Below are 57,671 nucleotides of genomic sequence, written 5' to 3' on the forward strand. Positions count from 1 at the left end.
ACATTCTGCATTCCGGTGTAAGTGTTCTTGATGATCGGCAACAAGGAGTAGAGAAAGACCGTTACGATGACGGTGTTCACGCCAAGACCAAGCCCGAGCATGATGATGGACAACATTGCCAAACTAGGAATCGTTTGAATTACGTTGGCAATGCCGATTACCGTGTTGCTCAAGGTGCGGTGGCGAGCAATTGCCAAGCCAACCGGAATCCCGATCACGGCCGCAATCAGCACACCATAAATTGAAATCAGAAAATGGCGAGCAAACTGACTGAGCACGTACGAACCGTTATTGGCAAGGTAATACCAGAATTGCTGCCAAGTATCCATGTTAGCCATTAGTCGTCACTTCCTTTGAAATAATTGTGTTTAGCCAGAAACTTCTGAGCGACCACATTCGGTTCAAGTAATTGATCGTCGACTTGATAGTTCAACTCCTGCATGGTTTTCAGATTGATCTTGCCGTCTAAACGATGTAACAGCGGTTTTAATTTTGGATATTTCTTCAAAAGACTGTTGTTAACCACTAATGAACACTGATAAGGCGGGAAGAACTTTTTATCATCCTTTAGAATCTTCAAATTGTAACTGCGAATGCGACCGTCCGTAGAATACCCGAGAACCGTCTGCATCCGGTTGGCTTCAACCGCGTCGTAAACCAAACCGATTTGCATTGGATAAACGCGTTTGAAATCAAATCCGTATGCTTTGGTGAAGTCACTGTAGCCGTCGCCTTTGCGGTTCATCCAGCTAGAGTCAACCCCGGCATTATAACGTGATGCGACTTTCTTTAAGTCGGAAATGTTGTTGAGGTTATCCTTCTTGGCTTCTTCTTGGGTAACCATGAAAGCATAGGTGTCAGAGAAGCCATAAGACGGATACCATGTTTGGTCATAGCGTTTTTTGAATTCACGCTTGACGATGGTCATCGCTTTGGAAGGACTTTTGACAGGGTTCATGCCTAATGTGCCGGTGATATCGGTGCCGGTGTATCGAGTCGCACTGATATCAGCATCATTACGAATCATCGCTTGGTGAACCACCGTCCCGGAACCAAGGTTGTTCACCAAAGTCGTCTTGTAACCGAGTTCGTGGTTGATTAATTCGGCAATGATATTCGCCATAATCTGTGACTCGGTACTTGTTTGGGAGGCGATTCGGACGGTACCGTCATTACCGGAACCGCCAAGGCCAGGGAAGCCGCAACCGCCTAATAGCAGCACCGGAATCAGCAATAGGGTCAGGAGTAGTTTTCTGAATGTCTTCATCTTGCCACCTCCTAAGCGCGCTCGCTGACAGGTGTCAGGTGGTATTCCAACCGCCCTAACAACCAATCAACAATCAGTGCCAAAATGGTTACAGGAATGGTCCCGCCGATGATGAGATCCGGCTGGAAGAGATTCAGACCATTAAAGATCAAGTCCCCAAGTCCGCCAGCACCGATATACGATGCCAGGGTTGCCCATGCGATGACATAAATAGCAGACAAGCGAATTCCTGCCATAATGACTGGCATGGCTAGCGGCACTTCGACTTGGCGAATGGATTGCATGGCGGTCATGCCCATTCCCTTAGCAGCGTCCATCAACACGGGATCAACATCTTCCATGCCGATGTAAGTGTTACGCAAAATTGGCAGCAACGAGTAGATGAACAATGCAACGATGGCAGGTACTTTCCCAATCCCGAATAAAGGAATCATTAATGCCAGCAAAGCCAACGAAGGCACCGTCTGTAACATGCTGGCAAGGCCGATCACGACTTTAGCCGTCTTAGGAAAACGGGTCAGTAAAATGCCAAGCGGAACGGCAACAATGACCCCGAGTCCAAGTGCAATTGCCGAGATGTAAAGCTGTTCCCAAGTTTTGGTAATCAGTTCACTGCCATGTGCGTTTAGAAATGCAAACATGGTCACACCTCCTTAGGTGCGTCTCGGGTATCTTCAGTTGCCGAAGTGGTGGTCGTCGACGATGCGGCTGACTGATCGTTATTCTTGGCCGCAGCACTGTCTTGATCATCTTCATTGTCGCCCCAAATGGTGTCATAAACGACATCAACAAGTGAGGCACGGGTGACAATGCCGACCAGTTTCTGATCATTGTCGACCACAGGCACATACTTAAATCCGCGCTTAAGAATGCGGTCAGCCGTGTCGCGCAGTAGGGCATCTTTTTTCACATAGAAAATGCTGGACTTAGTGATATCACTCACACTGGTGGCGCTTTGGTAACGGGTTTCCAATGATTCCAGATCGATGAAGCCTTTGAGGTGATCCTCGTCATCGGTGACCAGCAGCGTATCAACGCGGCGTTTGCGCATGAGGGAAATCGCTTCAGCCAAAGACTTGCCAGGTGTGATGGCAGCCGGATTCTTCAACATGATCTGTTCAACAGTGGTGACGTCCGCCCGCGCTTGAACCAGGCGATCCTGACCGACTAAGTTTTCAACAAACTTGTTGGCGGGATGGGTCAGTAGTTCGGTTGGGGTGGCGTTTTGGATAATGTGACCGTGATCCATGACAACAATTTTGGTGGCGAGTTTGAGCGCTTCGTCCATATCGTGGGTCACGAAAACAACGGTCTTACCGAGCTTTTCCTGCAGATTTTTAATTAATTCCTGCAGTGCTTCACGGGTAATCGGGTCCAAGGCGCCATAAGGTTCGTCCATTAAGATCAGATCCTGATTGGCAGCAAGCGCGCGGATAACCCCGATCCGTTGTTGTTGCCCACCGGAAAGCTCTGATGGGTAACGATCCAGATAATCTTCGGGTAATTCGACGAGATCAACCAGTTCTTTGGCCTTTTCCCGGCGCTTTTCTTCAGGCCACTTTAATAATTTAGGAACGATCGTGATGTTTTCATAAATGGTCATGTGTGGCATGAGGCCGATATTTTGAATGACATAACCGATTTGACGCCGCAATTTTACGGCATCGATTTTGTGAATGTCTTTACCGTTAAACAGGATTTGACCGCCGCTGGGTTCCAACATCCGGTTGATCATCCGCATGGTCGTTGTCTTCCCGGAACCGGATGTCCCGATAAGACATACAAATTCACCCTTATTGATTTCAAGGTTAATATGTTCGACCGCGACATTCCCGCCTCGATAGACTTTTTCAACGTCCTTGAACAGGACCATTGGTTGTTCTTCTGGCATCTGACGCGTCCTCCTTTGTTTGGTTGCTTCTATGATAACACATGAAGTTAATCGTTTTTTAATAAAGCCAAAATGCCAAAAATGCCTGCTGCCTGCATAACTTTTCAGTTACAGCTTATAAAATGATTAAATGAAAGTCGAGAAAGTTCCTCTGATTAGCGAACTCCGTGGGTCAACAACAAGCTGACGAGTACCACTGCTCCGTAGCCCAGTGCCAATCGGGTTTGGCCGATTGCAACAGCAGCCATCGCTGTGCCGCCAAAAAGGACGATTTCTGCGATGAGCCGTTGCCACTCCACCAGCTGAAATGGCGATCTGGGTGCCATCCAGCGCCCCCAGGCGAGCAGCACCGCAATCGGGAGCGCAACGCCGCCAATTAACCGACCAACCAACGAAGGAAAATGCCAACCCGCCCAAATGAGCAAGCTGACAGTCGCAATTTCGACCAGGAACCGTAAACCGTCAATTAATGATTTAATCATCCAGCTCACCCACTTGATTGATCAAGTCGTTGACCTGTTGCGGATTATTGGTTGGTTTTTCGATTTCTTGGCTGATGCACGCCAGTACGGTCAGAAGACCTTGGTAGAACCGCGCTTGCGCAGCGGCATCCCTTCGTTTCGTCTGGATAAAGGCAAGCGCCTCGCCGCGACAATCGGCCGTGATTGGCCGCTGCTGCAAGGCAAGTACCTTTTGGCACTCGACTAGGCTTAGCCCTGCCCGCTTCAAATTGATGATCACTTTTGCTGTCGCCGCGTCCGTATGATTGTAGCAGCGGTAATTGCCTGGTGTCCGGGCGGGGATTAATAATTGTTTCTTCTCGTACAGGCGCAGGGTATCCTTTGATAACCCAGTCTCTTCCGCAAATTCTTGAATGTTCATGCAGCCATCTCCTTTGGGTGGTGTAAGCATAGCATTAGACCGGGGTCGAAGGTCAACCGGGAAGACACACCGCGTATTGGTTAAAAATTGAACGCAATCAAGGTGCCATGGATGCTCCCTTCTTACGTGACGAGTAACAAAAAAACCGAGATCACTAAACTGTGATCTCGGCTTTTATGGCGGCCTGATTCATCGTGATTTAATCGGTTGATACCTTTTCCAAAGGTACTTGATCAATATGTAAATCGAAGCACAGGTAACCATGACGCTCAAACTTTTGAGGATGGCTACGAATAGCATATTGTTTGGCCAAAAGTTCTCGAGAAATTTGAAGGCAATACGATTAAAAATAACGAGGAAAAGTGCTGCCCAAACTTCTTTGTCTTTTTTCATGAAGAATCCTCCGAAATCAGCTAGATGATTTGGTAACATTCGAAACGCAATAAATAGTGAGTTATATAAAAATAAGATAAATACTTGAGTATGAATTCTATTATAGAATAGTCGACTGCTGAAAGACAAGCGTTGATAAGTCGACGGCTGCCTATTCTTGACATGATACTATAAAAAAATTACTTTATTTGCGTTTCCTTTGACAACAGGACACAGGTTAGACATTCTTTGGCATTAATACAAGATCTACACCACATGGGATCTTTATCAGTTGTGGCTCACTGCATGATCAATGTCACTGCTTTGATCAGGCAAAACTAACATTACTACTTAGTTCGCCAAAATTGATCCCGGTCAAGGTAAAACCAGATGCTTCTCGGTACACTGGTCTCGAATGGAGGGATCAGCGATGCGTTTTATTCAAACACATAAACAGGAAGCGATGGTGATCGGCGGTGTTCTGACTGCGGCGGGATTGATTTTCAGTCAGGCATGGTTGCTGGTGTTGGCGAGTCTGGTTGCCGGCCTGCCGATTGCGGTGAATGCCTGGGAAGCGCTGCGTTATAAGCAAATTAGTATTGAGCTATTGGTGACAATTGCTTTAGTGGGCGCGGTGATGATTGGCGAGCCGATTGAAAGTGCGGTTGTTAGTTTTCTATTTTTGTTCGGTGACTGGTTGGAACAGCGTAGTTTAGCCAAGACGCGCTCGGCGATCCAAGGCTTGGCTGCCGCAGCACCGAAAACGGCCCGGCTGCTGGATGGGACGACCATTCCGGTGGGGAAGTTAGCGGTTGGCGATCAAGTGCGGGTGTTGGCTGGCGAAACGGTACCGGCTGACGGGCAGGTGATTAGCGGCCAGGCAAACATTGTGGAAGCCGCGATCACCGGCGAACCGGATGCCAAACGCAAGCAGGTTGGCGCCACAGTATACTCCGGTACGCAGGTGAGCGATGGCACGGTTGACATTGAAGTTGAAAAAACCGGCTACAACACGGTTTATCAGCAGATTATCGATTTAATTGAAGATGCGCAGGACGCCCAATCGCCTGTAGCAACCTTCATCCAGAAATTTGCCCGTTGGTACACGCCGCTGGTATTAGTCATCGCTTTGCTGGTGGGATTGATTAGCCAAAATGTCCGGCTGGCGATTACGATTTTGGTACTGGGTTGCCCCGGCGCACTGGTCATCGGCGCCCCGGTTAGCAATGTGGTCGGTCTAGGATTTGGTGCCAAACATGGCATTTTAATCAAAGGCGGCGATGTGGCGACCAAGTTGGATCAAATCGACACGGTGATGTTTGATAAAACCGGCACGCTGACACAAGGCAAGATCCGTGTGACAACGGCTAAGTATTGGACCGCTGATCAGCAACGGGTTGCAGCTATGGTAGCAGCGGTTGAAAAAGCAACGGCGCATCCACTGGGACAAGCACTTGTTGCTGATCTTCAGACGAAGGCCTTGCAAAAGCCGACCGATGTCAAAGTCACTCGCGGGGTTGGGGTGAACGCCCGAATCGCCGGACACGCGATCAGTGTCGGCAATCAAAAGATTTTGCACCAGCCGCTAACTGCTGACCAGCAGGCTGATATTCAGCAAATCGTGGCCAGTGGTGCAACCTTGGTCTTGGTAACCATTGACGACAAACTCGTGGCAGCTTATGGCTTGCGCGATCAGTTGCGGACGGAAACGCCAACCATGCTGAGCACCTTAAAAGCAAGTGGCAAGAAGACAATGGTGCTTTCAGGCGACTCGCAGGCAGCGGTTGAACACATGATGTCGGCACTACCGGTGAGTCAGACGCGCGGTGGTTTACTGCCGGCAGATAAGGTGAAAGCGATCAAAGCAGCACAAGCCCGCGGTGAAAAAGTTATGTTTGTCGGCGATGGCATCAATGACGGCCCGGCCTTGGCACAAGCAGATGTCGGCGTTGCAATGGGTTCCGGCATGGATGTCGCAATTGACACGGCAGACGTTATTTTGACCAACAGCCGTCTCACAAATCTCGGCGTGCTTTTCGACTTAGCCAAGCGGATGAATCGCAACATCAAGCAGAACCTTGTCATTGCAATTGGCACGGTGGCGTTGTTGTTAAGTGGCCTATTGATCGGATTGGTCGACATGGCTAGCGGGATGTTATTCCATGAAATTTCCATCCTGCTGGTCATTGCAAACGCCTTGCGATTACGACACACACCAAGAAAATGGCAAAACTTGACGGCCATCAAGGTACGTCATCCGCAAACGGTTAATAATGAGAATAAATAAAAACGAAAGGATCTTTAACATGACAAAATTAGTTTATCAATTAGATGGTTTAACCTGCCCGAGTTGCCTACAGAAAATCGAAGGGGCACTAAGCCAACAAGCCGGCGTCAAAACCGTCAAAGCCTTATTTAACAGCAGCAAGGTCAAAGCCCAGATTGATCCAGCCGTGACCAATGCCGATGCGTTGAAAAAAACCATCACGGACTTGGGCTACACCGTTGTGAACGTTCGTAGTCAAGAAGCATAGAGCGTGAGCAGGAGCGCTTAGCAATCGGAGTGTAAGCGGCCTTAAGCCTAAATGGCCGGTCTTTGGCCATTTAGGCTTAAGGTCCTTACGCGCAGATTGCTGCGACTGCGAACGCGTTTTAGAACGAGCGTAAGCAGAAACACCTAACAAACGTAGCACAAGAGGTTTTAAGCGTGGGCCGGGCTTTAATCATGACACCCAAGACCTTTACACCCAGGCTTCTAGCGCGGCAAACGCATTTTCAAGGAGGAAATCATGAGCATAACACCAGGCATGCACACTATTGCCGAAGAAACAGTAAAAGCCCACCAAGCAGCGGCAGCTAAACAAGCCGACCATGATCATCATGTACCGACAGCTGGGGCGATGAGCGGACATGTACTAGCAAATTTAGCAGTCTTGCAACGTAAACTGGCCCAATTTTCCCAAACGTTGAGTGGACCAAGTAGTGACGGGGATCGCGAATTGTTAACGCAATTGGCAACACAAGCGCAGCAGCATCTGACGGTGTTAGTAGCAGACTTAGCGGCGCAAGGAGAAGATTTTCCCACGACAACCGCGGAGTTTAGCGAGTACACGATGTTGCAGGAAGATCCCGCGTTTCGTTTTTGGACCAATGATATGAAACTGGATGCTGTGGTTAATGATCTGGATACTTGCCAGCTGTTCGTCAGTCGGGCGATTCCGCTAGCCAATAAAGAGAACAAGGCAGTGTTGGCAGCGGATATGTTACAATTGCAGCGCTGGCATGAGCAAAGTATCCTGCACTTGCAAACGCGTCTCGGTCGTGAGGTGACGGCGGGGCGGACCTTGCTTGAAGAGGACGATGACTGAGCAACATTAAACGATCGATTGACGAGAGAGCCTGTCTGTAAGGGGGATAAAAATGGCGCATAGTTGTACGGCGGTCGTACCGTTATTTAAAAATCTAACTGATGAAGCCCGCACTGCGATTGATGCGTTGACCCACGAGCATCAGGTGCAAAAAGGAACGGTTCTGATCAGTCCTAACACTGCTGCTCATTTGTTAGTGGTCGCACAGGGAAAACTCAAAACTTATCAATTGGCGACAAATGGTAAAGAGCAATTACTGCGCGTTGACGGCCCCGGTGATTATGAAGGGGAAGCCGGCTTGCTGAATATCGCTAATCCGAATGTCTATACCGAAGCGCTAACGACCGCCACCGTTTGCACCATTAGCGCTGCCGATTTTCAACAGTTACTCATGCAACAACCACAAATCAGCTTGCAATTACTCACAGAAAACGCCCGTAAAATGCAGGCATTGGAAAAGCAAGCGGGCTATCTCGGCAACGATTCCATCAATATACGCTTAACTCACTACCTACTGGATCTGCGCACTGCCGCTGGAAAAGACACAGTGACGGTACCGATGGCATGGACGCAGCTAGCCGATTATCTCGGCACAACCCCAGAAACGGTTTCTCGCACGTTAAAACGGTTAGCTGATGAAAAATTGATTCAGCGAACTGGGAAGCAAGTAACGATTTTGAATGCTGAGGATATGGAAGATTTTGTTTGGTAGGGTTGTCGTTCTAAATATAAAAATAATTAAAAAGCCAGTGAGCAATTGCTATGTCGCTTAAAGTTGAAACAAAACTTTTGGGACATGTGGTAAATCACTGGCCTTTTTGTATAGTCATCGTTTAATCTCGCAGATAGACAAGATGATCTTTAAGGCTGTTGATGATGATTCGGGTTAACTTTTCAGGATCGATGAGGCGGTCTGGCGTTAAATAGTAAAGAAGAATATTCCAAACGCCGCCAATAATCAGCAAGTCAATGACCGTTTCATCCTTTGTTGGTGAATGCCAAGGCATCGCTTGTTGGGGAAGCATCTGGAGTAGCTGCTGCCGTTGAGCTTCAAAAACAAAACCCAGCAAGTTATTCTTTTGCAATACTAAAAGTTCATGCCGCTGTTCTTGCCAAAATGAAAAATAGCAGCACAGTAAATCGTGAAAGTTTTTGATCTTTTGGTCAGCAACTTTGGCCAAATACGCTTGAACGGTACTTTGCGTGTAATACTGAATAATCGCGAACTTGCTGGGAAAATGTTGATAGAAAGTTTTTCGAGAAACATTTGCTTCTGCCGCGATCTCTGAAATCGTCAATTCGTTAAACGGATACGAGGCTAACTTATTAAATAAAGCTGTAACGATTGCCTGTTTTGATCTTAAAGCAGTTTTATTCATAATTACTGACTTCCTTCAAAAGAAAAGTAACATAAACGTCAATATGTCACCATTATCTCCAAAATCCTTTTACATCGCATGAACATATTCTACGCTATAACTGTAACAAATGTTACGTTTTGAAAGGAGTTTGGAAAATGTTACTTGATTATTGGATGTTACCAATTTTGTTCATCTTACATGATTTTGAAGAAATGATTATGATGCCAATTTGGAAGCGGCAGCACAATCAGCGGCTCCGGAAAATGAAAAAGTCCTTCTTTGGTGCCGTGACGAATGGACAAGCCTTTTCAGTGGGGGTTTTAGAAGAGTTAATCATTTTAATCGGGGTATCGTTAGTCAGTTCGGTACTGCACAGTGATCGTTTATATCTGGCCTTCATGGTGACTTATACACTGCATTTTCTCATGCATTATCGAATGTGCTTTGAATTTCAAGGTTACGTGCCTGGGGTTATTTCTGTCACTTTGGAACTACCAGTTATGATTTGGTTGATAACGATTTATTGGCAACGAAGTCAGAGTACGTTCGGCGAATTTTTGGGCTATGTGACTGTAGCTTTTCTCATTCAGTTTGTTAATTTACGTGTTATGCACACACTTATGCCAAAAATTCAGGCAAAGATGGCAGCCTATACGAGGACGTCATTGCTTTAGTAAGTTTTCCAAGGCGAATAACAACAAAGGACACAACCGGTTTTGGTCTGCGGATGTGTCCTTTGTTGTTATCAGTCAGGATTAGCAATGTGTTTTTTCATGCCGAAATAATAGGTAACAACGGCTATCATTGAGGCCAAAGTGAAAGCAGAAAGATATATCTGGCTACTTGGCAGGAAATACCAAGCCGAAATTGCTAAGAGTATGCCTGTGATCAAATAGAGATACAGGAAGATGCGGGTTCCTTTCAAATTGGCAGGCTTCGTTACGAGAAAATAGAGGAAAAAAGCCGAAGTTGCAATACCGAAAATTATAGAAGCGATGTGTAATAACATGTTTGAGCCTGCCTTTCGATCGGGTGTTGCTGTAATCTCACAGAACAATCAAATATTGAAAATAACCGTTAAACGGTACTAGTTCGCCGATAAAACCGGATGCGTGCGTCGTTTTTGCCAGAAGAGAAGGATAATCCCCAGTAAGACTACCAGCAATATATGGACAACATTTGACGCCACACTAGCCTCAAGTCCAAAAACGCCGCCAGTCAGTGACTGCGATGTCGTTGTCGGGAGGGACTCGAGGACGAACTTTTCACCGGACAGCCCGGAAACGGTTGTGCCAAAGATGGGACCTTCTGCAAAATTCCACATGGCGTGAAAAGCACCGCACAGCCAGATGTTGCCTGTCAGTAAGCGAAATTGTGACATTGCAATGGCAAAGAAAAACAAGCCAGTGGCAGCGGAAAAATTATAGCCGGGATTGGCAAGATGCAAAAGTGTGAAAAAGATGGCGTTCAACAAAACCGCCAGCCCGACACGATTTTGTTTGAGCCAGTAGCCCATTATATATCCCCGACAAAGCAATTCCTCGAACATCGATTGAATCGCATAGCCGAAAAAGAAAAGTGCCAGCCACAGCAAGTTTGACCATTGGAAAGTCGCCAGCACATGGTAACCGCCAAGCAATGCGATGATGCCCCAGATGAGGCTGAACATGAGCAGGCCAAAAAGTAAGCCTAAAGCATAGTCTCTAACGGCATTTTTACGGGAAAAAGGCAGCAATGTACGATCACTGCGATAATAGATGGCCATGCCGATAATGCCGATAGCTTCAGCGTATAAAAAGAGCAGGTTCAAAGACATCGGGATGTTGGTTTCATCTATGTCGATGTCGAACAGACCCATCAAAAAAGGAATCAGCTGTGATGACAATGACCAAGCAAGTGCAATGCCATAAACGATTAGGATAGGTCCTAATAGCTTTGAAAATTTATGTAGTTGTTTAATTGGATTCACCTCTGAATAGAATTTGAATAGAGAAGATAGCTTAACAACAAAAGAATATTTTTAGGGTAGCCTTAATTTTTAGCGTAGTCAAGCGATCCAAACCGAGTTACCGGTGAACGCGTTATAGGCGCAGGCGGTTCATCTCACTTGAAATAAGTATCACTAACATTCGGAATACTGGTACTAGTACCCAAATGTGCGAAAACGCTTTTATTGTCCTTGCTATTCCGTTAGTCTTCATATTGAAAATAAATAGATAAGGGGTCCAGCAATATGGAGAAGAAGATTGTTGCCGTGACGGCTTGTGCAGCGGGGATTGCGCATACGTATATGGCTGCGGAATCACTGGAGCAAGCGGCGAAGAAAATGGGCTATGAGATCAAAGTCGAAACCAATGGGGCAATCGGTGCTGAGAACGTGTTGACGAAGCAAGATATTGAGCAGGCAGACATGGTCATTGTCGCCTCGGATATTAAAATTGATCCGATTCGATTTACCGGTAAGCGGCTTTTCGTTACCCAATCAAACCAAGCGATTGAAGATTCGGAGGCATTGATCAATCAGGCGTTTGAAGAAGCCAAAATTTTTGGAAAAAAAGGTGCGAAGGTTGGCAAGATTCAGGTAGGTAACGATAAAGATAAGGTCAACTTTTTCACGCATATTATGAGCGGCATTTCATACATGGTGCCCATGGTGATTGCAGCCGGGTTGCTTTTGACGATTGCTAATCTGTACGCCTTTCAAAGAGACGATTTAGGCCGAATTGTTAAGTGGGGCTTTGACAATAAAACGCAAATGGGATTCTTGATGGCCAAGTTGTTCTATGTGGGGCAAATCGGCTTTAAGTTGATGATTCCGTTGTTTGCCGGGTTTGTCGCGAATTCTATTGCTGACAAACCAGCGATTGCCCCGGCGATGATTGGCGCTTATTTGGTCAATGATCCCGAGTTTCTGAATACGAAGGCGGGCGGCGGTTTTATTGGCGCCATCATTGTTGCCTTTATTGTAGGTTACATGGTGAAGGGCTTGAAAAAAGTGAAATGGCCAAAACTGCTGGTGCCGATTGTGCCAATCATGATCATTCCGTTTATCGCCACCGCGGTCATTATGTTGATTGTTCTTTATGTCATCGGAAACCCGATCGCGGTTGGCATGGATGCGATGTATAAAGGTTTGACGGATCTCAATAACAACTATTCCGGAGCGCCGATTTTGATTGGCGCTATCTGCGGGGCAATGATCGGGTTTGATTTAGGTGGACCGATCAATAAAACGGCTTTGGTCTTTGGAACCGCGATTTTCACGGATACGTTGACCAAGTATGGGATTAACGGGGCCAATTTTGTTCCTGGAACCGCGACCCAAGCAGCAATTTCCGTTGCGCCACTGGGAGTTTAGCTGGCCACCATCTTATTCAAAAAGAAATTCACCAAGGATGAAAAAATCGCCGCCAGTGCTGCTTTTGGGATGGGAATTGTCGGCGTCACTGAAGGCGCGATCCCGTTTGTTGCCGCTGATCCAGTCAGAATGATCTTCTCTAACGTGGTTGGTTCAGCGGTTGCCGGTGGTCTAGTAGCTGCGACAGGGTGTAAATTTTACGGCGGTATTGGCTCGCCACTGGGAACTTTTATTGGCTATATTGAACAGCCGCTACCGTTTATTACTTGGATATTATGTGTCTGTGCCGGAATCCTGACCGCCGCATTGTTAATCGGCTTCACCCGCAAACAAACAGTGGAAGGACTCGCTGTTGAACCCGAAAAGTAACGCTAACCGCTGAAACCGAAAAATGAATAGGTAGGTAGAAAAGTGAATAAAGAAGTTTTTAATCGCAGCCATATTTTATTTGATGAAACGGCAACAACCCAGGAAGAAGCTTTCAAAAGCCTCGCCAAATTTGCTTATAACGCAGGCTTTGTCGCTGATGAAACAGCCTATTTTGAGGGGTTAAAAGCTCGTGAAAAGGAAGCAACCACCGGCTTTAAAGATCATATCGCCATTCCTCATTGCAAAAGCAGCGTCAATAAGAAACCGGGGTTATTCTTAATCAAATTTAAGCAGGCAATTCCGTGGCAAGCATTAGATCAAAAGCCAGTAAAGGTGGCTTTTGGCTTGACCATTCCGGAACAAGGGGCCACCGAACATTTGAAGTTGCTAAGCCTGATTGCCAGAAAGCTGATTGACCCAGACTTTAGAGAAGGGGTCCTGACGCAAGATGATCCAGAAAAGCTGACAGCAATCATTGATCAAATCGAATTTAGGGGTTAATGCAGAAGTGAAAAGAAAAGTTCATGTCATCCATCACACCCACTGGGACTTTGAATGGTATTTCACTGCCAACGAGTCACTGGTGCAGTTGGCTTATCATTTGGATGAGGTCATGCAAGCCTTAGAGCAACAGCAAATCAGTTACTATTTGCTGGATGGGCAGATGAGTATTCTTGATGATTATTTAACCAGTTTTCCAGAACAAAAAGAGCGGCTAATGAAGTTAGTCAAAAGCGGCAAACTCGCTATTGGTCCTTGGTATACGCAAACCGATGAATTAATCGTTCGCGGTGAATCAATTGTCAGAAATCTGAATCTAGGCATGACGTTAGCAAAATCATTAGGTGGCTACATGAATGTTGGCTATTTACCGGATTCTTTTGGGCAAAGTAAAGACATGCCCAAAATCTACAATGGGGTTGGCATTCAGCAGGCAGTCTTTTGGCGCGGGGTGCCTGACGATGTGACAACGCAGCGTGAATTTTACTGGCAGGCAGAGGATGGTTCCCAAGTCTTAACCGCGAATATCAAAGATGGCTATTTTGTGGGCGTTGGTCTGATTTATTCTGATGATGCGCCTGCCCTTGTCAAAACGATTGCGGCCGGTGCTACGGGTGCAGATTTACTGTTACCGGTCGGCGGCGATCAACGGTATATTGATTTTAATTTGCGCGATCGCATGAACCTGTATCGCCAAGTGCTTCCTGATACAGAGCTAGAAGAAAGCAATTACCCGGCGTTTTTTGAGGCAATTAAAGAAAACGAGCTACCAACAATCACCGGCGAATTTATTTCTAGTGCAGTCTCCAAGATCCATCGTTCCATTTACTCTTCTCGTTACGATCATAAATACTTAAATGATAAAGTGGAACGGCGCATGATTTATCAAGTGGAGCCGCTGATGGTGATGGCAGAAAAATGCGGAATCCCGTATAAGCAAGGCTTGCTAGATCGAATCTGGAAGCTGCTGAATAAAAACCACGCACATGACTCTGCCGGCGGGTGTAATAGCGACAAAACGAATCGGATCATCACTGCGCGCTATGTTGAAGCAGATCAGCTTTCTTACTCATTAGTGGATTACCTCACCAGAAAAATTTCCGAATCGCGAGTTCAGGTATCCGAAGGCGAATTGGTGATTTTTAATACCTTGCCGTGGACGACTAAAAAGGTCATAAAATGTGAGGTATCGACTCACTTTGCCGCGATCGCACTTGAAAAAGACGGCGTGACGATTCCGGTCGAATGTTTACAAACACGCAAAGAATCGAATCGTTCCATTCGCCGAAAAGAAGTGGCGGATGCACCCTCCAACGCTTATTACGTTCATGAATTATTGATTGAAGCAGAAGTGCCGCCGCTTAGTTTTGTAGCGTATCAGGTGGTTGAAAAAAATCATACATTCACCGATAAAACGCTAGCCGAAAACGCGACCGCTTCGATTGAAAATGATGCGTATCAGGTGACATTTAAAGCAGGCGAACTATCCTTAATCGATCGCAAACGCAAAACCGTCTATCAGAACTTTTTGGCGTTTGAAGATAGCGGGGATGAAGGCGATACCTATGATTATTCGCCACCTTATGTGGATGATCGGTATCGACTCAATTTGAATGGTGCTACTTGTCACATGATCCGCAACCAATTAATGGAAAAACTCATTATTACCGGTGAGTGGCAAGTTGCCAAAGACCTAAAGGAACGCCAAACTAAAAAGCGAACCCAGGCAAGCCCTTATGAATTGACGATTGAACTATTAAAAGGCAGTCGCCAGCTTCAATTTCATTTGGAGCTCGACAATCATGCGTGTGATCACCGGATGCGGGTGTTGATTGAGACGCCGAATCAGAATGCTTTTTCCTATTCGGATACGCCGTTTGGTACGGTGAAGCGAGCGGTTGAGGATCCTCATATTGACGATTGGCAACAACTGGGCTGGCGGGAAGAACCAACGGCAATTTTCCCGATGCTGACGTATGTCAACAGTCATGATGCGACAACCAGCTGGACGGTTTTTAGCAAGGGGATCAAAGAGTATCAATTCATCGGCGAAAAGTTTCAAACGATGGCCTTGACGTTGTTTCGCTCGGTTGGTTATCTCGGCCGGCCGGATCTGCTAAGACGGCCAGGGGTGGCTTCAGGCAATGAGTTTAAAGCCATTCCGACACCAGATAGCCAATTGCAAAAGAAAATGCGCTTCAAATTTGCACTGCAGTTAGATCACGATTTTCAGCCAGCAAGCTTGGCAAAAGATTATCTCGACTATGCGATCAGCAGCCCGTATTACCAGATCCAAGACCTGAATCGCTTTACCACAACGCTTAAGTATTTTGTCTCGAATCCTTTAGGCCATCAAGTGCCAACACCAAAAGGAATGACGCTTGACAGTGAGACGCTGGTTTTCAGCTCATTACGCAAAAGTAACGACGAACCGGGCTTTGATATTCGGGTTTATAATCCGGATCTTAACCGGGAAGTGGACGGCGGCACTATCAAAGGCTTGCGTGATGTGCGGTATACGTTTGTAGATCTAAGGGGTCATGCTGTCACTGAAACCTATGAAGATGATACGATTCTCCTAGGCACCTTTAAACCGGGTGAAATTAAAACGGTCCATATCGTTGAATGAGGAGAAAACGAATGCCAGAAGATATTTTTATTTTAATCGAGTCGTGTCGGTTGAACTTCACTGCTGTGGAACAGGTGATCGCCGACTACCATTTGAGTAAACAACCGGCGATGACCATTGATAAATTATCTGCGCACTTAGCGGTGTCAAAAGCTTCTATTACGCGGTTTTGTAAGAAGATCGGTTTGAGTAATTACAAAGAGTTGGTCTTTCTTTACAAGCTGTCTTTAAACCAGGAAACGACTGATTTATCCGTATCCTCAAAGATCACGGCAGCCTATCATTCGCTTGCAACCCGCAGTGACAGTCATTATTCACAAGCAGTCATTGATGCTTTTTGTGAACGGTTGCATCAACATAGAATCATTCATTTTTTTGGTAAAGGCTTCAATTCTTACGCTGGCGCCGATTTCCAGTTCAAGTTTTCCCGAGTCGGCAAGTATGTCCGCGTAATCGCTGATGAAAATTCGATTTTGATGTCTGCCAATTTTGCGAACCAAGATGAGTTAATCATGGTGGCGAGTTTGCGTGGGGATGACGAAGAGCTGCTGAAAGCGATGAAAATTGCCAAGCAGCGGCAAGTACCGATTCTACTGATTACGTCTAATCGTTATTCGCAACTTGTTGCCCATGCGGACGTGACGCTTATTGCTGCCAGTTTGACCAAAGAAGAGGCTTTAGGCAATATCTCACCACAAATTCCGATTTTGATTCAGTTGGATATGGTTTATGAGCGCTATATCCATTTATATGCCGATGCCGTTTCTCAATGGTTGGCGTCGGAACAAATTTTACACAAGTAACGGAGGAAGCATGAAGAAATTTCCCGAGAACTTTTTGTGGGGCGCTGCAATGTCGGCACCGCAAACAGAAGGCCAGAGTTTAAATTTCGGAAAATCAGCCACCATCTGGGATTACTGGTTTCAAACCGCACCGGAGAAGTTTCACCAGCAACAAGGACCAGCGATCACATCTGATGTTTATGGCCAGTATTTAAAGGATTGTCAACGCATGCAGGAAATCGGGTTGAATTCAATCAGGACATCGATTTCCTGGGCCCGTCTCTTGCCGGATGGAAAAACGGTCAACCCACAAGCAGTCGCGTTTTACCGGCAGTATTTTACCGCCATGCGTGATCATGGGGTCGAACCGATCATCAACCTGTTTCATTTTGACATGCCGATGTGGTTGATGGCGCGTGGTGGCTGGGAAAGTCGGGAAGCCATTGCCGCCTTTGCCTTTTACGCCCAGACATCATTTGAGTTGTTCGGTGATCTGGTTAAAAAATGGACAACCTTTAACGAGCCGCTTGTCCATGTGGAATGCGGCTACCTGTATCAGTATCACTACCCAGCAATAGTCGATTTTAAGCGGGCTGTCCAGGTGGCTTATCATAACTTGCTTGCACATAAAGCAGCAGTCGCGAAGTTTAGAAACACGCTGCCGTCTGGTGAGATCGGAATCATTTTGAATATTTCACCGACATATCCCAAAAGTGAAGCAACTGCGGACATGTTGGCAGCTCGGCGCTCGGATCTCCTGAACACGCGTAGTTTCCTGGATCCCGCAGTTTTGGGGACCATTCCGGATGATCTAGTTGCGTTGTTAAGTGAAAATGAATTGCTACCAGTGACGAAACCCGAAGATCAGGCACTGATTAAAGACCATATCGTGGATTTCATCGGCTTAAATTATTACCAACCGCGCCGAGTTCAGGCACCAACAGCTCCCAAAACGCCTGCGCAAATGCCGGCCGACTTTTATCAGCCGTATGATTGGCCCGACAAAAAGATCAATCCTCATCGCGGCTGGGAAATCTATCCCAAAGCGCTTTACGATGTTGCCATGATGATGAAAAACGACTATCACAACATGCCATGGTACGTGAGCGAAAATGGTATGGGGGTCGCAAACGAAGAAGCTTTTATGGCGGATAACGGCGAGATTCAAGACGACTATCGCATCGCATTTATGAAAGAACACTTAAACTATTTGCACCAAGGTATCCGCGAAGGCAGCAACTGCTTTGGGTATCATGCTTGGACGTTTGTGGATTGCTGGTCGTGGTTAAACGGCTATAAGAATCGCTATGGATTTTATCGGCTGGATTTAGCGACAGGCCAACGATCAATGAAGAAAAGCGGCCGCTGGATGAAGCAGGTCAGTGAAAACAATGGATTTTAGAGGTGACCAATGAGTCTAGGGGTATTTGATATAGGCGGAACCACGGTTAAGCACGGCATTTGGGAGCATCAGCAGTTAAGCCCAGTCAACGCTTTTCCAACACCTGTCACATTTGATGAATTACTAAGAAATATGGCCGAAATTATCCGCGATGCCAAGCGCCCGCTAACAGGCATTGCCATCAGCGCACCAGGAGCAGTTGACCAAGAAAAGCGGAAAATACTAGGCATCAGCGCCGTGCCTTACATTCATCAACGGCCGATTTTTGATGAATTCGAACAACAGCTCGGCTTGCCGGTGACAATCGAGAATGATGCCAACTGTGCAGGGATAGCCGAAGTAGAACTAGGCGTCGGCAGAGAAGCACAAAATATTGCCTTTGTTGTTCTGGGCACAGGAGTAGGCGGCGCACTTTTTGTTAAGCGGCAACTGTACAAGGGAAGCCATCTGTATGGTGGGGAAATCGGCCTGCTGAAAAGTCAGAGTCAGCAAATCTTTAGTCAAACCGGAACTTTGGTCAAAGTCGCGCAAGCTTATTCTGAACAAGTTAATCGTTCGGTTGATGGGAAAATGCTTTTTGAGTTAAGCGAAAAAGGGGACACACTTGCAAAATCGGCGTTGGATGAAATGTATCAGACCATAGCAAAAAACCTCTATAATCTTCAAGTTCTATTCGATCCGGAAATGATTGTTTTAGGCGGCGGCATCTCTCGGCAGCCAACATTAGCAGCTGAGCTTTCAGGGCAGTTATTTGAGCAACTAAAAAAAGAAGGCATTGAAGAAATCATGCCGGTCGTCAAATGCTGCCATTTTCATAATGATGCCAATCTAATTGGGGCGGCGTTGAACTTCCAGAAGATTTTCCCTGATCAGGATCGGAGTTAAGTAAGTTTAAATCCGAGTGGGTCAAGTTTTATGGCAACTCTTAGCCATCATTATTAAGTGAAGCGTGTTGAATGATTACCTGGAAATCCCATAGACTGAGATTAAGTTCAAAGAGGAGATTGAATGACTCTTACAGTCCTCCTAGGTCTTTCTCCTTTACTTTGCATTCGAGTCGTTATATTATCAGAATGCTTTTATTTACCAGTTAATGGGTCCATCTCAATTTATGGCGAGGAGGATGGAACATGACACTGCTTAGAAAAGTTATTTGGGTATTCGTGTTTGTTATTTATGGGGTAGTGCTTTTTTGGGCTTCGTTTTACAGCAACAGTGCTTATTTTTTACCGGTGATCGCCATCCCTGCTATTTTTTCGGGAATATTTTGGCTAATCGAAAATGTTAAGAAAAACAAGAAGTGAGGAATGTTCGTCTTACTGTGCCACTTTGGTTTAGCAAGATGCTTTATTGTCGATTGATATTACGTTCCGCCCTCTTTTGTTGCTTTAACTGAATGCTTAAGAAGCGGTTGCTTAGAACGTAAATCAATAAAAATGAAAAAGATCGCAGTACTCGGTTTGAGAGTATTGCGATCTTTTTGGCCAGTGGCTACTTTACGGATCAAGTCTACTTAAATCAGACAACATTTAAGCATTCCTACTAACGACAGACTCGGTTTGCTTTTGCGTATCAACCGCTGCCCGAATCGCCTTTGTAAACTGCTCAATCGCAGCGGGGGCGTTTTGCGCTTCCTTGGCGACAATGTCCACGATGGCGCTGCCGATAATGACGCCATCCGCAATCGACGCCATGGTTTGGGCTTGTTGCGGGGTATGGATACCGAATCCGATTGCTGTTGGCACATCAGTATAGCGTTTGATTTCCGTAACCAACGTTTTTAGACCAGTGAAAAATTCGTCCCGTTCACCGGTGATGCCCACAGAGGAAACCACGTAGATGAAACCAGAAGCACTTTTGGCAATTTTTTCGATCCGGTGGCCAGAAGTCGGCGTGATTAACGGGATAATATCAATGCCATACTTTTCTGCAAACGGCACAATTTCAGCGCGACTTTCGTATGGCAAATCGGGGATCACCAGACCGCTAACTTTTAGCTCGGCGCAACGCTTCAAAAAGGCATCGTAGCCGTACTTGAAGACGATGTTTAAGTAAGTCAGAAACACGATCGGCACCGCGGTTTCCTTCCGCGCTGCCGCAACGATTTCAAAAACGGTTTTGGTGCGCACGTTGGCAGCAAATGCGCGCAGGTCCGCAGCCTGAATCACTGGTCCATCCGCAACCGGGTCAGAAAAGGGAATGCCCAATTCGACAATATCCGCGCCGCCATGTGCAAGGGCAACAATGTTTTTGACAGTGGTATCGAAGTCCGGATCGTCCGCAACGACAAATGGGATGAAAGCTTTATGATTTTTGAAGATGGCAGCTAAATTACTCATCAACGTCAACTCCTTTGTATTTGGCAATGCTGGCAACATCTTTATCGCCGCGGCCGGATAAGGTGCAGATGATGATTTGGTCCTTGGCCATGGTTGGGGCAATTTTTTCAACGTAAGCAATGGCGTGGCAGCTTTCGATCGCCGCGACAATGCCTTCTTGTCTAGCGATGTATTCAAATGCCTGAACCGCTTCGTCATCGGTGATTCCAACATATTGGGCGCGGCCTGCTTCGGCGAGGGCGGCGTGTTCCGGGCCAACGCCGGGGTAGTCAAGACCAGCAGAGATGGAGTAAACCGGATCGATTTGACCGTCTTCGTTTTGCATGAATAAGGATTTCATGCCGTGGAAAATACCGACACTGCCGCGTTCGATCGTAGCAGCGGTTCGCGCCGTATCAACGCCTTTACCAGCGGCTTCAACGCCGACCAGTTGTACAGAAGGCTCATCAATGTATGCGGCAAAACTGCCAATGGCGTTACTGCCGCCACCGACACAGGCTACGATCATGTCCGGCAGCTGTCCTTCTTTAGCCTGCAGTTGTTGCTTGGATTCAATGGAAATGACGCTTTGAAAATGTTTGACCATCTCCGGAAATGGTGCTGGACCCACGGCAGAACCGAGCACATAAAAGGTGTCATCGCTGCGACTGGCCCATTCCTGAAGGGCAGCGTTGACCGCGTCTTTAAGCACCATCGAGCCGCTGGTGACAGAATGGACTTTGGCGCCGAGCAATGTCATGCGATAAACATTTAACTTTTGGCGGTCAGTATCTTCTTTTCCCATGAAAATTTCACATTCCATGCCCATCAAAGCGGCGATCGTGGCGGTGGCAACACCGTGTTGGCCAGCGCCGGTTTCGGCAATTAACCGGGTTTTGCCTAGATGCTTGGCGAGTAAGGCTTGTCCGATAACATTGTTGATTTTATGGGCACCAGTATGATTGAGATCCTCACGTTTGAGATAGATCTTGGCCCCGCCTAAGTCTTCGGTCATGTTTTTGGCGTAATACAGTAGCGATGGTCGATTAGCATAATTGACTAACAAATCGTTGAGTTCGGCTTTGAATTGCGGGTCGTCTTTTAAAGTGTTGAAAGCCGCGGTGATTTTTTCGAGTTCGGTCATTAAGGTTTCCGGGATATACTGGCCGCCAAAGTCGTTGCCATAGCGGCCGGCGCGGTTTGTAGGTTGAGCAGTTTCATTTAGTGTTTTCATAAGTGATTTCCTCTTTTGCGTTTTGAGTAAATTGATGAATTTTGTGCGCATCTTTGTGACCGGCAGTTTCAACGCCGCTGGACACGTCAACGATAGTAGGGTGGACGATTTGAATGGCACGGGCAACATTTTCCGGCGTCAGACCACCGGCTAGAATCAGTGGCCGCGCGATGTGTGGAATAGCCACTAGATTGAGCAGTTGGCCACTGCCTTTTCCGCTGTCGACCATGAGATAATCAGCCGGTGAAGTTAAGTCAATTGCCTGGCGTTCAAAGACCTGGATGACTTGCAGGCCAGCGTGTTGCAGCTGCTTAATTTCGGTTGGTGTACTTGTTCGATGCAGCTGCGCAATTTCAATGGCGCCGGCTTGATAAATCGCCAGAATATCGGCGACCGATTCATGAACGAAAACGCCCACTGGTTGAATATCAGGATGGAGTAACTTGCGTAAAGCCACTGCCTGTTCCAGGGTGACGTGATGCCGTCCGGGAGCAAAAACGAACCCGGCGAAATCCGCTTGAGCAGCATTGATGGCTAAAATATCTTCGGGATGCATTAAGCCGCAGATTTTCACTTTTACCATTTTTCAAATCCCCCTGAATGCCGTAATTAATTCCCGCTTGTGCTTGGAGCGCATGAGGGTTTCACCGATTAAGACGGCGTTGAAACCGGCTGCAGCTAACTTTTCGACATCTTGTTGCGTTTGGATCCCGCTTTCGGCGATAACAGGAATCGAGTCAGGAACCATGGCGCGTAGTTTCAGACTGTTTGTAAAATCAACCTGAAAATTTTTCAGATTCCGGTTATTAATGCCGATGATTTTTGCGCCTGATTGCAAAGCACGGGTCACTTCTTCGGCGGTGTAGGCTTCGACAATGGCTTGCATGCCGAGATCCTCAGCGAGTTGGCGGAAGGTGCGTAATTGTTGATCAGTTAAGATGGCAACAATAAGCAAAATAATGGACGCACCATTTGCCTTGGCTTCGTAAATCATATAAGGATCAATCGTAAAATCTTTACGCAATGTCGGCACTGAGACCTGTTGGCTGATCGTCTTTAAATAGCGAAGATGGCCGTTGAAGTAATCAGGTTCAGTGAGGACGGAAATAGCATCGACGCCGGCTTGCTCGTAAGCTTGAGCAATCGCCATGTAAGGAAAATCCGCCACGATCGTTCCTTTTGATGGCGAAGCTTTTTTGACCTCGGCGATAACTTGCAAACCAGGCTGCTTTAAGGTGGTGAGGAAGTCTGATTTTGTGGTCGGTGGTTGATGGGCAACGATACGTTTTAGTTCAGTTAAGGATTGGTGTTGTTGGCGGCGAGCAAGGCGGATTCTGGTTGCTGCGACGAGATCATCTAAGATCATGCCACCACATCCTTACGTTTGGCAGAAAAGGCGAGCAGGTGATTTAATTCTTCACGTGCCTTCCCAGCGTCAATCGTTTCCGCAGCGAGAGCGATGCCGTCTTGAATGCTCAGTTTCGGATGAGCCAGATGCAGGGCAGCACCGGCGTTTAGTATGACAATGTCACGTTGCGGTCCGTGCTTGCCAGCGAGAATATTTTGCGTGATTTGGGCATTTTCTTCAGGTGTCCCACCGACCAGATCGGCGCGCTGACTGCGATTGAAGCCGAATTGTTCTGGCGTCACCGTATATTGGGTGAGCTGGCCGGCATTTAGTTCAACCACAGCTGTTTCCGCGGCGGTTGTCATTTCGTCAAGGCCGTCACGACCATGAACAACCAGTGCATTGGTGACGCCGAGCTTTTTCAGGACGTTGGCTAGCGGCTCCAGCAAAGTTTCATCGTAGACACCAAGCAGTTGGCGCGTTGGGTGAGCCGGATTCGCCAGCGGACCGAGAATGTTGAAAATAGTTCGGAAACCAAGCTGTTTTCTAACGGGAGCGACATACTTCATCGACTTGTGATATTCCTGCGCGAACAGAAAAGCCAAATTGTTTTCCTGCAGGCTTTGATAACTGACAGCCGGCGTTTCGTTGATATCCAAGCCCAAAGCTTCAAGTACATCGGCGGCACCGCTCTTTGATGAAGCTGCGCGGTTACCGTGCTTGGCAACAGGCGTACCGGTCGCCGCAACGACAATGGCACTGGTGGTGGAAATATTAAAGGTGTTGGCATGATCGCCACCGGTTCCGACAATTTCCAAAACATCCTTGGTTTCCGGAAAAGCGAGTGCGTGCCGCCGCATAGAAGCTGCCGCACCGGCAATTTCGTCAATCGTCGGTCGCTTAGCCGTTAGCGCCGTTAGTAGACTAGCAGTTTGCACTTCAGACGCCTCGCCATTCATAATTTCATCCAAAACAGCTTGGCTTTCTTCAAACGTTAAATCTTCGTGGTTGACGACTTTTTCAATAGCTTGTTTGATCATGGCGATCCCTCCAAATTTGGTTGTGACAGTGGCTTGGTTGTTGAGAAAAAAGGCTAAGCGAAAATGGCCATCGTTTGATTTCCTTGGTTTGTTTCATTTTTGGGGGACCTCCTTTGATCGTTGAGATGAGTGGTTGTTGTTGACGTGCTTCTTCATAACGCGCTTGCAGTCGCCATAATGCGTTCGCCAGCCCAGAAACCTGCATGTAAGGACCTTAACCGCAATGGCCAAAGACCGGCCATCACGGTTAAGGCCACTTACACTCCGGTTTCTGACCAGGCTGGCTTACGCTCACAAAAAAATCCGCCCATAACTAAAAACTAGTTAAGGACGGATTTTCCGCGGTGCCACCTTAGTTTGATCGCTCGAGTCTTCGACAAATAGTCTAACTTGATTGTCTAAAAAAGAGTCCGATTGATCACGCTTAGCGAGGGACCAACATCCCTCCGACAACTGACGTATGCCTGACGTTTCCCCGTACTCGCAAGCTTTCGGGAGAACCCTCCGTGGTCCATTTAATCATCTGCGTTCGATTGCACTCTCAGCAACGGCAACTCTCTGTGCGCGCACAATGATCTTGATCTCCACATCAACGGTTTTTCATGGACGAAATATTAATGATTGATTCGTATATTAGAGAATGTTCATAAAAATGTCAACACTTTTAATTTACCTGCGTGTATTCGGCACCGGCCAGTTTTCCTCTGTTTCTGAAAATAGTGAGACTCGCACAGGGACGATATCGTTTTAAATACTTTTAGTACGCAACTGCCGCCGATCCGTCCAGAGCGCAACAGGGGAAAGACATAAGACAATTAGAGCACCAGCAAGATAAGTGTGACTAAACGCGCGTGACAACTGGGTATTTTTACGGTGCGTTATTGATTGAAAAGTTGTTTGCAGCGTTTGCTTCTGTGCAATTTGTTTGATGCCGTTTAAAAAGGCGGTCTGGTTCGTGTTGATGGTCGTGGCACCGGTGGCCAGTTTGGTGACACTCACTGACAGAGGTGAGTGGCTTTGTTGCATCATTTTCGTTAAAGCGGTTAGCCCAGTTGTGACCTTGATATTAGCGTGGCGTAACGCGGAACTGGCATCATATAGTCGCCGCAGATCAGTTCCTGTCGCGGGTTTGGGTAGATTGGTTTTCACTTTTGCTGCTTGAGCTATGACTTGTTTCATTTTTTGTTGCTGATGAGTTGTCGGCGTGGATGAGCCGGCGAAAACTTTCCTTAATTGCTGGTGGGCCACGCTTTTGACGTAGGGTGAGAGCACTTTTTCCGTTACGATTTGATCGCTGGCATGGTGAATCTGGGTCTTAGCTGTGTCGATATTGGTATCCAGCACTGTTACCAGAACGGCGATGCCTAGGCAGGTGCCGATTTGGCGGGCAGCGTTGACGATTCCAGAGCCGATGCCGCTTTTGTTTTTTGGCAGGTAGCGAACCGAGGCGACCAACGAGACCGAAGCGAAGCCAAAACCCATCCCGTTGATGATGAGCAGTACAACGATGAGTGCGGTGGCGGTGTCGGTTTTAATGAGCGAAAGCAGGAAGAGACTGGCTGCCATCACCAGCATACCGGTGAGTGTGACCGGAATCGCGCCGACTTTGGCAAACAGTCGAGTCGCAAGCGGCATGGCAATCATGATGGTCAGTGAAACGGGGATAATGATCAAAGCAGCGTGTAAGGGACTATCTCCTAAGACGTCTTGCAGAAAATAATTCAGGATTAAGCTCGGTGCAACTAAGGCAAAACCGGTCATGAAGTAAATCACACTGGACGCACTAAGCGTTTTTTCCCGGAAAAGATTGAGCTCCAGTAACGGATGCCGAACCATTTTTTCAGTCATGATAAAGACAATGAGTGCTATCCCACCGCCAATTAAACTGGTCAAAATCAGTGGTGAAGTCCAGCCGTATTGGCGACCTTCCAACAGCCCAAACGTGATGCCGCCAAGTGCAGCTGTCAGTAACAGTAACCCCGGGAAATCAATCCGGCCGGCAAGTGATTCATCATACGATTCTTTTGCGCACACAGTAACCAGTAAAAATGCGAGAATGGCTAGCGGAATATTAATCCCAAAAATCCACCGCCAAGAAGCTATTTGTAAAATGATGCCACCAATGGGCGGTCCGCCGGCAGCTGCCAGCGCAGTAACAGCACCGACCAACGCAGCGACCTGATTGATTTTTTCTTTTCCGTAGACTTCGATGCCCATCGGTAACACGATTGGCGTGATGATGGCCCCGCCAAGACCTTGAAAAAAGCGGAATGTAATGAGTACGGGTAGCGAGGGTGCGGTCATGCAGGCGGCAGAGAAGCCTCCAAACAGAGCCAGACCCAGTAACATGATTTTTTTACGACCATAACGATCCGCTATTTTGGAAGCCGTAATCATAAAAACCGACATGGCAAGTGTGTAAATCGTCATGACCCAACTGGTGTTCGCAAGTGAACCGTGAAGCTCGGTCATAATTTTGGGAATCGCAATATTCACAATAGTCGTGTCCAACGTCCCCATAAACATGGCAATCGTCAGGCCAATAAAACAAAGTACTTTAGTCAAGCGCGTCATTGCATCAGATCCTTTCATCTGCTACATTTGTGTATATGTGACACATGTGTGACTTTCGAAAGCACTTTGAGTATACTGGGGCTAAAGATAAGCAACAAGGGTTTGGTGACAAGTGCTACAAATTGATGGTGTTTGTGTCAGTTAGGAGACGGAGAACATGAACGGAAAACAACGCATGGCGCGCCAATCAAAACAATGGTTAGTGGATGCATTAGTGACGTTGATGAAGGATGAGGCGATTGAAGATATTTCGATTACGGAAATTGTCCAAACAGCGGATTTATCAAGAAGAACCTTTTATCGTGCGTTTAAAACCAAGGATGATTTAATCGATTATCTGTGCCGCCAACTAGCAGATGATTATTTCAAAAGTTTAAAAGCGGCCACGCGTGATCAAACTCCGATTAGTTTTGCCACCACGATGCAAAACTTTTTCACATTTTGGTGGCAACAAAAAGACCTTGTCCGGTTGTTGATTCGACAAGGTCTGTTCGATCGGTTGAATGGCGTCTGGCAACAAAATGCAGTCGCGCATTATCGTGACTTTCCGGCGCCGTGGCATCCGCAAGGTACGGATCAAGAGGTCAACTACATCATGGCCTTTGCACTTGGGGGACTCACCAATATTTTGCGGCTTTGGCTAGTCCAAGCGCATCCGGAATCCCCAGAAGAAATCCAGCAATGGGCACAAGCTAGCTTTGCACAATTAGCGCGGAGTTTGGGTGGTGGTGAAAATAACGCGCCTCATGAAGCTTAAGGGCGATCGTGCGGTTAAAAGAAGAAATTGATAGGTAAAGTTAAATCGGCATTACTAAATACGAGCACGCCGTCAGCAGCTTTTCCCTTAGGTACATCGAGTATGAGATTGATCGTCTTTTCCTCGCTCGTGTTGATAACAGGTAGGTTTGATGGTGTTTCAATGGCAACTTTCTGATTATTCGCGGATGCGGTGAAGTGACTCGGTGAAAAGCTAAGCGGAATGGCGTAATGGTTATTATGGAAAGTTAGCGAGATCCCGGTTTTATTTTCGGGCATGTTTGGCAAGTAGGCGGACTTAATCGTGAATAATAGTTGTTTGTTATGCCCGTAGTAAGCAACTTTGCGACCGATCGCGACGGGCTTGCTAGTAATGGCACTGTGCGGAATAGGGTATGTGGATGGAACAGTGATGACTTTTTTGCTTGTGCGCTGGCGGGAGGTTGTTTTTAAAACTAATTTTGTCGATGTAGCGTGAAGCTTTTTCAGCGTCACGGTTTTCTTTGTTGCCTTACCACTGGCTAATGGCTGGTTATTCAGATCTTTTAGCGAGTATTTAGTGTTGGGTTTGACTTGAAAAGTTAACTTAAGAGCGTCATGAACAGTGGTTACTTGCACTTTGGTTGCTTGTGGCGATTGCGTTTGGGCGTGCGCTGCTTGCTGAGGGGCGAAAATACCGATGCCCAAAAGGATGGCGAATATAGTGGCTGCTTTTTTCACAGTGATCCCTCCAAGTGGCGTGGATTTATGGTATGTGGCTAATTATAGTTGAACTTTGGCTGTGGATACTATCTTTTTCTAATAATATCATAAATATTTGGGGGGGTTTCTGTGACTGATATTTGTCTTTAAAATAACTCAAAAGTAGCCATCGCATTTTTAGCAGGTTTGCAATGGCCGCTTGCTTGAGTTCTTTTGCCAATGAGGGGGAGATATAATTCGCTGTTTCAAACAGGTTAGTTTTTGAATCCTAAATGGGCAATAATAGTTCATTTGGCGCTGCTTTTGGAATAGTTTTGGTCATACCTCTTTGCCCTGTGAAGGTTCCTCCGACACGATACCAAGTTGCTCCTTCATTGCTTTAAAGTAATTTCTTTGATCGCTTCGTGTGCCAAAGGTTGATTCGCTTTGGGTCGTATTTTAGCGTACCATCTTCACCAAGAACACGGTCATTTTGATTTTTTGTGTCCATGTTGAGACCCTCCTTGTAAGGACATATACACGAGTTGAGATGTTAGTACAAGTATGAAAGGTGCACTTAAAGAAGCAATTTAAGCTAGGCAGCACAAATTAATGAACAGTTATCAAAATGTGACACTTAAACGGCTTTGGATAAAATAAACCACACTGATCCAGCCTTTTCAAGCCAAGCGAGCGTAATATTTTAGGTTAAATGTACTGCATAATCTCACACTTGAAAAACTCAATACTGCAAATGATCTTTAGATATTTATTTGCGACTCGCCCTGTCAGCTTGTCAATTAATCAAGCCAAGGACACAACTTTGACCGCATCCATTGCTTGTACCGTTCTCGGACGCTGGCGTGGTTAGCAATCTTTCCTGAACGTGCAATATAGTCACAACTGATCAAGCCAGTCAAAATGGTGTAACCACTTATCTTGCGAATAGATAACTCGATTCTAAAAGGGGGTTTTGATTCTCGTTATTCATCCCAGACGTTCCACTAAAATGCCATTATCGTCGATGCTTTCTTCCATCATTGCTTTACGTAAATCGTAGTCGGAATTACTTTCGAAGATACTATGCTTAACAGACAACAGACTGATGACACCATTTTCGGCAATGATAGGCTAATATTCAACATTTTTACCAATATTAAATGACGCGGAAACTGTAATCATAGTTGAATTTCCCTGACGGCGCTTTTTAACAGTCATGTTTATCGTTCTTTCCCATGCCATGACCATCTGTGCAGTTTTTTTGTATCAAGGTGTTAGCCGAATTAAAACATATAGTTGCTCTTGTAAGTAAGAGCGGTTTGCGCTATTAATACCTTAAAAAGGGAGTGGATTGCTTATGACATTAGAAGTTGTTCCTTTTTCATCCGCATCATCCGAAATTGATGGGTTGAAGATTATTCATGTGAAGATGGTGACGGATGAGCGCGGAACGGTTCGAGAGTTGTTTCGCCAGAGCCAGCATTCGCAAGTGTTAGTAAACCCTAATATGGCTTGGAAACAGGTCAATTTGACCCGGACTAAGCGCGGGGCTGTTAGAGGGTTGCATGGTGAAGCGATGTCGAAGCTCGTCACGGTTGCCCATGGAGAAGCATTTGGTGCCTATGTGGATACAAGACGGGACAGTCCTACTTTGGGTTCCGTTGTCACGGTTCGTTTAACGCCAGGTGTGCAGGTTTTTGTTCCTCAAGGCGTTTGCAATGGGTTTCAGGCGGTTGCCGATGATACGGAATATCTTTACTTCTTCGACAACGAATGGCAAAAGGGAATGACCGGTGTGGCACTAACACCTTTGGATCCTGATTTGGGGATTGAGTGGCCGATCGCCATTAAGCCTGATAATTTAGCGCAAATTTCAAAAAAAGATTCCGAGGCGCCTACTTTGAAGGAAGTGCTGAAACAACTGGCAGAGACGCGGCCAAAGGAATAACTAGCAAGGATAGCGACTGCCAACCCGGTTACATAGTTTATCAAGTGACAGGTACAAAAATATGATCCTGAGACGTCTTTTGATAAAACAAAACGCGCTGACCCAGCTTTTTTAAAGTTGGACGTCAGCGCGTTCTTTTTGTTTACAGGAAATTTTCCAAACCCACAACCAAATGATTCGCTGCCTGAACCTTGCGAATGGCAACGGCGACTCCTTGCATGAAGCTTTGGCGATCGAAGGAGTCTTGGCAGATGGTGAGGGCTTCACCGGGACCGCCGAAGAGGACTTGTTCGTGGGCGATGTAACCTGGTAAGCGGACGGCGTGGACCGGGACGTCATCAATGCGTTGGCCGCGGGCGTCGTTGTCGATGGTGGACAAGGGCTTTTGGGTGCGTCCGGCGGCGATTTTGTGCGCAGTGGCGATGGCGGTGCCTGATGGAGCGTCGGCCTTATCCTGATGGTGCATTTCGATAATTTCGGCATCAGGGAAGTAGGCGGCGGCTTCCTGCGCGAACTTCATTAAGAGAACCGCGGAAAGGCCGAAGTTTGGGGCGATTAGACCGCCGAGATGACGGGCTTGGGCGAGTTCGATTAAGCGGTTTTGATCGGCTGGCGTCATGCCGCTTGTGCCAACGACCGGGTGAATGCCGGCTTTGATCGCGGCTTCAATGTTGGCAGCGACGGCAGTGGGGTTGGTAAAATCAACCCACACATCGGCAATGTCGGGATTGAGCTGATCATAGCTCGTGAGCACTTTTGTATCAGCTGGTAGTCCATATTTTTGGGCATCAGCGGCAATTGCTTTCGGATCAAAAACGGCACTTAATGCGAAATCTTTTTGTGACTGAACCATTTTGACTGTTTTTTGACCCATGGCACCGCGAAAACCGGCGACAAGAACGTGAATCATGCAAGCACCTCCGCTTCAATTGCTGATAGTTCCGGAACCCCTAATAGATGGGCTAATTCCTGTTGTTGTGCCGCTGTTAATGGCAGTAACGGTAAACGCGGGCTGCCGACTTTGAATCCCAAAGCATTAAGTGCGGCTTTGGTAGGCGCTGGGGATGGAAAATGGAATAACGCGGCCATTTTCGGTAACAGTTGCCGTTGTAATGCAGCTACAGTGGTGATGTCACCGCGATCGAGCGCACGATACATTTCCCGGATGCTATGGGCATATAGGTGGGAGGCAACTGAAATAACGCCCATCCCGCCCAGTGTTTTGATCGTCAGCGCTTGAGCATCTTCGCCGGTCCAGACATTGAAGGCATCGTGTTTGGTTCGGTCGATGATATCGCTGAGTGCTGCCAGACTGCCGCACTGCTTGATCCCTTGAATCATGGGGTTTTGTGCCAGCGTTGCCACGGTTTCCGGTAACATGTTTACGCCGGTTCGCCCTGGAATGTTGTAAATAATGATCGGTTTTTGCGCACTTGCCGCAACCGTGGTATAGTGCGCGATCATGCCATCTTGATCCGGCTTGTTGTAATACGGAACCACAACCAAAGTAGCATCAATTCCGGCAATTCCACCGACTTCATGCGTAAAATCAGTGGTTTCGCGGGTGTTGTTAGACCCTGAATTGGCAATGACGAGTGCGCGCCCGTGAACCATGGCCACAAAACGGGTGTAAAGGGTGATCTTTTCATCATGACTCAACGTAGGCCCTTCACCCGTCGTAGCTCCAACCACAAACCCGTCAGTGCCTTGATCAATGAGATGATCGACTAACCGTTGCATACTATCATAGTCAATTTCATCGCGGTCGTTAAACGGTGTCACAATCGCGGTGATTAATTCTGCTCTTTGCATTTAAAAACCCCCTGAGCGCGAGCCGGCGCGTTTAGAAGTCGGAGTGTAAGCGGCCTTAAGCGTGATGGCCCGGTCTTGGCCATTGCGCTTAAGGTCCTTACACGCAGACTTCTGCGCCGGGGAGCGCGTTAAAGTGAGCGTGAGCCAGCCCGGTTAGAAACCGGAGTGTAAGTGGCCTTAGCCGTGATGGTCGGGCTTTGACCATTGCGGCTAAGGTCCTTACACGCAGGTTTCTGGGCTGGCGAACGCGTTATCGAAAGCGTAAGCCGCCTTTTATGCCAGCAAACGCGTCATGTTGAATCCAATCGGCAAGCCATCACCAAAAGATCCGTGACTGTCCTTGCACGCTATCAATCAAGATCCTCAGCCGCTTCCGCCATCCGATGCGTCAGAAAATGAATGATAGCCGTCACACCTGGCGCTAGAGCTGCTTCATCTGGTGAAAAGTCAGCGGCGTGCAACTGCGAATCCGGATCATTCACGCCTAGCCAAAACATGGTGCCAGGAATTTTGTTTAATAGATAACCAAAGTCCTCACCGGTCATGACCGGATCGGTTGGCACAAAGGTTACGGCTGGGTCGGCTTGCATGAAATCAATGAAATCTTTTGTCAGTTGCGGATTATTTTCGACGGGATAATAACCGCCTTGATTCAAATCGACTTTGACTTCGCAGTTGAAACTAGCCGCGATGCCTTGACCGATATCCCGAATTCGCTGTTGTAAGAAATTAATTTGCTTTTGCGTGAAGCCGCGCAAGGTGCCTTCTAGATGGGCGCTGCCGGCAATCACGTTGCGGATGGTTCCGGCGCGCATGAGGCCGAATGTGATCACGGCGCTATCGGTGGGGCCGACATTGCGAGCGACAACCGTTTGGATTTGGCTGATGAAACTGGCCGTTGCGACGATCATATCGTTAGCATTTTGCGGTAGCGCTGCATGACCGCTTTTACCGATTAGATCAACGTTAATCTCAGTGGTGCCGGCAAAAAGCGTTCCGAGCCGCGTGTTAATCGTACCAGCAGGCAGGTCAGGCCGATCATGCAGGCCATAAAATTCATCAATCTGCCACTCACCGGTGAAAGCGCCCATGTCATAAGCCAGTTTACCGCCATTCTTGCTTTCTTCAGCCGGCTGGAAGAAGAAAATCAGATGATCCTTTGGCTGATGAACGGCAAAATAACTGAGAACGCCAAGTGCCACGGTCATATGCATGTCGTGACCACATGCATGCGCAATCCCCTGATGATGCGAGGCAAACGGCAAACCGGTTGCTTCGGTGACCGGTAACGCATCCATATCGGCGCGATAACCGATTGTGCGTTGCGGATCGGAGCCAGTGACTTTGACTAGAATGGCGGTTGGTAACTTCGGTAAGGTACGAATGGTAAGAAAAGTCTGCGGAAAACTTTGGATGGTTTTGAGCAGGAAGGCATGGGTTTCTTTTTCCTGCAGCGCTAATTCCGGGATTTGGTGGAGCTGGCGGCGAATAGCAATGAGTTCGGCTTCCTTCATTAAATGTCACAACTTTCTGAGTTCATCAAGCAGCACCGTCTTAGCTTCGGTTTGATCGTTGACTTTTTTAATCACCTTGGCTGGGACACCGGCGACGACTGTATGGGCAGGAACATCATTAATGACAACAGCGCCCGCAGCAATGACAGCCCCTTCGCCCACGGTCACGCCTTCAAGCACAACGGCATTGGCACCGGTCATCACGTGATCACCGATTGTCACCGGCTTAGCTGACGGCGGTTCCACCACGCCGGCAAGCACTGTGCCCGCGCCGATATGGCAATGTTTGCCGACAATGGCGCGGCCGCCAAGCACGGCCCCCATGTCAATCATGGTTCCGGCACCAATTTCCGCGCCGATGTTAATAATCGCGCCCATCATGATCACCGCGTTGTCACCAATCAGCACCTGATCGCGAATGATCGCACCAGGCTCGATACGGGCATTGGTTGTTTTGATGTCCAATAATGGCACCCCGGTGTTACGACCGGCAGCCTCGACATAGTAATCATCCAGTTTAGCGGTTTTTAAAACGGGCTGAATCTCTGCCCAGTCACCGATGACAGTGCCGGTGTGTTTGCCAATAAATGCATGGACACTTTTAGGAAAATGCAAGTCGGCTAATTTGCCTTTGAGATACACTTTGACCGGCGTGGTTTTCTTGCTGTTTGCGATGGTTGAAATGATTTTTTCGGTATTGAGTTGTGCCATGATGGCCTCCTATTTTTTTGCGGCAGTAGTGGCGGTTGATGTCGGCGCTGGTTGACTTGGAGCGGTGTAGTGCTGATCGTGTTGAATCAAATCGGCGTAAGTTTCACGCGTGACCACCAACTGTGCCTGGCCATCTTCGACAAAAACAACGGCTGGACGCGGGTTGCGATTGTAGTTGGACGCCATCGAGTAGCCATATGCGCCAGTGTCGAAAACGGCAACCACATCGCCTGGCTGTGTGGCTGGCAGCGGGGCATCGTCAATCAAAATGTCGCCGGATTCACAATACTTTCCGACTAAATGGACATGTTCTGTGGGCTGGGCAGTCGGGTGATCCGCAACCACAGCGGTGTATTGAGCCTGATAAAGGGCAGGGCGGATATTGTCGCCCATGCCGCCATCAACCGCAACATAAGGCCGCAAGCCCGGGACATCTTTGCGACTGCCGACCGTATACAGACTGTAGCCGGCAGGACCGACAATCGAACGGCCCGGCTCAATCCAAACGGCAGGCAATGGCCAGTTGAAACCGTGGCTTTGGGTTTTCAGGGTGGTCACAATCGCCTGCACAAAAGCTTCTGGTGGTAGTGGATCATCCTGCTTGGTATACGCAATCCCAAAACCGCCGCCGACATTGAGGACTTTAGGGGTGAAGCTGAATTGCTGGTGCCAATGATCAAGGACTGCCAGCAGCTTTTGGGTGACGGCTTCAAACCCGGCGACTTCAAAAATCTGGGAGCCAATGTGGGCGTGAATACCCAGCAAATTAAGATGATCATCCGCCAGAATACGCTTGGCTGCTTCATCGGCTTGCCCGCTTTCAAGATCAAAGCCAAATTTACTATCGGTTTGGCCGGTTTGGTCATAAGCGTGTGTATGAGCACTAATCCCCGGTGCCACCCGGATCAAGACGTTTTGCTTGCCCACGGCCGCCTTTAGCAACTCGTCAAGCAGGTCCAATTCATGAAAATTATCAACGATGATCGTGCCAACCCCGGCGTCTAAAGCTTGTTCCAGTTCGGCTTTGCTTTTGTTATTACCGTGGAAGCTGACCTTTTCCATGGGGAAGTCCGCTGCTTGAGCCGTGTATAACTCGCCACCGGAAACAACATCGACATGAATGGCTTCGGCTTTGGCGACCTCATACATCGCGATGGTAGCAAACGCCTTGGAAGCGTAACTAACGGCGTATGCGACTCCCGCCGTTTCAAAAACCTGCTTGAACGCCCGAATCTGATGGCGAATGGCGCCAACGTCATAAACATAAAGCGGCGTTTGAAAAGTGTGGGCAAGTTGACTGGCAGCAATCCCGCCAATCGTTAATTGACCTTCGTGATTTGTGGCAAAATTCATTCAGTTCATCCTCCCGAGTGATGGCAGGGCAACGGCAAACGAAAAGGGACCCTTTTGTTTGGCCGCGCGTCAAACAAAAAGATCCCAACTTGCAATCTACTTGAATGATAGCGCCCCGCTTAGATACCTAAGCGACAGTACAGGATTTATTCAATCCTGGCCCAACAGGCTCACCGATCCCGGATCACCCATTTCGGCAACCGCCCCTTTCACCGAATGTCACCACGAAGGATCTCGCTCGATTCGGTTAGTCATGTTGGCTGCAACCTCTATCTGTTTAACACCACATTATAATAAAAAACGGTACGCGTCAAATTTTTGTGAGCGCGAGCCGGCGCGGTTAGGGACCGGAGTGTAAGTGGCCTTGGTCGCAATGGCCCGGGTCTGGCCATTGCGACCAAGGTCCTTACATGCAGGTCCCTGCGCCGGGGAGCGCGTTATGGGCGTAAAAGCGGACTTGTGGCCTCAGGCGTAATGGCCCGGGCTTGGTCATTGCGCCCAAGGTCCTTACACGCAGACTCCTGCGCTGGGGAGCGCGTTATGGGAGTAAAAGCGAACTAGTGCCCTTAGACGGTGATGGCCCGCTCTTGGCCATTGCGCTTAAGGTCCTTACACGCAGACTTCTGCGCCGGGGAGCGCGTTATGGTGAGCGAGAGTACCTTGCTCAGAGACCAAATATAAGAGCCTCAAACATGGTGGCTGACGCTTACTTTCTATTTCTTCAGCGCGAACAGTGTGACTGTATGCCAAAGAACCATCTTGACAGCCTGATTCCCAACAACCCACTTTCAATCCGTCACCCCAATACCTAGCAAAAAATTAAAAACATTTTTAAGCTCATTATTACTATGCAATGGCGTCAAAAAATGCTGTTTTGGCGGGATGGTGGGGGCTTGTGTTTCTCTGGGAGTCTGTTAAAGTACAGAATAAAATGACAGAGTTCTCATTTGCATTGCCGTCTGTTGATGCCAGATGAAAATCACTTACGCAATCGCTGTCGGTTGGTGATTGGCAAGGTTGTTGGCGTCAAGGATACACTGGAAAATGGGGTTAGGGAGGCAGTTTATCGTGCGTGTCGTAAAATTTGGCGGTTCGTCATTAGCAGATGGAGCGCAGTTTGCCAAGGTTGTGGCGATTATGAAGGCGAATCCTGCCCGGCAGGTTATCGTAACCAGTGCGCCTGGTAAACGGCATCCCGGCGATGTCAAGGTGACAGACCTGCTAATCAAGTACGCCCAAGCGGTGTTGCAGCAGGGTGAAACGGCTGCAATCGTTGCTGAAATTGTGGCTCGGTATCAGGCCATTGCCACGGCGTTCAACCTTGACGCGCAAGTTGTGGAAAAAATCGAAAACGAACTATACCAGTTACCGAATACCAGCTTTAAAAATGCCGACTACCTAATGGCTGGCTTCAAGGCACGAGGCGAAAAATTAAATGCTTTTCTCATGACGGCGGTGTTGAATCACGAAGGTATCGAAGCCACGTATGGTGAACCGAAAACATTAGGAATTGTTGTAACGGATCATCCCAATGACGCTGAGGTTTCACGTGAAACTTACGATCGTTTGGCGGCATTTCGGCGGCCGCTTGGTGTGCTGGTAGTACCGGGATTTTATGGCTATACCAGTCACGGCGATATTGCTACTTTTTCACGTGGCGGCTCGGATATTACCGGTGCGATTTTAGCAAACGGGTTTCATGCCGACCTGTATGAAAATTTCACTGATGTTGATGGCGTTGCGGCTGCTGATCCACGGGTGGTGGCAAATCCGCAGATGATTCAAGAAATGACGTATCGGGAAATGCGGGAGTTATCATATGGCGGCTTTGGCGTTTTTCATGATGAAGCGATTCTACCGGCCATTGCGGGACAGATTCCGATTAATTTAAAAAATACGAATCATCCTTCTGCCCCTGGGACGATGATTGTCCCGGAACAACATTTTGTGCCGAAACATGCGATTACCGGCATTGTCAGCTCGCAACATTTTGGGGCGATCTATCTGCATCGTTATTTACTCAATAAGGAAGTCGGATTTACGCTCAAGCTGCTGCAGGTTTTGGCGCGACATGGCATCAGTTATGAGCATATGCCAAGCGGGATTGACGATTTGACCATTATTTTGGACGATCGGCAGCTCACAGAGGCGAAGCGTAAGGCCATTTGTGCTGAAATTCAGGAAGTTGTACACCCGGACGTTTTGAAGTGGATTGACGATTATGCGATTATCATGGTGGTCGGTGAAGGGATGGCACAAAGAACCGGATTGATTCAGACGATTTTGCAGCCGCTAGCGAGTGCCGGGGTGCATGTGTCAATGATTAATGAAGGGGCCTCCCAGATTTCACTGATGCTTGGCACATCGCGGGAATCGGCGAATCGGGCAGTCAAGGCCATCTATAACGCCTTTTTCATTCCGATCAATCAGCGCTTGGAGGTGCAGTGAGTATGGTGACATTACAAAAAGTTCATGGCTCTGAAAATAGTTTCTTTTTATTAGATGAAACGCAATTGAAACAGCCATTGACCACAAGCCAACTGGCAGCTTTTACCAAGCAGGTGACGAATCGCCAAACTGGCTGGTTAGGCGGAGCGGATGGCGTTTTGGCAATAACGGATGCGCCCGGGACTGCTGGAAAAATGACGGTGGTGAATACTGACGGCAGCCTGGCTAAATTGTGTGGCAATGGTTTACGGACAGTTGCCCGCTATCTAAGTGAAAAAACCGGTCAATCAGCATTCAAGGTGCATACGGATTTTGCCGACTTGGCCGTTGCAAAACAGTCGCCATTAGCTTCCGGCGTTCCGGCATATTCAGTTGAAATTTCGCCAGTCAGTTTTGCCGCCGCTGACTTGCCATTTGCCAATCTTGGCGTTGACCGCATCGTTGACACTGTCTTGCCGGCTATTCATCCTAGTTTGAAGTTTACCGCGGTGGCAGTACCCAACCCGCACTTAATTGCATTTGTGTCTAAAGAAGAACTGGCCAGTCCTGATCTGGAGCGAATTGGTAAAATGTTAAATGCCAAAAATCCGTATTTTCCGGAAGGGGTTAACGTAACGTTTGCCGAAATCTTAGGTAAGGACACCTTGTTTGCCCGGACTTATGAGCGCGGCGTCGGGTTTACCAATGCATGTGGCACCGGGATGTCCGCAACGACCTTAGCGTTTATTCTGACTCATCCCCAGGAGGCGGCATTTGAACGCGTGAATACCGTGTATAATCCAGGCGGCATGGTGAAGACGATGGTTCATCATGATCACGAGCGTTACTGGATCGAACTCATCGGGAACGCAACCGTGACGGCGACAATCACCGTACCGGATGAAGCGCTTGAAAGTGGTAAACTGACACAAGCAACTTTCCAACCCACTGGCGAGCAGGCGGCTTATGAGCAGTTCATTGACTCATTGCCGCATCGAGATTTGGCAGACACATTAATAGAAGGAGCATAAATCAATCATGAGTGGTTATCACGTAGCAGTTGTAGGGGCAACCGGCGCGGTCGGAACCCGGATGTTGAAGATGGTCGCAGAAAGCAAGCTGCCAATTGCGTCAGTCCTTGCCTTGGCCAGCAAACGGTCAGAAGGTAAAACGGTACCTTTTCGTGACGGGACGTTAACGGTTCATGAAACAACTGATGATGCGTTCAAGGGGATTGATATTGCATTATTCTCAGCAGGCGGCTCGGTTTCCAAACGATTTGCCCCTGCAGCTGTTAAAGCCGGCGCGGTGGTCGTTGATAACACCAGTGCTTTTCGTATGGAACCCGATATTCCGCTGGTTGTACCCGAAGTCAATCCGGAAGCCCTGCGCACCCACCACGGCATCATTGCGAATCCGAACTGTTCGACGATTCAAATGGTGACCGCACTTGAGCCAATTCGCAAAGCATTCGGCCTGAAACAAGTTGTCGTTTCAACCTATCAGGCAGTTTCCGGCGCCGGACAGTCAGCCATGAATGAATTGTTTGATGAAACCCAGGCTGCCTTGGACGATAAGCCATTGGAGCCTAAAATTCTACCAACTGCTAGCGACAAAAAGCACTATCCGATTGCTTTCAACGCCTTGCCTCAAATCGATGTCTTCGAACCAGACGGCTATAGTCATGAAGAGTGGAAAATGATTCACGAAACCAAAAAGATTATGGCTGGCGACATGAACAGTGATGCGATCAAAGTCACCGCCACTTGTGTTCGGATTCCAGTGCCAATTGCCCATTCCGAAGAAGTTTATTTTGAAATTGAAGACGCTAACGCCACCGCCGACGACATTCGCGCTGCATTAAACGATGCGCCTGGCGTTGTGGTGCAAGATGATCCAAGTCAACAGCTCTATCCGCAAGCTATGAATGCAGTCGGCAGCAAAGAGGTCTTCGTTGGCCGTATTCGCCCGGATGCTGAAAATCCTCGGTTCTTCCACATGTGGGATGTTTCCGACAACCTTCTTAAAGGAGCGGCATGGAACTCCATGCAAATTGCCGAAACGATGGATGCCATGGGGTTAATTCAACCGAAATAACGAATAAGTTTAATAAAGCCATTTGCGTAGTGCACGTCAAAACACTAGGCAAACGGCTTTTTGTTTTGCAGCGGGGGGACAACAGACGTAACATGCCAGCGTCCTCTGTAAATAACGCCTCTAATTCTTGCTAGAAGCTTAAGATGCTGCCAAATTGATTGACGGATTTCTTAAAATAACTATACTGATGAAAAACGAGTATAGGAGCATGTTACATGAAAAAGCATCGTTTCGTCATCGCATTGATCGGCTTATCACTTTTTGCAGTCAGCAGCACTGTTGCCGCCGATATGACGCAAGCCAATATCGATCAGCAGGTTGTCCAATACACGTTGAATGGCAAGGGGCTGGTCATTTTCAATCATGCGCGCACTTATCGCACGAAAAGCACAGCCGCAGTTTATCAAGGCTCCTTTGCTGCAGATGCACCGACAGCAAGCTTTAAAAAGGTCGGCAACCTGACCAATCATAAAGATTATCGAGTAACGCGTAAGATAACAGCCAAGGCTAAGTTGAAAGGATCGGCCACGCAGACTTTTTACTATGTGTCCGGGCACGGTTGGGTGAAAGGCAGCGACTTGACGCGATCGTGAACTGTGTCTTCAATTTCAGGGAAATCCGTGTAGCAACGCAGCTAAGATTGCGTGAATCTGTACGGATTTTTCTTTTTGACTAAAATTGGTAAAGTTCGATCTTGACAACCTGTATCTGCTATTCTATCTTGAAAACAATATAAAGCACGTTAACCATTTATTATTGGCGATATTGAGTGATAACTAACAATGACGGTTCATGGTGAGGACTTTACGGAGGCGAGCAGCACATGCCAATAGGCGAACAAATTAAAGATAGACGCGAAGCATTAGCGTGGAGTAGAGAAGAATTGGCTCAAGTGGTCAATGGGTCGGTACAGCAGGTCTCAAGATGGGAGAAGGGCATCAGTTATCCTAATATCAAGCAACTGATTGCGATTAGCGACAGGTTAGAGCTCAGTTTGGATAACTTGATCAAAAGCGATCCCAAATTGCAAAAGACAATTCAAATTGATAAGAATGCCAAGGAAGCTAGTGATTATCTGCGGATCTCTCTTATTTTTAGCTTTACATATATGATCTTATTTAGCTTTGCTGCTCTCTTTATGTAATAGCGAACGTAAGTGTTGTCAACATCAGCTGTTTATATCAATAGTGATGTGTTTTACTCAAATAATACCTCACCTTGATTTCGATGAGGCGTTGCAATGCTCGGGATGATTTGATGACCTTTTTGTGGCAGGTACCGATTGTACTGTATGGCATTGTACTTGGCTGATAAACATACCTTGTCCTGTATGGGATGAGGTTTTTTCATTTGCAGTAGAATTAACTTCAATTCGATCAAAAAGCCATCATGAACCTGAATATAAAAATCGTTGACCTGCCTGACTGTGAACGATACAATCAAACTCCGACTTTTAAAAATGAAGAGGTGATTTGATATGGTAAACGTTTACTTTGGCCCAATCCCGCAGAGGCCAGATTCGGTGCTGGTGTTGCAGTTTTATCATGGCAGACTCATTTGGGTACATAATGTGAAACGGAAATGGGAGCTGACCGGTGGTAAATTGGAGCCAGGCGAGACGGTTATTCAGGCGGCGGTTCGTGAGTCTTACGAAGAATCCGGCGCAATCGTCGAACCCAGTGCGATTTCGTCGTTGGGCTACTATGTTTTGCCAACCGGCCATGTAACGGCAGTTGTTCAAGCAGAGGTTTTACGTTTAGAGGCGATCCCGACGACTTCTGAAACCGATGATCGCCGCTTACTTTTTAAACCGGTACCGGATCCGGAACAATCTTTTCATGATCATATTTATCGGCAGATTTTTCAGCACATTGGGTGGCCCCATGAGTAAGCGGCGCGTGGGCTTGTTACTGAATCTTTTGTCAGTGGCAGTGATGGCAGTGACACCGGTGATGAACAAATGGTCGATGAACACCCTGTCGCCGCTAGCTGCAAGTTTTTATAACGCGCTTGTTTCACTCGTTTTGACTTTTATCACGATTGGCGCAACTCATACAAAATTGGTATGGGTGAAAAGCCCCGTTATTTGGGTATTAGGACTGACCAACTGTTTAGGCATTGTTTTGCAGTATTTGAGTCTTTTCTTTCTTGATCCGGTGAGTGTCGGATTGATTGGCCGCTTCTATATTGTTTTTGCAATTTTATTGTCTGTATTCTTGTTGCATGAGCGGTTTGATCGCCGAGAAATAGTGCCGATTGGGTTATGTATTGCCGGAACAGCGTTGGTATCCGATTTCTCCGGGCGTATGACTGACATGCTCGGACTGGTTTGTGCGTTTGGCTACACGTTTAGTTTTGCGTTAACCAACACGCTGGCGAAAAAGGCATTGGCGCGCGTCGATGAAAAAATTTTACTTTTGTACAACCAAGCAACCGCAGTGATCATACTCGGCATTGTTGCAGCCGGCAGTGGCAAGTTAGCTTTTTCGCCCAGTATGGGTATTGGTGCCGTTGCAGTCTCGGCTTTTTGCTCCGGATTTCTGGGTCTGCTGCTGTTTTACCGCGGGCTTAAGTTTATCTCATTTCGCGATGCCAATTTAATTCGCGCACTAAACCCAGTATTTGTTCTCGTATACTCATTACCTTTTTTCCGAATTCAAATGACGCCAGCGTTTATACTCGGCGGCGGATTGATTATCCTATCAATTGTCTGGATGCCTTTGCCGGTGAAAAAACGTCCGGCGATTGGGAAGGAAAACTGACAGTGAGGCCGCTATTTTTTGAAGTCATTTTTGCTAGGATTTTCTGAAAATTAACGTTAAATTGGGAAAACACGACGTTTATTTGGACGATGCCACAACTTCATAGAATTATTTTACACTAGGGATAGTAAGGGAAAAAGGTACCTAAAAAGCAGTTTAACAGAGCCAGCGGTTGTTGAACCGACTAGTCGTCTTGGAAGAAAAGACAGGCTCGATCTTGAAGAAGTTTAAGTTGGAAACAACAAAAATATATCTTTATTATTATGCTTGTCAGCAGGTAACTCGATCGGTCCGTCTCACAGTATGGTTGGGTTAGGTGTCACGTTTTTTGGAGGTGAATACTTATCGTTGATTTAAGGGAAGACATCATCGCTACTTGCGTCTTTACGGTATTTCTATTTTGCGTTGATTTAATCCTAAAGGCTCCGCTGCAGATTATTAGAAATCTGTTCACTGGGCTGCTTTTCTTTGTGATTATGTTACTAGTTCAATATTTATGCCGTAAAAAAACATGATGTTCATGAGGAGTCTCGAGGGGGTGACTGAACGATGGTTTCAAAAATCACTTGTCTCACAACGAAGCGTTAACGTGAAATCTTACGTTGTCGGATACTAATCGTTGATAATATCTTTTGTTAGATTTAATATCACCCCAAAGTTCAGCGTTGCGTTCATTGCTTAGATCAATGATTGAATAAGGTTGTTTTGCAAAGGGGATTGATTTGAAGAAAACCAAATAATGTTTATACGTGAAGGCAATGCTGTATGCAGCGGCCTTCTTTTTTCGAGGGTAGGAATGAACGTAACTGATTTTTGCGTTTGGGTATTTCTTTTTAAGTTTCCTCAATTGCCTTTTTGTTGGTCTATGGGTAAGAACTAAATGACGTTGCGGTTTTAAAAAGGGAACTCTTAGACGGAGAACTTGAGGAAAATCTAGTTTAATTACTTTTTCAATATTGTATTGTGTCCGTAACTTTGCAAGCTTTTTGTTTTTGGGAGAAGACAAAAAAAGAATTTGTTTAGAAGAATAACCAGGGTATCCATATAAGAATATTCCGATAATGGTTAATACCAAGATGGGGGAGAAAATAAGCACGAGGAAGAATACAAAGTACAAAATGTCTGACAGGCTTGCAAACATATCTCGCCAAATTAGTTCTCCCAGTAACATTAAACTTGCGTAGATTCCAACAACAACTCTGACAACTAATATGATTCTTTTTTCAAAGGGAATTGTCGTTAGCAAAACCATAGATTGGTGAATGATGCCAATGTAATCCTTGAAAGAAATATTTGAGACAAACAATACTAGCTCCCCCCTTTTTAAACGGAAATGATTCTCCTTATCGAATATATGACAATCTAGATTTAATTAATTGAATAGTCGCATCTTCGACTATTCAGATGATTTGTCCTGAAATCGCTACGCCGTAAAAGAAGTACAGTCTAAGGTTGATGTAACTCAAGTTAAGTGAATTCTAACATGAAATCGTCATTTCAGTACATTCAAGAATGTACAGAGTAAGACTAATAAAAATTGCCTGTCACGAACGGATAAGTTCTCCTAAACCCTTTGAAAACGGGAAAAGTCAGCTATTAAAGCGTCAAGGCCCAAATGAATCAGTTCCTGCGTGCTCTTTTACGTCCTTGCTGCCAGAATCCGCTTGCACAGTATGGTAGAATAGCTAAAGAAATCCTTAAGTATCTGCGCGAAGTGAAAGCGAGTTTTTCTATATGAAGAAATTGTTTGAACGGATCCGTATGCCTGAGTTCCTGGAAGACATGCGGATGCGGTATGCAGCGATTGCGATGGTTGTTTTGGCAGTCATCGGTATTTTAATTGGCGCGTTGATTCGGCCTTGGTTGGCTTTGTTGATGCTGCTGATTTTGATCAGTCTGGTGGCGACGATTTTTTATGCCCTTGAGACGATTGCCAAGAATACGAATCAGTATATTTCAGATCTCAGTTATCGGATTAAGCGCGGGGAACAAGAAGCGCTGATTAAAATGCCGATTGGGATCATGATTTATGATGAAGACTTGAATATCGAGTGGACAAATCCGTTTCTGCAGAAGTATTTTGGCGATACGGATGTGCTTGGGCAGCCGCTGGAAAAAGTCGATGCTGAATTGGCAGAACTCATTCGCAGCCATGAAGACACCAACGAAACCAAGATGGTGACATGGGGCCAGCATCAGTTCGAGATTATTGTCCAAAAGAGCATTGGCGTTGTTTATCTGATGGATATCACGCGTTATGCCGAGATTGAGGAGCGGGCCGAAGACGAGAAGATCGCGATTGGCCAGATTTTCATTGATAACTATGATGAAATCACCCAGACGATGGATGATCAGGTTGTCACCAACTTGAATAGTTACGTGACGAATCAACTGACAGATTGGGCCAATCAGTTTGGCATGTTCTTAAAGCGGATTGACAACGATCGCTTTTTCTTACTGGCTTATGCCAAATCATTACGTGATGTCGAACGGGATAAGTTTAAGATCTTGGACGTGATTCGGGAAGAAACCTCGAAGCAGAATTATCCATTGACGCTATCTGTCGGGATTGCATATGGCGATGAAGATTTGGCACAATTGGCCGTCACGTCGCAAAGCAACCTGGACTTGGCGCTGGGCCGCGGTGGCGATCAGGTCGTTGTGCGGGCAAAAGGACACGAGGCGCGCTTCTATGGTGGCAAGACCAACCCGATGGAGAAGCGGACGCGGGTACGTGCCCGGATGGTGGCGCAGGCCTTGCAAGAGCTGTTTAAGCAAACGGATAAAGTCTTCGTGGTTGGCCACAAACGGCCGGATATGGATGCGGTTGGAGCAGCCATGGGGATTCGCCGGATTGCCCAGATGAATGGCAAGGAGTGTTACATTGTCATTGACCCAGATCACCTGCATTCCGATGTCGAACGCTTAATGGGTCAGGTTGGTCAGGATCCGGAAGTTGCTAACGCCATTGTGACGCCGGAAGCAGCATTGTCACAGGCTACCGATCAGAGTTTGTTGATTCTGGTTGATCATAGCAAGCCATCGATTTCAGCCGCGCCTGATTTGTACAAACGTCTGGCTGCCCGCACCGTGATTATCGATCATCATCGACGCGGTGAGGAATTTCCGGACAATCCAATGTTGGTTTACATCGAACCGTATGCAAGCTCGACTTGTGAGCTGATTGCGGAAATGTTTGAATATCAGCCAACCAATGTGCCGAGTCTTGATAAGCTTGAAGCGACAGCGATGTTGGCCGGGATTACGGTTGACACTAAGTCGTTTAGCTTACGCACCGGAACCCGTACATTTGATGCCGCCAGTTATCTGCGCTCCATGGGGGCAGACGGGATGCTGGCTCAGAACCTGCTGAAAGAAAATATCGACAGCTTCATTCAGCGCAACCATTTGATTGATACAATTGAAATGATTGCCCCAAATATGGCACTATGTACTGGGGAAGAGGACAAGCGTTACGATCCGGTTATTGCGGCACAAGCGGCTGATACGATGCTGTCACTAAATGGTGTCGATGCCAGTTTTGTCATCACCAAACGGCCAAGCGGCGATGTCGGCATCTCTGCTCGCTCCACTGGGGATGTCAATGTACAGGTTATCATGGAAGCTATGGGCGGCGGTGGTCATTTGAGCAACGCCGCAACACAGATCAAAGGCAAAACCATCGCCGAAACGCGGACCGAATTGCTTGCCCAGATTAAGAAAGCAGACGAAGACGCATAGAAAGCAGGGATTAGTGATGAAAGTCATCTTTACACAAGACGTTCGTGGCAAAGGCAATCGCGGTCAGGTGAAAGAAGTGCCTGACGGGTATGCCGAGAACTTTTTGATTCGCAAGGGTTTAGCCAAGGCGGCAACTCCGCAAGCCATGAGCGCCTTGCGTGGCCAGCAGCGGCTTGAAGAAAAGAAAGAAGCCGAGAAGAAGGCCGAAGCTGAAGCAATTAAAGCCAAGATCGAAGACGACAAGACAGTTGTTCAGATCCAAAGCAAGGCCGGTGAGGATTCCCGATTGTTCGGTTCCATTCCTAGCAAGCAAATCGCAACCGCTTTGGACAAGCAGTATCAGATCAAGGTCGATAAGCGCAAAATCGACCTGAAGCAGCCAATTCGTTCGCTAGGATTCACCAATGTGATGGTCAACCTATTTCCTGGCATCGATGCGCGAATTCGCGTGCATGTGATTGAACAGAAATAATTTGTAGCAAGAAAGGGACTGCTTCGGCGGTTCTTTTTTTGTGAGCGCGAGCTGGCGCGGTTAGGGACCGGAGTGTAAGTGGCCTTGGTCGTGATGGCCGGGTTTTGGCCATTGCGACCAAGGTCCTTACACTCCGGTCCCTGCGCCGGGGAGCGCGTTATGGAGAAGTGCGAGTTGGCCCGGTTAGAAACCGGAGTGTAAGCGACCTCAGGCGTTATGGTTTGCGCCTGAGGTCCTTTCCTTACACGCGGACACCCGCGCCGGAGAACGCGTCAGATGACCGCTACCAATGTATCAATATATGATGAGCGATACAGATGTGCAAACGCTTGTTTCGGTCAGCATTTTAACGTAGACTGTTAGGGATAAGCGGTTAAAAATGAGCCGATTAAATTGAAGGAGGACGCGCATGGATAACCAGTTAATTGAACAGCAGCCGCCGCATAGTGATGAAGCGGAACGTGCCGTCCTTGGCGGTATTTTTCTGAATGCCGACACATTGCCGGATGCCCAGGAATACGTGACGGCAGATGACTTCTACAAAAAGTCGCATCGGCTGTTATTTCAGGCGATGACGGATTTACAGGATAATGGCACCGCGATTGATACGGTCACGGTGACGGATTATCTGGACAATCACAATCAATTGGATGACATTGGCGGAGCTGGCTACATTACCGACTTGGTGGCATCAACGCCGATTGCCAGCAATGTTGTGTATTATGCTAAAATTGTGCAGCAAAAAAGCACCTTGCGTAAGCTCATTAGCACCGCACAAAGCATTGCCAGCCGCAGTTATACGGAACAAGACGATGTTGAAGGGCTAGTTGAAGACGCCGAGTGCCAGATCATGGACGTCTCCGAGAATCGTAATCAGGCAGGGTTCAAGCAGATTAAAGATGTTTTGAATCAGGCGATGGCGCAGATCGATCAGCTCTATCAAAACGACCAAACCATCACAGGCTTGCCAACTGGTTTTCGCGACTTGGACAAGATTACAACCGGCCTGCATGAAGACGAAATGATTATTCTGGCGGCACGTCCGGCTGTCGGGAAAACCGCCTTTGCGTTAAACATTGCCCAAAATGTCGGGACGAAAACGGACAAGAGTGTGGCCATTTTCAGTTTGGAAATGGGGGCTGAACAACTGGTCAACCGGATGTTGTGTTCGGAAGGCAGCATTGACGCCAATCATTTGCGAACCGGCCAACTGAATGAAGAAGAATGGCAGAACCTGATTATTGCAATGGGGAGTCTGAGCAAGGCCAAGATTTATATGGATGACACCCCGGGGATCCGGATGGCCGAGATTCGTGCTAAGTGCCGGCGACTAGCCCGGGAACAAGGCGACTTGGGACTCATCATCATTGACTACTTGCAGCTGATTGAAGGCTCCGGCCAAGAAAATCGTCAACAGGAAGTCAGCGCGGTTTCACGACAGCTTAAGAAACTGGCCAAAGAATTACATGTGCCCGTTATCGCTCTATCGCAGTTGAGTCGTGGTGTGGAACAGCGGCAAGACAAGCGCCCGGTTCTGAGCGATATTCGTGAATCCGGCTCCATCGAACAGGATGCCGATATTGTCGCGTTCCTATACCGTGACGATTATTATCGCGATGCAGAAGGCGATGACGACGACGATCAAGACAGCGGCGATGAGGGTGATGACAATGTTGGTGAAGTTGAAGTCATCATTGAGAAGAACCGTTCTGGTCCGCGGGGGACGGTTAAACTGCTATTTGTGAAATCGTACAATAAATTCACAAATATCGCCTATAATGGCCCGGATCAGTAAATTGTATTTAGAAGATTGGACAAACAACGACCATTGACGAACAAGAAAGTGAGGGATGCCGCATGGATGCCATTTTAATGAGTTTAATGACAGCACTCAATGAACACCTGCTGATCAACGTTTACCAGCGTGATACCGATGATTTTTACACTGGATATGTGCAGGTACTGGGTCACGATGCGGTTGTTCTGGGAACTTATAACGATTCAGGGATTGCGGATGGCTGTGCTTTGATTGCCTTTTCAGCGATTGATCAGGTGGAATTTGCCGGGGATGATCTCGACAACATGAATTTTCGGATTGACTTGGCACAGTCGGAGCATTTTTTGACACTTCAAGGGAAAGAAACGCCGTACAAGTTTGACGCCACCAAGAGTTTGATCTGGCAATTGGCGCAGCAGGCAAAAGCAAGCGGGCAGATGATCATGGTGGTTGTTGCTGACGATGACGCTTATCTCGAGGGCCGGGTCACCGCGGTGGCAGATGATCGCTTTAGTATGGCGATTTTCAACAAGTTTAACTATACGGATGTCCGTGCCTTGCAAGTCGACTTTTCCGATATTTTAGTGATGGAATTTCACGGCTTGGATTTGAAGCTGGAAACCGAGCTAGTCCGCAAGCGCGATCAACTACACCACGTCCCGACCAAGCTGTATCAAAACGACGGTCAACTTGAAGGGGTGTTTCAGAATGCTTTGGCAGAGAATCGGTTGATCTCGGTGGTGCCAAAAGGGCCTGAGGATCAGTTCTTCGTCGGGCGCGTCAAAGCGGTTAATGAGCATGTGGTTGTCCTCAGCCTCAAGGATATGGCGGGCCAGTTTGGCGGCTACATTCTGATGACCCTACCAAGTATTCAAAATGTGGCCACCGCATCGGATTATTTGCAGACGATCGGCTTTTACGAGCAGTGGGACCAAACCCATCATTTCAGCCAGCAGCCAGTGTTAAATGCTGATCGGGAATTCGACCCTAACGATAATCTGGTTAAGGCGATCATCTCCGAGGCAGCCGGGTTTGAACGGGTGGTACGCATCAAGGTTGCGGATAGTGATGAGCATTTTCTGGGCTATCCGGAACACGTTGACGAAACCGACTTCGACTTGAATCTGGTTGGCCCAGACAGCGGTGAAACGGTTCGCATTCGTTACGGACAGATTCGTGAGATTGCATTCGGGCATATTTTTGCTTATCTGCAAGAGGCACAGTTGAAAAATGCTGACCGTTAATGGCAGTTTGTTAACGGTACGGATGTTGGTGGTTTGAATATCGGTGTGGGGCAATCAAAAAAGCATGGTTTTCACGGTTAAAGTGAAAATCATGCTTTTTATTTGCTACCGATTTGCACCACTATTTGCTAGTAACGGTAAGAACATCATCGCCCGCTGTGGTGGTCCGCGGGGTGAAGTCGGTTAATGATGCGACGTGATCCATGTTGGTAATGATGGTCATCACCGTTGTCTTTTTGCCCGCGGCTTGAACAGCGGCTAAGTCCATGGTGGCGATTGGCTGACCGGCTGTGACCGTGTCTTGATCCTTAACGCTGAAGGTGAACGGTGCGCCGTTGAGTTCAACGGTGTCTAGGCCCATGTGAACCAGAATTTCCAAGCCGGTTGCGGTTGTCATGGTCCACGCGTGCTTGGATGGCATCACACTAACGATGGTGCCGGATACTGGGGCGACAATCGTCCCGGATGTCGGTTCAACTGCGAAGCCATCACCGACCATTTTTTGAGAAAAAACGTCATCTTCAACGGCGGAAAGTGTTTCTAATTGACCGGTGGCCGGTGCGACAAATTCGGTGGTGCCAGATTGAGTGGTAACAGGGGTTGCAGTTGGTTGGTTGACCGGTTCAGGTTGCGGGGTAGCTGTTTCGATGACCGTGCCGTCAGCTGTGGTTGCGACCATCGCACTCTTAGGAACCCCGAAGAAGTAGGTGGCGATGAATCCGCCCACGTATGAAGCTAAAAGGCCAAAGACATAACCCAGCCACTGGTGGTTAGCGATCAACGGGATAAGCGCTGCTCCGGATGGCCCGATGGTGATCGCACCGACATTGCCAAACAGTCCGATGACCGCACCGCCAATGCCGCCGCCCACACAAGCGGTGATAAATGGCCGTCCAAGTGGCAGACTGACCCCGTAAATAAGCGGTTCGCCAACGCCGAGAATTCCGACTGGCAAGGCACCTTTAATCAAACGGGTTAGTTGCTTATTTTTGCGGCACTTGATCCACAAGGCTAACGCAGCACCGACTTGGCCGCCGCCTGCCATTGCCAGAATCGGCAGCAAGGCGGTAAACCCGAGATTTTTGATCATTTCTAAATGGATCGGCGTGAGAATCTGGTGTAATCCCAACATGACCATTGGCAAGAAGGCAAGGCCCAAAACAAATCCTGAGAACGGACCGCCGACTTGAAGAATCCAGTTGATCGAGCCGACCAGTGACGTTGAAAGCCAGCCGGCAAATGGCATAATCAGGAAAATCGTCAGCACCCCGATGGACAGCAGACTCAGCATCGGCGTGAAAATAATATCGATGGCATCAGGAATGAAGCGATGCAGTTGCTTTTCAACCAGTGAAAGCAGCCAAACTGCGAAGATAACGCCGATGATGCCGCCTTGGCCAGCTGCTAGCGGTTGGTGGGTGAAGATGTTGGTGATGGTCACGGGCGCAACAACCCCTGGCAGGTAAATCAGTCCGCCGACAATCCCGCCAAGCCCGGCTGTGGCGCCAAATTCCGTTGCGGCATTGATTCCGACATAAATATTCAAGAAAGTGAAAAGACCGCCGTTGATAACTTTTAATACCGTGATGAATTCGGTCCAACTTTTCGGTAGATCACCAGCAGCCATCATGTTGACCAGAATGCCGGCAACCCCGGAAATTAAACCAGCGCCGACAAATGCCGGGATTAACGGAATGAAAATGGCGGAGATGTGCTTCAAAGCGGCTCGCCACCACGTTTGTTTCAGTGCGGCTTTGTGAGCGGCATGAACTTCGGCGGCCTTGGCTTCAACCGCAGACTTGTTATCTTGATGGTCATTGCCAACCGAAGCACTTCCCGGAAAAGGATCACCTAAGCCAACGCCGACTTTTGCGACCATGGCCTGCGCGACTTTATTAACGGTTCCCGGGCCGACAATGACTTGTAAGGTTTCTTCCTGAACGACACCAAGGACGCCGGGAACTTTTTTCAAGCCTGCGACATTGACCTTGGCTTCGTCTTTAATGGTCATCCGAACTCGGGTCATGCAGTGGATTAATTTTGCGACGTTTTGTGGGCCACCCACCTGTGCGTAGATGCCGTCCCCCATTGCTTGATACTTATCTTGCCCCATCTTCTGTTTCCTCCTGACTTAACGCAACGGCTTTACTAATGAAGCCATTTGCTTGATTGAGTAATGTTTGTGCGGTGGTGCTAGGTTGATTCGTTAAGATCATGACGATGGCTAATTTGACATGGCGATTCGCCGCTTCAAAGGCTGTTTGTGCGGTTTTGGCATCGCATCCGGTTGCCTGCTGAATAATGCGCTGACTGCGGACAACCAGTTTTTCGTTGGTGGGCTGAACATCGACCATAAGATTCTTATAGACTTTGCCGATGCCCACCATCGCACCGGTTGACAGCATGTTCAAAACCAGTTTCTGCGCGGTGCCAGCCTTCAAGCGGGTGGAACCGGTTAAGACTTCCGGACCGGCTGGCACCTCGATGGCAATCTGAGCATGCTGGCTGATCGCGGCGTTATGGTTGCAGGCTAGGCTGACAGTAGCGGCGCCGATGGATTGCGCATAGTCTAGCCCGCCAATGACATACGGCGTCCGGCCACTGGCGGCAATGCCAACGACCGTATCGTTTTTAGTTAATTGACGTTCTTTTAGATCAGACTGGCCAAGCGCAACCGAATCCTCCGCGCCTTCAACGGCAACGGTCATCGCCTTCATACCGCCAGCAATCAGTCCTTGAACCATTTCTGGAGCGGTGCCAAAAGTCGGGACACATTCAGCCGCGTCCAATACCCCAAGACGTCCGCTAGTTCCGGCACCGATATAGAAAAGCCGGCCACCGCGTTTGAAAGAAGTCGTGATCGTTTCAATTGCGGCCTCAATCGCAGGTAAAGCATGGCTAACACTCTGCGCAACGGTTTGATCTTCGGCATTCATGACCGTGACAAAATCATGAACACTCATGGTATCAAGTTGCATCGTCTTTTCATTACGGGTTTCAGTGGTCATTTGGTCTAAGTTAATGGTCGTCATGTTAAGGTCCTCTTTCTTTGTGAGCGCGAGCCAGCGCACATCATGATATTTTGAATCGAATCGCCTGATGCGGTCCGATTTGATCAAGTAACGGTAAATTAGATGGTTCAATTTTGCCAATCACATTCACCCGTGGATCGGCTGGTAAGTCGCAGCGCGTCAGCTGAAGCTCACCGGCATAGCGACCATACGCGCTATTATCAAGCGTGATGCTGCCGCGGGGACGGGGATCGGTTTGTGCCGGTTGTGGCGTGGCAAAAATGTGTTCCAGCCGAGCCTCGGCCAAGCGCACGACTTTTTGCGCGATGTCCGGGCGGCTATGCCATGTTAGGTGGAGCAGGCGTTCATCGTCAGTCTGCACCTGGATTAAAAGTACCTGGTCGTGGACATATGCCTGAAACGCGGCAATACTACGCGGGCTGAGTTGCGGATCGCCGACATAAACATGGTCGATCGCCAGTTGCCTGAGTTCCAGATAGGCAGCAAGCGGAAGTAAGCCACGGTGAGCTTCAAGTGTTGGTAAACCAGCGAATAAAGGTCCGCGTTGTTGCGCATCGCCGGAAATAAATGCCATGGTTTTAAACCCAAGTGCGTGCAGCCATTTATTTTTTTGCGCAAACCATGCCGGATCCAGTCCGGTTTCCGGTCGTGGATAAAAGTTGTGCCAGGCTTCGATATGGCGCAGATTGGCCTTAGCGTTGGCAAGCTGATCAATCATGCAAGCGGAAAGTGTGCTGGCATTGAGCGCAATCGCCATGGTGTGTGACAACGCGGCTACCGTGGTCATGTCAATGCCGTCATCAATCCGCAAACCGTCTAATCCCAACGCTTGAATTGCTTTTCCGTCGTGCAGTGCGATGCCCAAGCGTTGCAAACTTGCAGCAGAGACATCTGCCATAATTGTCAGTCCGAGTTGATGACAATTGGCAACCAATTGATCCAAACGCTGGCGGATGATTTCCGGTTTGGCTTCGGATAATTGCAATGAGGTAAAGACCCCAGTGAATCCGGCTTGCTGCATCTGTTTCAGATAAGCGGCTTGCTGTTCGGTTGCCGAATCATTTAAATAGCAGGAAAACCCGATCATCTCAATTCCTCCATCAAGAAACGCCCGTAGAAGCCGTTAGTGGTTTGCGGGCAAGTGTCGATCAATAGCGAAAATCTGAAAGCCCTTTCGTGAACTTAGCGTACATGATCTTTGATGATATTTCAACATATTTCTAAATTATTTGAAATAAAGTTTCAAAAGGGAGTAAAAAATAACGCACCGTTGGCCGGTACGTAAAGGCATGATCATTTGAAACCGTGCCGCATGAATTCTTTATACGCTGTGACTGCCGCCTTGGAATCATCGGTTTGCTTCTTAGCGGCATCGTAGTAACGGCTAACGTAAGCGTAATATAAAATATCAATTAACATAAACTGGGCATGGAGGGATTGCGTCGCGGCAAAACGATTGGGCGCCTCCATCGGCTGTGACGTTTGAATCACGATATCGGCATAATGGGTGAGGGCGTTACTGCCAAGTTTGGTCGTGGCGATTACCGGTAAACCGGCTTTCTTAGCTAATTTGGCCCCTAAGACAGCCTCGGGTGATTCGCCGGAATTGGAGATGAACCACGTGAGCGTATGCTTCGGATCGGCAGTGGCCGCGACTGGCAGGAAAAGGTTTAAATCATCGCTAAAGTGGCAAGCATAACCCAGCCGGCTCCATTTCTGAGCGATGTTTTGTACGGATAGATAAGAAGCACCAACGCCGAATAGCAGGATTTGGCGACTACGGTGAATCAAATCAATAATAGTTTGAACCGTGTTTTCGTTAATCTGATCAACTGTTTCGGCTAAAGAGCGGGATGCATTGGTTTTCAACTTGGCTTTGATCGTCGTCAGGCTTTCATTTTTTTGAATTTCCTGATGATCGATTTCACCGACTTCGCCATTCAAATCGGCGGCTAATTGCATTTTTAATTCGTTATAGCCGTTAAATTGCAAACGCTGGGCTGCTCGACTGACAGTGGCCGGGCTTGTTCCGGCGGCTTTGGCCAATTCATAAACACTCATGGTCAACACGTCTTGCGTATGGTTTAAAACATAGTCGACAATTTTCTTTTCCGCTTCCGAAAGTTCTCCGCGGGTACTTTGGTAGTTGCCTTCAACACTCATGCTAGCCTCCTTGAATCATCATCATAGTGTTGCCGATCACTTAGGCCGGCAAACCATTATGGCATGAATAAACGGTGCTGCCAATGGACGCGGCGTTAATGAACGGTTATTTTTCCAGCGCCAATAATTGGTACGGCGATAGAAAGCGGGTTTTCATCAAAATATCGACAATTTCTGCTTCCGAGCGCGGGTTCGTTTCATTTAACCACAATTGGATAATATCAATGATGCCATACACGATGATCTGACTGACGTAAGGGTCGGGGATGTCGTGGATAAAATGCGCTTCACCTTTCAATTCAGCGAGGTGACCAAGAATTTTATCCCGTAAAAGTTTGGCGATTCGGCCTAAAAAGCTTGGATCACCTGCTGGACTGAGCAGAAACTGGCATAGATCACGCTGTTGGTTAATTAAATGCACCATGTTGACCATCAATGGAGATCGCTGGCCGGTAGCAAGGGTGCTGGGATCCATCGAAGTGTCCATCCCGAAGTCCAGACAATCGGTGAATTCATTAAGCAACGCGGCTTCGGTTTTAGCCACCAGATCGTCTTTATCGAGATAGTGCAAATAGAAAGTCCCGCGACTGATTCCGCTTGCTCTAGTGAGATCGGCAACTGAAACCTTTGCTAACGTTTTTTTACGCCCTACAGCAATCAAAGAACGAACGAGGGCCTGTTTGGTTTGCGCAGTTTGTTCGGCTTTCTTCATGATCTCGCTCCTTTATACAACCGTTTAACATTCAAGTTGGTTTTAAAGATGATTAACACGATGTTCATCATAAACCATTTTGGTAGGGAATACAAAGATTATTGAGCGACTTCATTTTAAGATTGCCTATATGCTGGTTTATACGTGAATGAGTCGGTATGTCAACGGCCTGCGTAGAAATGTCACTGAACACATCTGAAAAAATTGCCTATAGTTTCCTGAGCGTGGCGGGTTTAAGCTGTTTTTGTAAGATGATTAACACGATGTTCATAATTATTTTTTGGAGGTCATCGGCATGGCAAAATTTATCACGGTAAAAGATGAAACCAGACAATATGGCTCAGGTGAAAGTACTGTTTATGCCAATCATAATGTTTCGTTTGAAATCAATTCAGGTGAGATCACCGTCATTTTAGGGGCTTCAGGTGCAGGCAAATCAACTTTGCTGAATATTCTGGGCGGGATGGATAAAACCACCAGTGGTCAGGTCACAGTGGTAGGTGAGAACATTTCTCAATATGATGCGCGGCAGTTGACAACATTTCGGCGAGAGCAGGTTGGGTTTGTCTTCCAATTCTACAACCTGGTACCGAACTTAACCGCACTGGAAAATGTTGAACTAGCCAGCGAAATTGCGCCGGACGCATTAGATCCGCAAAAGACGTTGGTGGACGTCGGGTTAGGCAAAAGAATGAATAACTTCCCAGCTCAGCTTTCCGGTGGGGAACAACAGCGGGTGGCGATTGCGCGGGCGATTGCCAAGAACCCGTCACTGTTATTGGCGGATGAGCCAACCGGGGCGCTGGATTATAAGACCGGGAAAAGCATTTTGAAACTTTTTGAAGACTTTTCCCACCAAACTGATAAGAACGTCATTATTGTGACGCATAACTCGTTGATTAAGCCCATGGCCGATCACGTCATTGAGATCCATGATGGCGAGGTCAAAGATGACTATCACAATGATCAGCCCACACCGGTCGAACAATTGAAATGGTAGGTGACACAGTTTGAGCAAAAAAATGCTTTGGAAGGATATACGCAAATCCTTTACAACGTCATGGGGCCGATTTTTCTCGATCTTGCTTTTGATGATGCTTGGGTCATTTGCCTTGGTCGGGTTATGGGTTGCCGGTCCGGATATGCGAGCAACAGGCGCAACCTATTTTAAACAATATAATTTGGCCGATTTAACCGTCATTGGTGAAGATGGTTTGGATAGCCACGATCAAAAGACGATTCAGGCGACAGCTGGCGCAAAGCAGGTTGAATTCGGTTATCTTAAAGATGTCACGCTCAAAGGCACGCATGCTAGTTTTCGGATTATGTCAAAACCGGATAAGATCTCAAAATATAAGCTTGCTTCCGGACACATGCCGACTAAGACGAATGAAATTGCAATCGATGCTAACTACAAAGGCAAATATAAGTTAGGCGACACGATTAAGTTTGTGCAACGAGCGGATCAAACCGGCAGCAAGGTGCTTAAGCGGACGCAATTCAAGATTGTCGGGTTTGTCTATTCGCCTGAAGTCCTGTCCGCCATTAACAAAGGCGACAGTACTTCGGGTAGCGGTGATCTCAAAGGATACGGGGTCGTCACAGCGAATAACTTCGATAGCGACTTTTATATGATGGCGCGGATCACGTATCAAAATACCCAGAAGCTGGATCCGTATTCCGATCAATATACCGATCGGATTCAAAGTCATAAAACGGCTTTGAACCAACGATTGAAAGATGCGCCTGCAGATCGCTTGGCGGCTATCAAAA

General features: G+C 47.5%; 53 protein-coding genes, 2 pseudogenes and 1 riboswitch (2 of these 56 cut by a window edge). Of the genes and pseudogenes, 27 read left to right on the forward strand and 28 right to left on the reverse strand.

Annotated elements, in window-relative coordinates; translation table 11 throughout:
* The 6 genes from ACWP87_RS04075 to ACWP87_RS04100 all read right to left on the reverse strand — a co-directional run.
* Positions 1-338, reverse strand: partial view of an ABC transporter permease gene (locus ACWP87_RS04075; protein WP_005687395.1) — the 5' portion only. The gene continues 325 nt to the left of window position 1, outside the view; 338 of the gene's 663 nt are visible here — the first part of the coding sequence; the start codon lies at positions 336-338; its stop codon lies beyond the left edge, outside the window.
* Complete coding sequence (locus ACWP87_RS04080; RefSeq protein ID WP_014568920.1) at positions 338-1,267, reverse strand: osmoprotectant ABC transporter substrate-binding protein; 930 nt, start codon at positions 1,265-1,267, stop codon at positions 338-340. The genes ACWP87_RS04075 and ACWP87_RS04080 overlap by 1 nt, the downstream gene beginning before the upstream one ends.
* An 11-nt stretch (positions 1,268-1,278) precedes the next feature.
* On the reverse strand, positions 1,279-1,908 hold the full coding sequence (locus ACWP87_RS04085) for an ABC transporter permease (protein WP_005687392.1): 630 nt from the start codon (positions 1,906-1,908) through the stop codon (positions 1,279-1,281).
* 2 nt (positions 1,909-1,910) lie between these two features.
* Complete coding sequence (locus ACWP87_RS04090; protein WP_005687389.1) at positions 1,911-3,158, reverse strand: betaine/proline/choline family ABC transporter ATP-binding protein; 1,248 nt, start codon at positions 3,156-3,158, stop codon at positions 1,911-1,913.
* A gap of 155 nt (positions 3,159-3,313) precedes the next feature.
* Positions 3,314-3,640: a YrdB family protein gene (locus ACWP87_RS04095; RefSeq protein WP_005716418.1), complete on the reverse strand. Its 327-nt coding sequence runs from the start codon at positions 3,638-3,640 to the stop codon at positions 3,314-3,316.
* Positions 3,633-4,040 (reverse strand): MerR family transcriptional regulator, encoded by a 408-nt coding sequence (locus tag ACWP87_RS04100; protein WP_014568921.1) that lies wholly within the window; start codon positions 4,038-4,040, stop codon positions 3,633-3,635. The genes ACWP87_RS04095 and ACWP87_RS04100 overlap by 8 nt, the downstream gene beginning before the upstream one ends.
* Before the next feature lie 802 nt (positions 4,041-4,842).
* On the opposite strand from ACWP87_RS04100, the gene ACWP87_RS04105 reads away from it, so the two are divergent.
* The 4 genes from ACWP87_RS04105 to ACWP87_RS04120 all read left to right on the forward strand — a co-directional run bounded on the left by ACWP87_RS04105 (position 4,843) and on the right by ACWP87_RS04120 (position 8,492).
* Positions 4,843-6,699, forward strand: coding sequence for a heavy metal translocating P-type ATPase (locus ACWP87_RS04105; protein WP_014568923.1), 1,857 nt, complete (start codon positions 4,843-4,845; stop codon positions 6,697-6,699).
* 19 nt (positions 6,700-6,718) lie between these two features.
* Positions 6,719-6,946: a heavy-metal-associated domain-containing protein gene (locus ACWP87_RS04110; protein WP_005687385.1), complete on the forward strand. Its 228-nt coding sequence runs from the start codon at positions 6,719-6,721 to the stop codon at positions 6,944-6,946.
* Positions 6,947-7,201: 255 nt separating this feature from the next.
* A complete protein-coding gene (locus ACWP87_RS04115; protein WP_014568924.1) occupies positions 7,202-7,780 on the forward strand; it encodes a ferritin family protein in 579 nt (192 codons plus the stop codon).
* Positions 7,781-7,832: 52 nt separating this feature from the next.
* Entirely contained in the window at positions 7,833-8,492 is a 660-nt protein-coding gene (locus tag ACWP87_RS04120) for a Crp/Fnr family transcriptional regulator (protein WP_014568925.1), read from the forward strand.
* A 121-nt stretch (positions 8,493-8,613) separates the two neighbouring features.
* Here ACWP87_RS04120 and ACWP87_RS04125 read toward each other — a convergent pair whose 3' ends face one another.
* The gene (locus ACWP87_RS04125) at positions 8,614-9,159 is read right to left on the reverse strand and encodes a TetR/AcrR family transcriptional regulator (protein WP_014568926.1); all 546 of its coding nucleotides are present in this window, start codon (positions 9,157-9,159) and stop codon (positions 8,614-8,616) included.
* A gap of 137 nt (positions 9,160-9,296) precedes the next feature.
* Here ACWP87_RS04125 and ACWP87_RS04130 point away from each other — a divergent pair, with 137 nt between their 5' ends.
* Entirely contained in the window at positions 9,297-9,815 is a 519-nt protein-coding gene (locus ACWP87_RS04130; RefSeq protein WP_014568927.1) for an HXXEE domain-containing protein, read from the forward strand.
* 71 nt (positions 9,816-9,886) lie between these two features.
* On the opposite strand, the gene ACWP87_RS04135 is transcribed toward ACWP87_RS04130, so the two are convergent.
* Positions 9,887-10,150, reverse strand: a complete 264-nt coding sequence (locus ACWP87_RS04135; RefSeq protein WP_014568928.1) for a hypothetical protein — start codon at positions 10,148-10,150, stop codon at positions 9,887-9,889.
* A 78-nt stretch (positions 10,151-10,228) separates the two neighbouring features.
* Positions 10,229-11,110 (reverse strand): CPBP family intramembrane glutamic endopeptidase, encoded by an 882-nt coding sequence (locus tag ACWP87_RS04140; protein WP_014568929.1) that lies wholly within the window; start codon positions 11,108-11,110, stop codon positions 10,229-10,231.
* A 264-nt stretch (positions 11,111-11,374) separates the two neighbouring features.
* Here ACWP87_RS04140 and ACWP87_RS04145 point away from each other — a divergent pair.
* The 7 genes and pseudogenes from ACWP87_RS04145 to ACWP87_RS04175 all read left to right on the forward strand — a co-directional run bounded on the left by ACWP87_RS04145 (position 11,375) and on the right by ACWP87_RS04175 (position 19,486).
* Positions 11,375-12,868: pseudogene (locus tag ACWP87_RS04145) on the forward strand (PTS fructose transporter subunit IIC).
* A gap of 42 nt (positions 12,869-12,910) precedes the next feature.
* Positions 12,911-13,369, forward strand: a complete 459-nt coding sequence (locus ACWP87_RS04150) for a PTS sugar transporter subunit IIA (protein WP_014568932.1) — start codon at positions 12,911-12,913, stop codon at positions 13,367-13,369.
* A gap of 7 nt (positions 13,370-13,376) precedes the next feature.
* A complete protein-coding gene (locus ACWP87_RS04155) occupies positions 13,377-15,998 on the forward strand; it encodes a glycoside hydrolase family 38 N-terminal domain-containing protein (protein ID WP_014568933.1) in 2,622 nt (873 codons plus the stop codon).
* A gap of 11 nt (positions 15,999-16,009) precedes the next feature.
* Positions 16,010-16,801: a MurR/RpiR family transcriptional regulator gene (locus tag ACWP87_RS04160; RefSeq protein ID WP_014568934.1), complete on the forward strand. Its 792-nt coding sequence runs from the start codon at positions 16,010-16,012 to the stop codon at positions 16,799-16,801.
* Between the two features lie 10 nt (positions 16,802-16,811).
* Positions 16,812-18,182 carry a glycoside hydrolase family 1 protein gene (locus ACWP87_RS04165; RefSeq protein WP_014568935.1) on the forward strand — a complete coding sequence of 457 codons (1,371 nt, stop codon included), beginning with the start codon at positions 16,812-16,814 and terminating at the stop codon, positions 18,180-18,182.
* Positions 18,183-18,191: 9 nt separating this feature from the next.
* Entirely contained in the window at positions 18,192-19,067 is an 876-nt protein-coding gene (locus ACWP87_RS04170; protein WP_014568936.1) for an ROK family protein, read from the forward strand.
* 245 nt (positions 19,068-19,312) lie between these two features.
* Positions 19,313-19,486: a hypothetical protein gene (locus ACWP87_RS04175; protein WP_005690278.1), complete on the forward strand. Its 174-nt coding sequence runs from the start codon at positions 19,313-19,315 to the stop codon at positions 19,484-19,486.
* A gap of 225 nt (positions 19,487-19,711) precedes the next feature.
* Here ACWP87_RS04175 and trpA read toward each other — a convergent pair whose 3' ends face one another.
* The 6 genes from trpA to ACWP87_RS04205 all read right to left on the reverse strand — a co-directional run bounded on the left by trpA (position 19,712) and on the right by ACWP87_RS04205 (position 26,696).
* Positions 19,712-20,521, reverse strand: coding sequence for a tryptophan synthase subunit alpha (gene trpA, locus ACWP87_RS04180; protein WP_014568937.1), 810 nt, complete (start codon positions 20,519-20,521; stop codon positions 19,712-19,714).
* Positions 20,514-21,734 (reverse strand): tryptophan synthase subunit beta, encoded by a 1,221-nt coding sequence (gene trpB, locus ACWP87_RS04185; protein ID WP_014568938.1) that lies wholly within the window; start codon positions 21,732-21,734, stop codon positions 20,514-20,516. The genes trpA and trpB overlap by 8 nt, the downstream gene beginning before the upstream one ends.
* The gene (locus ACWP87_RS04190; protein WP_014568939.1) at positions 21,718-22,317 is read right to left on the reverse strand and encodes a phosphoribosylanthranilate isomerase; all 600 of its coding nucleotides are present in this window, start codon (positions 22,315-22,317) and stop codon (positions 21,718-21,720) included. The genes trpB and ACWP87_RS04190 overlap by 17 nt, the downstream gene beginning before the upstream one ends.
* Before the next feature lie 3 nt (positions 22,318-22,320).
* On the reverse strand, positions 22,321-23,100 hold the full coding sequence (trpC, locus tag ACWP87_RS04195; RefSeq protein WP_014568940.1) for an indole-3-glycerol phosphate synthase TrpC: 780 nt from the start codon (positions 23,098-23,100) through the stop codon (positions 22,321-22,323).
* Complete coding sequence (gene trpD, locus ACWP87_RS04200; RefSeq protein WP_014568941.1) at positions 23,097-24,122, reverse strand: anthranilate phosphoribosyltransferase; 1,026 nt, start codon at positions 24,120-24,122, stop codon at positions 23,097-23,099. Before trpD ends, trpC begins: the two co-directional genes overlap by 4 nt.
* A gap of 747 nt (positions 24,123-24,869) precedes the next feature.
* On the reverse strand, positions 24,870-26,696 hold the full coding sequence (locus tag ACWP87_RS04205) for an MFS transporter (RefSeq protein ID WP_014568943.1): 1,827 nt from the start codon (positions 26,694-26,696) through the stop codon (positions 24,870-24,872).
* A 157-nt stretch (positions 26,697-26,853) separates the two neighbouring features.
* Between ACWP87_RS04205 and ACWP87_RS04210 the strand changes: the two genes are divergently transcribed.
* Positions 26,854-27,453, forward strand: a complete 600-nt coding sequence (locus ACWP87_RS04210) for a TetR/AcrR family transcriptional regulator (protein WP_014568944.1) — start codon at positions 26,854-26,856, stop codon at positions 27,451-27,453.
* 14 nt (positions 27,454-27,467) lie between these two features.
* Here the strand turns inward: ACWP87_RS04210 and ACWP87_RS04215 are convergent, their stop codons facing one another.
* Positions 27,468-28,172 (reverse strand): hypothetical protein, encoded by a 705-nt coding sequence (locus ACWP87_RS04215; RefSeq protein ID WP_014568945.1) that lies wholly within the window; start codon positions 28,170-28,172, stop codon positions 27,468-27,470.
* A 948-nt stretch (positions 28,173-29,120) separates the two neighbouring features.
* A pseudogene (locus ACWP87_RS04220) lies at positions 29,121-29,351 on the reverse strand (AbrB family transcriptional regulator).
* Positions 29,352-29,490: 139 nt separating this feature from the next.
* Here ACWP87_RS04220 and ACWP87_RS04225 point away from each other — a divergent pair.
* Complete coding sequence (locus tag ACWP87_RS04225) at positions 29,491-30,081, forward strand: dTDP-4-dehydrorhamnose 3,5-epimerase family protein (protein ID WP_005710882.1); 591 nt, start codon at positions 29,491-29,493, stop codon at positions 30,079-30,081.
* 142 nt (positions 30,082-30,223) lie between these two features.
* Here ACWP87_RS04225 and dapB read toward each other — a convergent pair whose 3' ends face one another.
* The 5 genes from dapB to lysA form a co-directional block, all read right to left on the reverse strand.
* Positions 30,224-30,991, reverse strand: coding sequence for a 4-hydroxy-tetrahydrodipicolinate reductase (gene dapB / locus ACWP87_RS04230; protein ID WP_014568946.1), 768 nt, complete (start codon positions 30,989-30,991; stop codon positions 30,224-30,226).
* The gene (gene dapA, locus ACWP87_RS04235) at positions 30,988-31,893 is read right to left on the reverse strand and encodes a 4-hydroxy-tetrahydrodipicolinate synthase (protein ID WP_014568947.1); all 906 of its coding nucleotides are present in this window, start codon (positions 31,891-31,893) and stop codon (positions 30,988-30,990) included. Before dapA ends, dapB begins: the two co-directional genes overlap by 4 nt.
* Positions 31,894-32,243: 350 nt before the next feature.
* Complete coding sequence (locus ACWP87_RS04240) at positions 32,244-33,407, reverse strand: N-acetyldiaminopimelate deacetylase (protein WP_014568948.1); 1,164 nt, start codon at positions 33,405-33,407, stop codon at positions 32,244-32,246.
* 6 nt (positions 33,408-33,413) lie between these two features.
* Entirely contained in the window at positions 33,414-34,118 is a 705-nt protein-coding gene (gene dapD, locus ACWP87_RS04245; protein ID WP_014568949.1) for a 2,3,4,5-tetrahydropyridine-2,6-dicarboxylate N-acetyltransferase, read from the reverse strand.
* A 9-nt stretch (positions 34,119-34,127) separates the two neighbouring features.
* A complete protein-coding gene (lysA, locus tag ACWP87_RS04250; protein WP_014568950.1) occupies positions 34,128-35,471 on the reverse strand; it encodes a diaminopimelate decarboxylase in 1,344 nt (447 codons plus the stop codon).
* 100 nt (positions 35,472-35,571) lie between these two features.
* Positions 35,572-35,751, reverse strand: a riboswitch (Lysine riboswitch).
* A gap of 788 nt (positions 35,752-36,539) precedes the next feature.
* On the opposite strand from lysA, the gene ACWP87_RS04255 reads away from it, so the two are divergent.
* The 7 genes from ACWP87_RS04255 (at position 36,540) to ACWP87_RS04285 (ending at position 42,757) form a co-directional block, all read left to right on the forward strand.
* Positions 36,540-37,919: an aspartate kinase gene (locus tag ACWP87_RS04255; RefSeq protein ID WP_014568951.1), complete on the forward strand. Its 1,380-nt coding sequence runs from the start codon at positions 36,540-36,542 to the stop codon at positions 37,917-37,919.
* Between the two features lie 2 nt (positions 37,920-37,921).
* Positions 37,922-38,929, forward strand: a complete 1,008-nt coding sequence (gene dapF / locus ACWP87_RS04260; RefSeq protein WP_014568952.1) for a diaminopimelate epimerase — start codon at positions 37,922-37,924, stop codon at positions 38,927-38,929.
* Between the two features lie 7 nt (positions 38,930-38,936).
* Positions 38,937-39,995: an aspartate-semialdehyde dehydrogenase gene (locus tag ACWP87_RS04265; RefSeq protein WP_005710900.1), complete on the forward strand. Its 1,059-nt coding sequence runs from the start codon at positions 38,937-38,939 to the stop codon at positions 39,993-39,995.
* Positions 39,996-40,210: 215 nt separating this feature from the next.
* Positions 40,211-40,588: a hypothetical protein gene (locus ACWP87_RS04270; RefSeq protein WP_014568953.1), complete on the forward strand. Its 378-nt coding sequence runs from the start codon at positions 40,211-40,213 to the stop codon at positions 40,586-40,588.
* Between the two features lie 230 nt (positions 40,589-40,818).
* Positions 40,819-41,139 (forward strand): helix-turn-helix domain-containing protein, encoded by a 321-nt coding sequence (locus ACWP87_RS04275; RefSeq protein ID WP_014568954.1) that lies wholly within the window; start codon positions 40,819-40,821, stop codon positions 41,137-41,139.
* Between the two features lie 333 nt (positions 41,140-41,472).
* Positions 41,473-41,886: an NUDIX domain-containing protein gene (locus ACWP87_RS04280; RefSeq protein WP_014568955.1), complete on the forward strand. Its 414-nt coding sequence runs from the start codon at positions 41,473-41,475 to the stop codon at positions 41,884-41,886.
* Positions 41,879-42,757, forward strand: a complete 879-nt coding sequence (locus ACWP87_RS04285; protein ID WP_014568956.1) for a DMT family transporter — start codon at positions 41,879-41,881, stop codon at positions 42,755-42,757. Before ACWP87_RS04280 ends, ACWP87_RS04285 begins: the two co-directional genes overlap by 8 nt.
* Before the next feature lie 571 nt (positions 42,758-43,328).
* Here ACWP87_RS04285 and ACWP87_RS04290 read toward each other — a convergent pair.
* Positions 43,329-44,063 carry a hypothetical protein gene (locus tag ACWP87_RS04290; protein WP_014568957.1) on the reverse strand — a complete coding sequence of 245 codons (735 nt, stop codon included), beginning with the start codon at positions 44,061-44,063 and terminating at the stop codon, positions 43,329-43,331.
* Positions 44,064-44,491: 428 nt separating this feature from the next.
* Between ACWP87_RS04290 and ACWP87_RS04295 the strand changes: the two genes are divergently transcribed.
* The 4 genes from ACWP87_RS04295 to ACWP87_RS04310 all read left to right on the forward strand — a co-directional run bounded on the left by ACWP87_RS04295 (position 44,492) and on the right by ACWP87_RS04310 (position 49,991).
* Positions 44,492-46,498 (forward strand): DHH family phosphoesterase, encoded by a 2,007-nt coding sequence (locus ACWP87_RS04295; protein WP_005687033.1) that lies wholly within the window; start codon positions 44,492-44,494, stop codon positions 46,496-46,498.
* Positions 46,499-46,514: 16 nt separating this feature from the next.
* Entirely contained in the window at positions 46,515-46,970 is a 456-nt protein-coding gene (gene rplI, locus ACWP87_RS04300; RefSeq protein ID WP_005687035.1) for a 50S ribosomal protein L9, read from the forward strand.
* A gap of 409 nt (positions 46,971-47,379) precedes the next feature.
* Entirely contained in the window at positions 47,380-48,765 is a 1,386-nt protein-coding gene (dnaB, locus tag ACWP87_RS04305) for a replicative DNA helicase (RefSeq protein WP_005687037.1), read from the forward strand.
* A gap of 62 nt (positions 48,766-48,827) precedes the next feature.
* On the forward strand, positions 48,828-49,991 hold the full coding sequence (locus tag ACWP87_RS04310) for a hypothetical protein (RefSeq protein ID WP_005687040.1): 1,164 nt from the start codon (positions 48,828-48,830) through the stop codon (positions 49,989-49,991).
* Positions 49,992-50,112: 121 nt separating this feature from the next.
* On the opposite strand, the gene ACWP87_RS04315 is transcribed toward ACWP87_RS04310, so the two are convergent.
* The 5 genes from ACWP87_RS04315 to ACWP87_RS04335 all read right to left on the reverse strand — a co-directional run bounded on the left by ACWP87_RS04315 (position 50,113) and on the right by ACWP87_RS04335 (position 55,898).
* Positions 50,113-52,104, reverse strand: coding sequence for a glucose PTS transporter subunit IIA (locus ACWP87_RS04315; RefSeq protein WP_005687042.1), 1,992 nt, complete (start codon positions 52,102-52,104; stop codon positions 50,113-50,115).
* Positions 52,091-53,023, reverse strand: a complete 933-nt coding sequence (gene murQ, locus ACWP87_RS04320) for an N-acetylmuramic acid 6-phosphate etherase (RefSeq protein WP_005687044.1) — start codon at positions 53,021-53,023, stop codon at positions 52,091-52,093. The genes ACWP87_RS04315 and murQ overlap by 14 nt, the downstream gene beginning before the upstream one ends.
* Positions 53,024-53,063: 40 nt before the next feature.
* The gene (locus ACWP87_RS04325; protein WP_005687045.1) at positions 53,064-54,110 is read right to left on the reverse strand and encodes a DUF871 domain-containing protein; all 1,047 of its coding nucleotides are present in this window, start codon (positions 54,108-54,110) and stop codon (positions 53,064-53,066) included.
* Positions 54,111-54,316: 206 nt separating this feature from the next.
* Positions 54,317-55,186 (reverse strand): MurR/RpiR family transcriptional regulator, encoded by an 870-nt coding sequence (locus ACWP87_RS04330; protein WP_014568958.1) that lies wholly within the window; start codon positions 55,184-55,186, stop codon positions 54,317-54,319.
* 106 nt (positions 55,187-55,292) lie between these two features.
* Positions 55,293-55,898 (reverse strand): TetR/AcrR family transcriptional regulator, encoded by a 606-nt coding sequence (locus ACWP87_RS04335; protein ID WP_005687049.1) that lies wholly within the window; start codon positions 55,896-55,898, stop codon positions 55,293-55,295.
* 295 nt (positions 55,899-56,193) lie between these two features.
* Between ACWP87_RS04335 and ACWP87_RS04340 the strand changes: the two genes are divergently transcribed.
* Both ACWP87_RS04340 and ACWP87_RS04345 read left to right on the forward strand, forming a co-directional pair.
* A complete protein-coding gene (locus ACWP87_RS04340) occupies positions 56,194-56,898 on the forward strand; it encodes an ABC transporter ATP-binding protein (RefSeq protein ID WP_005687051.1) in 705 nt (234 codons plus the stop codon).
* A 10-nt stretch (positions 56,899-56,908) separates the two neighbouring features.
* Positions 56,909-57,671 carry the start of an FtsX-like permease family protein gene (locus ACWP87_RS04345; protein ID WP_015764810.1) on the forward strand. Its footprint extends 2,543 nt past the window's final position, so only the first 763 of its 3,306 coding nucleotides appear in the window; its start codon is at positions 56,909-56,911; the stop codon falls past the right edge of the window.

Source organism: Lacticaseibacillus sp. 22 (assembly GCF_055413445.1).

Excerpts from the sequence above, each read along its gene's own strand:
- dapD (WP_014568949.1), bottom strand. The coding sequence starts at position 34,118 with ATGGCACAACTCAATACCGAAAAAATCATTTCAACCATCGCAAACAGC.
- ACWP87_RS04340 (WP_005687051.1), top strand. The coding sequence starts at position 56,194 with ATGGCAAAATTTATCACGGTAAAAGATGAAACCAGACAATATGGCTCA.
- ACWP87_RS04335 (WP_005687049.1), bottom strand. The coding sequence starts at position 55,898 with ATGAAGAAAGCCGAACAAACTGCGCAAACCAAACAGGCCCTCGTTCGT.
- ACWP87_RS04105 (WP_014568923.1), top strand. The coding sequence starts at position 4,843 with ATGCGTTTTATTCAAACACATAAACAGGAAGCGATGGTGATCGGCGGT.
- lysA (WP_014568950.1), bottom strand. The coding sequence starts at position 35,471 with ATGAATTTTGCCACAAATCACGAAGGTCAATTAACGATTGGCGGGATT.
- ACWP87_RS04265 (WP_005710900.1), top strand. The coding sequence starts at position 38,937 with ATGAGTGGTTATCACGTAGCAGTTGTAGGGGCAACCGGCGCGGTCGGA.
- trpA (WP_014568937.1), bottom strand. The coding sequence starts at position 20,521 with ATGAGTAATTTAGCTGCCATCTTCAAAAATCATAAAGCTTTCATCCCA.
- trpB (WP_014568938.1), bottom strand. The coding sequence starts at position 21,734 with ATGAAAACACTAAATGAAACTGCTCAACCTACAAACCGCGCCGGCCGC.
- ACWP87_RS04315 (WP_005687042.1), bottom strand. The coding sequence starts at position 52,104 with ATGGGGCAAGATAAGTATCAAGCAATGGGGGACGGCATCTACGCACAG.
- ACWP87_RS04090 (WP_005687389.1), bottom strand. The coding sequence starts at position 3,158 with ATGCCAGAAGAACAACCAATGGTCCTGTTCAAGGACGTTGAAAAAGTC.
- ACWP87_RS04275 (WP_014568954.1), top strand. The coding sequence starts at position 40,819 with ATGCCAATAGGCGAACAAATTAAAGATAGACGCGAAGCATTAGCGTGG.
- ACWP87_RS04285 (WP_014568956.1), top strand. The coding sequence starts at position 41,879 with ATGAGTAAGCGGCGCGTGGGCTTGTTACTGAATCTTTTGTCAGTGGCA.
- ACWP87_RS04190 (WP_014568939.1), bottom strand. The coding sequence starts at position 22,317 with ATGGTAAAAGTGAAAATCTGCGGCTTAATGCATCCCGAAGATATTTTA.
- dapF (WP_014568952.1), top strand. The coding sequence starts at position 37,922 with ATGGTGACATTACAAAAAGTTCATGGCTCTGAAAATAGTTTCTTTTTA.
- ACWP87_RS04080 (WP_014568920.1), bottom strand. The coding sequence starts at position 1,267 with ATGAAGACATTCAGAAAACTACTCCTGACCCTATTGCTGATTCCGGTG.
- murQ (WP_005687044.1), bottom strand. The coding sequence starts at position 53,023 with ATGACGACCATTAACTTAGACCAAATGACCACTGAAACCCGTAATGAA.
- ACWP87_RS04310 (WP_005687040.1), top strand. The coding sequence starts at position 48,828 with ATGGATGCCATTTTAATGAGTTTAATGACAGCACTCAATGAACACCTG.
- ACWP87_RS04110 (WP_005687385.1), top strand. The coding sequence starts at position 6,719 with ATGACAAAATTAGTTTATCAATTAGATGGTTTAACCTGCCCGAGTTGC.
- ACWP87_RS04325 (WP_005687045.1), bottom strand. The coding sequence starts at position 54,110 with ATGATCGGGTTTTCCTGCTATTTAAATGATTCGGCAACCGAACAGCAA.
- ACWP87_RS04175 (WP_005690278.1), top strand. The coding sequence starts at position 19,313 with ATGACACTGCTTAGAAAAGTTATTTGGGTATTCGTGTTTGTTATTTAT.
- trpC (WP_014568940.1), bottom strand. The coding sequence starts at position 23,100 with ATGATCTTAGATGATCTCGTCGCAGCAACCAGAATCCGCCTTGCTCGC.
- ACWP87_RS04170 (WP_014568936.1), top strand. The coding sequence starts at position 18,192 with ATGAGTCTAGGGGTATTTGATATAGGCGGAACCACGGTTAAGCACGGC.
- ACWP87_RS04280 (WP_014568955.1), top strand. The coding sequence starts at position 41,473 with ATGGTAAACGTTTACTTTGGCCCAATCCCGCAGAGGCCAGATTCGGTG.
- ACWP87_RS04125 (WP_014568926.1), bottom strand. The coding sequence starts at position 9,159 with ATGAATAAAACTGCTTTAAGATCAAAACAGGCAATCGTTACAGCTTTA.
- dapB (WP_014568946.1), bottom strand. The coding sequence starts at position 30,991 with ATGATTCACGTTCTTGTCGCCGGTTTTCGCGGTGCCATGGGTCAAAAA.
- ACWP87_RS04095 (WP_005716418.1), bottom strand. The coding sequence starts at position 3,640 with ATGATTAAATCATTAATTGACGGTTTACGGTTCCTGGTCGAAATTGCG.
- ACWP87_RS04160 (WP_014568934.1), top strand. The coding sequence starts at position 16,010 with ATGCCAGAAGATATTTTTATTTTAATCGAGTCGTGTCGGTTGAACTTC.
- trpD (WP_014568941.1), bottom strand. The coding sequence starts at position 24,122 with ATGATCAAACAAGCTATTGAAAAAGTCGTCAACCACGAAGATTTAACG.
- ACWP87_RS04115 (WP_014568924.1), top strand. The coding sequence starts at position 7,202 with ATGAGCATAACACCAGGCATGCACACTATTGCCGAAGAAACAGTAAAA.
- ACWP87_RS04225 (WP_005710882.1), top strand. The coding sequence starts at position 29,491 with ATGACATTAGAAGTTGTTCCTTTTTCATCCGCATCATCCGAAATTGAT.
- ACWP87_RS04330 (WP_014568958.1), bottom strand. The coding sequence starts at position 55,186 with ATGAGTGTTGAAGGCAACTACCAAAGTACCCGCGGAGAACTTTCGGAA.
- ACWP87_RS04100 (WP_014568921.1), bottom strand. The coding sequence starts at position 4,040 with ATGAACATTCAAGAATTTGCGGAAGAGACTGGGTTATCAAAGGATACC.
- ACWP87_RS04120 (WP_014568925.1), top strand. The coding sequence starts at position 7,833 with ATGGCGCATAGTTGTACGGCGGTCGTACCGTTATTTAAAAATCTAACT.
- ACWP87_RS04210 (WP_014568944.1), top strand. The coding sequence starts at position 26,854 with ATGAACGGAAAACAACGCATGGCGCGCCAATCAAAACAATGGTTAGTG.
- ACWP87_RS04130 (WP_014568927.1), top strand. The coding sequence starts at position 9,297 with ATGTTACTTGATTATTGGATGTTACCAATTTTGTTCATCTTACATGAT.
- ACWP87_RS04165 (WP_014568935.1), top strand. The coding sequence starts at position 16,812 with ATGAAGAAATTTCCCGAGAACTTTTTGTGGGGCGCTGCAATGTCGGCA.
- ACWP87_RS04205 (WP_014568943.1), bottom strand. The coding sequence starts at position 26,696 with ATGACGCGCTTGACTAAAGTACTTTGTTTTATTGGCCTGACGATTGCC.
- ACWP87_RS04270 (WP_014568953.1), top strand. The coding sequence starts at position 40,211 with ATGAAAAAGCATCGTTTCGTCATCGCATTGATCGGCTTATCACTTTTT.
- dapA (WP_014568947.1), bottom strand. The coding sequence starts at position 31,893 with ATGCAAAGAGCAGAATTAATCACCGCGATTGTGACACCGTTTAACGAC.
- ACWP87_RS04085 (WP_005687392.1), bottom strand. The coding sequence starts at position 1,908 with ATGTTTGCATTTCTAAACGCACATGGCAGTGAACTGATTACCAAAACT.
- ACWP87_RS04135 (WP_014568928.1), bottom strand. The coding sequence starts at position 10,150 with ATGTTATTACACATCGCTTCTATAATTTTCGGTATTGCAACTTCGGCT.
- rplI (WP_005687035.1), top strand. The coding sequence starts at position 46,515 with ATGAAAGTCATCTTTACACAAGACGTTCGTGGCAAAGGCAATCGCGGT.
- ACWP87_RS04295 (WP_005687033.1), top strand. The coding sequence starts at position 44,492 with ATGAAGAAATTGTTTGAACGGATCCGTATGCCTGAGTTCCTGGAAGAC.
- ACWP87_RS04240 (WP_014568948.1), bottom strand. The coding sequence starts at position 33,407 with ATGAAGGAAGCCGAACTCATTGCTATTCGCCGCCAGCTCCACCAAATC.
- dnaB (WP_005687037.1), top strand. The coding sequence starts at position 47,380 with ATGGATAACCAGTTAATTGAACAGCAGCCGCCGCATAGTGATGAAGCG.